The 42,188-nt window shown below is 68.7% G+C and carries 36 protein-coding genes and 4 pseudogenes; 18 read left to right on the top strand and 22 right to left on the bottom strand.

Features of this window, described 5'->3' with window-relative positions; translation table 11 throughout:
• On the top strand, positions 1-439 hold a 439-nt coding region (locus ACLF3M_RS32285), incomplete at its 5' end, for a hypothetical protein (RefSeq protein ID WP_430661133.1).
• 238 nt (positions 440-677) lie between these two features.
• Here ACLF3M_RS32285 and ACLF3M_RS32290 read toward each other — a convergent pair.
• On the bottom strand, positions 678-1,025 hold the full coding sequence (locus ACLF3M_RS32290) for a hypothetical protein (RefSeq protein WP_430661134.1): 348 nt from the start codon (positions 1,023-1,025) through the stop codon (positions 678-680).
• 554 nt (positions 1,026-1,579) lie between these two features.
• Positions 1,580-2,509 carry a LysR substrate-binding domain-containing protein gene (locus ACLF3M_RS32295; protein WP_430661135.1) on the bottom strand — a complete coding sequence of 310 codons (930 nt, stop codon included), beginning with the start codon at positions 2,507-2,509 and terminating at the stop codon, positions 1,580-1,582.
• Between the two features lie 119 nt (positions 2,510-2,628).
• Between ACLF3M_RS32295 and ACLF3M_RS32300 the strand changes: the two genes are divergently transcribed.
• On the top strand, positions 2,629-3,609 hold the full coding sequence (locus ACLF3M_RS32300) for a Bug family tripartite tricarboxylate transporter substrate binding protein (protein ID WP_430661136.1): 981 nt from the start codon (positions 2,629-2,631) through the stop codon (positions 3,607-3,609).
• 21 nt (positions 3,610-3,630) lie between these two features.
• On the opposite strand, the gene ACLF3M_RS32305 is transcribed toward ACLF3M_RS32300, so the two are convergent.
• On the bottom strand, positions 3,631-3,768 hold the full coding sequence (locus tag ACLF3M_RS32305; protein WP_430661168.1) for a hypothetical protein: 138 nt from the start codon (positions 3,766-3,768) through the stop codon (positions 3,631-3,633).
• A gap of 562 nt (positions 3,769-4,330) precedes the next feature.
• Here ACLF3M_RS32305 and ACLF3M_RS32310 point away from each other — a divergent pair.
• The 4 genes and pseudogenes from ACLF3M_RS32310 to ACLF3M_RS32325 form a co-directional block, all read left to right on the top strand.
• Positions 4,331-4,699, top strand: a complete 369-nt coding sequence (locus ACLF3M_RS32310) for a hypothetical protein (RefSeq protein WP_430661137.1) — start codon at positions 4,331-4,333, stop codon at positions 4,697-4,699.
• 484 nt (positions 4,700-5,183) lie between these two features.
• Positions 5,184-6,809 (top strand): trypsin-like serine peptidase, encoded by a 1,626-nt coding sequence (locus ACLF3M_RS32315; protein WP_430661167.1) that lies wholly within the window; start codon positions 5,184-5,186, stop codon positions 6,807-6,809.
• The gene (locus tag ACLF3M_RS32320) at positions 6,758-7,315 is read left to right on the top strand and encodes a phospholipase D-like domain-containing protein (RefSeq protein WP_430661138.1); all 558 of its coding nucleotides are present in this window, start codon (positions 6,758-6,760) and stop codon (positions 7,313-7,315) included. Before ACLF3M_RS32315 ends, ACLF3M_RS32320 begins: the two co-directional genes overlap by 52 nt.
• A 217-nt stretch (positions 7,316-7,532) precedes the next feature.
• Positions 7,533-7,808 (top strand): annotated as a pseudogene (locus ACLF3M_RS32325) (transposase domain-containing protein); the annotation flags it as partial.
• A gap of 571 nt (positions 7,809-8,379) precedes the next feature.
• Here ACLF3M_RS32325 and ACLF3M_RS32330 read toward each other — a convergent pair.
• The 3 genes from ACLF3M_RS32330 to ACLF3M_RS32340 are packed head-to-tail and all read right to left on the bottom strand — an operon-like array spanning position 8,380 to position 12,562.
• The gene (locus ACLF3M_RS32330) at positions 8,380-9,546 is read right to left on the bottom strand and encodes a PP2C family protein-serine/threonine phosphatase (protein WP_430661139.1); all 1,167 of its coding nucleotides are present in this window, start codon (positions 9,544-9,546) and stop codon (positions 8,380-8,382) included.
• Positions 9,543-9,947: a response regulator gene (locus ACLF3M_RS32335; protein ID WP_430661140.1), complete on the bottom strand. Its 405-nt coding sequence runs from the start codon at positions 9,945-9,947 to the stop codon at positions 9,543-9,545. The genes ACLF3M_RS32330 and ACLF3M_RS32335 overlap by 4 nt, the downstream gene beginning before the upstream one ends.
• Positions 9,944-12,562, bottom strand: a complete 2,619-nt coding sequence (locus ACLF3M_RS32340) for a PAS-domain containing protein (protein WP_430661141.1) — start codon at positions 12,560-12,562, stop codon at positions 9,944-9,946. Before ACLF3M_RS32340 ends, ACLF3M_RS32335 begins: the two co-directional genes overlap by 4 nt.
• A 184-nt stretch (positions 12,563-12,746) precedes the next feature.
• Here ACLF3M_RS32340 and ACLF3M_RS32345 point away from each other — a divergent pair, with 184 nt between their 5' ends.
• The 5 genes from ACLF3M_RS32345 (at position 12,747) to ACLF3M_RS32365 (ending at position 17,858) form a co-directional block, all read left to right on the top strand.
• Positions 12,747-13,814, top strand: coding sequence for a TRAP transporter substrate-binding protein (locus ACLF3M_RS32345; RefSeq protein ID WP_430661142.1), 1,068 nt, complete (start codon positions 12,747-12,749; stop codon positions 13,812-13,814).
• A gap of 696 nt (positions 13,815-14,510) precedes the next feature.
• The gene (locus tag ACLF3M_RS32350; protein ID WP_430661143.1) at positions 14,511-15,695 is read left to right on the top strand and encodes a sulfite oxidase; all 1,185 of its coding nucleotides are present in this window, start codon (positions 14,511-14,513) and stop codon (positions 15,693-15,695) included.
• 937 nt (positions 15,696-16,632) lie between these two features.
• Positions 16,633-16,947 carry a hypothetical protein gene (locus ACLF3M_RS32355; protein ID WP_430661144.1) on the top strand — a complete coding sequence of 105 codons (315 nt, stop codon included), beginning with the start codon at positions 16,633-16,635 and terminating at the stop codon, positions 16,945-16,947.
• 105 nt (positions 16,948-17,052) lie between these two features.
• Complete coding sequence (locus tag ACLF3M_RS32360) at positions 17,053-17,493, top strand: ABC transporter permease subunit (protein ID WP_430661145.1); 441 nt, start codon at positions 17,053-17,055, stop codon at positions 17,491-17,493.
• Positions 17,490-17,858 carry a transporter substrate-binding domain-containing protein gene (locus tag ACLF3M_RS32365; protein WP_430661146.1) on the top strand — a complete coding sequence of 123 codons (369 nt, stop codon included), beginning with the start codon at positions 17,490-17,492 and terminating at the stop codon, positions 17,856-17,858. Before ACLF3M_RS32360 ends, ACLF3M_RS32365 begins: the two co-directional genes overlap by 4 nt.
• A gap of 33 nt (positions 17,859-17,891) precedes the next feature.
• Here the strand turns inward: ACLF3M_RS32365 and ACLF3M_RS32370 are convergent, their stop codons facing one another.
• The 7 genes from ACLF3M_RS32370 to ACLF3M_RS32400 are packed head-to-tail and all read right to left on the bottom strand — an operon-like array spanning position 17,892 to position 24,866.
• Positions 17,892-19,430: a hydantoinase/oxoprolinase N-terminal domain-containing protein gene (locus tag ACLF3M_RS32370; RefSeq protein WP_430661147.1), complete on the bottom strand. Its 1,539-nt coding sequence runs from the start codon at positions 19,428-19,430 to the stop codon at positions 17,892-17,894.
• Positions 19,427-20,500, bottom strand: a complete 1,074-nt coding sequence (locus ACLF3M_RS32375) for a DUF917 domain-containing protein (RefSeq protein WP_430661148.1) — start codon at positions 20,498-20,500, stop codon at positions 19,427-19,429. The genes ACLF3M_RS32370 and ACLF3M_RS32375 overlap by 4 nt, the downstream gene beginning before the upstream one ends.
• Before the next feature lie 2 nt (positions 20,501-20,502).
• A complete protein-coding gene (locus ACLF3M_RS32380) occupies positions 20,503-21,159 on the bottom strand; it encodes an AroM family protein (protein ID WP_430661149.1) in 657 nt (218 codons plus the stop codon).
• A complete protein-coding gene (locus ACLF3M_RS32385) occupies positions 21,156-22,199 on the bottom strand; it encodes an ABC transporter ATP-binding protein (protein ID WP_430661150.1) in 1,044 nt (347 codons plus the stop codon). The genes ACLF3M_RS32380 and ACLF3M_RS32385 overlap by 4 nt, the downstream gene beginning before the upstream one ends.
• A 4-nt stretch (positions 22,200-22,203) precedes the next feature.
• Positions 22,204-23,232, bottom strand: a complete 1,029-nt coding sequence (locus ACLF3M_RS32390; protein WP_430661151.1) for an extracellular solute-binding protein — start codon at positions 23,230-23,232, stop codon at positions 22,204-22,206.
• A gap of 22 nt (positions 23,233-23,254) precedes the next feature.
• Positions 23,255-24,034: an ABC transporter permease gene (locus tag ACLF3M_RS32395; RefSeq protein ID WP_430661152.1), complete on the bottom strand. Its 780-nt coding sequence runs from the start codon at positions 24,032-24,034 to the stop codon at positions 23,255-23,257.
• 4 nt (positions 24,035-24,038) lie between these two features.
• Positions 24,039-24,866 (bottom strand): ABC transporter permease, encoded by an 828-nt coding sequence (locus ACLF3M_RS32400; RefSeq protein ID WP_430661153.1) that lies wholly within the window; start codon positions 24,864-24,866, stop codon positions 24,039-24,041.
• A 983-nt stretch (positions 24,867-25,849) separates the two neighbouring features.
• Here ACLF3M_RS32400 and ACLF3M_RS32405 point away from each other — a divergent pair.
• Positions 25,850-26,839, top strand: a complete 990-nt coding sequence (locus tag ACLF3M_RS32405) for a sialic acid TRAP transporter substrate-binding protein SiaP (protein ID WP_430661154.1) — start codon at positions 25,850-25,852, stop codon at positions 26,837-26,839.
• A gap of 77 nt (positions 26,840-26,916) precedes the next feature.
• Here ACLF3M_RS32405 and ACLF3M_RS32410 read toward each other — a convergent pair.
• Positions 26,917-28,203, bottom strand: a pseudogene (locus tag ACLF3M_RS32410) (mandelate racemase/muconate lactonizing enzyme family protein).
• On the opposite strand from ACLF3M_RS32410, the gene ACLF3M_RS32415 reads away from it, so the two are divergent.
• Positions 28,091-28,654 carry a TRAP transporter small permease gene (locus tag ACLF3M_RS32415; protein WP_430661155.1) on the top strand — a complete coding sequence of 188 codons (564 nt, stop codon included), beginning with the start codon at positions 28,091-28,093 and terminating at the stop codon, positions 28,652-28,654. The pseudogene ACLF3M_RS32410 and the gene ACLF3M_RS32415 sit on opposite strands and share 113 nt — an antisense overlap.
• Before the next feature lie 12 nt (positions 28,655-28,666).
• Positions 28,667-29,944 carry a TRAP transporter large permease gene (locus ACLF3M_RS32420; protein WP_430661156.1) on the top strand — a complete coding sequence of 426 codons (1,278 nt, stop codon included), beginning with the start codon at positions 28,667-28,669 and terminating at the stop codon, positions 29,942-29,944.
• Between the two features lie 204 nt (positions 29,945-30,148).
• On the opposite strand, the gene ACLF3M_RS32425 is transcribed toward ACLF3M_RS32420, so the two are convergent.
• Both ACLF3M_RS32425 and ACLF3M_RS32430 read right to left on the bottom strand, forming a co-directional pair.
• A complete protein-coding gene (locus ACLF3M_RS32425; protein ID WP_430661157.1) occupies positions 30,149-30,520 on the bottom strand; it encodes a hypothetical protein in 372 nt (123 codons plus the stop codon).
• Entirely contained in the window at positions 30,513-31,688 is a 1,176-nt protein-coding gene (locus ACLF3M_RS32430) for a winged helix-turn-helix domain-containing protein (RefSeq protein WP_430661158.1), read from the bottom strand. Before ACLF3M_RS32430 ends, ACLF3M_RS32425 begins: the two co-directional genes overlap by 8 nt.
• 153 nt (positions 31,689-31,841) lie before the next feature.
• Here ACLF3M_RS32430 and ACLF3M_RS32435 point away from each other — a divergent pair, with 153 nt between their 5' ends.
• From ACLF3M_RS32435 to ACLF3M_RS32445, 3 genes and pseudogenes are all read left to right on the top strand, one after another.
• The gene (locus tag ACLF3M_RS32435; protein WP_430661159.1) at positions 31,842-32,087 is read left to right on the top strand and encodes a hypothetical protein; all 246 of its coding nucleotides are present in this window, start codon (positions 31,842-31,844) and stop codon (positions 32,085-32,087) included.
• Entirely contained in the window at positions 32,075-33,010 is a 936-nt protein-coding gene (locus ACLF3M_RS32440; RefSeq protein ID WP_430661160.1) for a class I SAM-dependent methyltransferase, read from the top strand. Before ACLF3M_RS32435 ends, ACLF3M_RS32440 begins: the two co-directional genes overlap by 13 nt.
• A 112-nt stretch (positions 33,011-33,122) precedes the next feature.
• A pseudogene (locus tag ACLF3M_RS32445) lies at positions 33,123-33,878 on the top strand (transposase); the annotation flags it as partial.
• A 467-nt stretch (positions 33,879-34,345) separates the two neighbouring features.
• Here ACLF3M_RS32445 and ACLF3M_RS32450 read toward each other — a convergent pair.
• Genes ACLF3M_RS32450 through ACLF3M_RS32475 form a run of 6 tightly spaced genes read right to left on the bottom strand, consistent with a single transcriptional unit; the run spans position 34,346 to position 41,728 of the window.
• Positions 34,346-35,563 carry a M20 family metallopeptidase gene (locus ACLF3M_RS32450; RefSeq protein WP_430661161.1) on the bottom strand — a complete coding sequence of 406 codons (1,218 nt, stop codon included), beginning with the start codon at positions 35,561-35,563 and terminating at the stop codon, positions 34,346-34,348.
• Positions 35,553-37,160, bottom strand: a complete 1,608-nt coding sequence (locus ACLF3M_RS32455) for a dipeptide ABC transporter ATP-binding protein (protein WP_430661162.1) — start codon at positions 37,158-37,160, stop codon at positions 35,553-35,555. Before ACLF3M_RS32455 ends, ACLF3M_RS32450 begins: the two co-directional genes overlap by 11 nt.
• Complete coding sequence (locus ACLF3M_RS32460; protein ID WP_430661163.1) at positions 37,157-37,981, bottom strand: ABC transporter permease; 825 nt, start codon at positions 37,979-37,981, stop codon at positions 37,157-37,159. Before ACLF3M_RS32460 ends, ACLF3M_RS32455 begins: the two co-directional genes overlap by 4 nt.
• Positions 37,974-38,921: an ABC transporter permease gene (locus ACLF3M_RS32465; protein ID WP_430661164.1), complete on the bottom strand. Its 948-nt coding sequence runs from the start codon at positions 38,919-38,921 to the stop codon at positions 37,974-37,976. The genes ACLF3M_RS32460 and ACLF3M_RS32465 overlap by 8 nt, the downstream gene beginning before the upstream one ends.
• A 3-nt stretch (positions 38,922-38,924) precedes the next feature.
• Positions 38,925-40,478: an ABC transporter substrate-binding protein gene (locus ACLF3M_RS32470; protein WP_430661165.1), complete on the bottom strand. Its 1,554-nt coding sequence runs from the start codon at positions 40,476-40,478 to the stop codon at positions 38,925-38,927.
• Positions 40,475-41,728: a M20 family metallopeptidase gene (locus ACLF3M_RS32475; RefSeq protein ID WP_430661166.1), complete on the bottom strand. Its 1,254-nt coding sequence runs from the start codon at positions 41,726-41,728 to the stop codon at positions 40,475-40,477. Before ACLF3M_RS32475 ends, ACLF3M_RS32470 begins: the two co-directional genes overlap by 4 nt.
• A 265-nt stretch (positions 41,729-41,993) precedes the next feature.
• On the opposite strand from ACLF3M_RS32475, the pseudogene ACLF3M_RS32480 reads away from it, so the two are divergent.
• Positions 41,994-42,188, top strand: a pseudogene (locus ACLF3M_RS32480) (transposase); the annotation flags it as partial.

Below are 42,188 nucleotides of genomic sequence, written 5' to 3' on the forward strand. Positions count from 1 at the left end.
CTTCAGCCGAGTACACTCGACTATCGGCAGCTTCACAGGGCTGCAATGGCTGCCTGAGGAGCACGTCGACGGTGGCTATATACTTTCGAATCTCGTGCGGCGCGAGCCCAAGCGCAACATTCGCGTCTGGATGTCCGACGGGTTGAACGACATCGAGGTGGACAGCAATGGCAGGCAGGATCTCTACGTCGCAGGCAGTTGGCCACTGAACAACATCCAGATGGCAAACGCGCTCAAGACGCGCGGCTACGACTTTCATTTCCGCTACGGCGTCGCCACGCACTCCAGCGCGCAAGGCTCCATGGACCTCCCGGAATCCCTCAGCTGGCTGTGGCGCGGTTACGACCCGGAGAAGACGGACGAAAACTACGAGCAGGAGGAGGTCGAGCGGAGCAAGCCGATCTTCCGGGTGCAGATCGCCAACCGTGACGCCTGGTAGGCCCGAGATTGCGATGTAGCGCCCAATCGAGGCGATCTTTGAGGTGGGGTGAGACGGGATTGCGCGCCCGCGCCGGGCAGTTCGACAAAGGTAGAAGCGGTCGGACCTACTTTGGAGGCGCTGGCGAGGACCTAGATCGCGCGCGATTTGGCGACCGCCTTGAGGAGGCGCGGACGGTGATGAGAAGCTGGCGAAGACGCTGCCGCCGGACGAGCATGAACCGCGTCGGCTTCAAGCTCTACGAGGCATTCAGACCGCAGGTGCCGGAGGGTGTAAAGGGCTGGGGCGCGAACGGCGAGCTGCACCTGGACCGCACCGCGCCATGATCGGGCGCGTTGCCCTGTGGGATCAGCGCGACAGCACCGGACGGCAGCGTGACGCCGCGCAGCTCGGGCGCCGCAACGGCACCCGCGGCGTTGCCGTTCTCCTTCACGCCGTTGATGCTCATGCCGTTGGTCTTGATACCGTTAATGCTCGTACCGTTCGACTTCACACCGTTGCTGGTGAACGAGGCGTCGGCACCGCCCGCGGCCGTCAGCGTGGCGCCGGCGACAAGGGCGGCTGCGAGGTGGTGGAAGCGGATCATGGTTCTCTCTCCTTCGGGTTCAGCCGGCCGTATTCGGCGGGCGTGATGCTGTTCTGCCGGGGAGTGGTTTCACGCCGATGGCGCGGGGCGCCCTGGCGCGTCTCAATTGTTCCGCGTGCGCGACGCGGTGTTTCGGTCGTTATGCTCGACCGGTTGGGCGGCACCTACGTCGTGAGCGCGTTGGTTTCAGGCCGCGCGGTAGTCCTTCGAGGCGCTAGTCGCGCTCGTCCTCGACCACGACGACCTGGCTGTCCAGCGGCGGCCGCCATGATGTCGCTCCGCTTGGCCAGCTTCGGCATGATATACGCTATTTCTCATGGCGGCCGCGCCGATGTTGGTCTGAAGAGCTGGGATTGGCCTAATGCTCTGTCTCGGGATGCGTTCGGAACGACTGCCCCCAGCCTTTTTCGTCGATAAGATGATGTGATGCGCGAGGCGCTCCGTTTTGGACGAGTTGGGCGGCGACGTGTCACTAACCCCGCTCGCCCTGTTGCTGGATGAGCTGCGCGACAAGGTTCGGACCCGCTTCCGGCATATGATTGCGAAAGGCGCAATTAGGTCGTCCGATCCCAGGATCGCACCGTTCGGCGCACCAGCGCGACAAAGTTTTGCACGACCGGCGATGGATCACCTCGTCGGGTGGCGAGCCCCAGAAATGCCCTGGGTAATCGTGAACCCCTGAGGGTCTGGTAAGCCACACCATCCATTGTCACCCGTCGCATCGAGGCTGGCACGAGCGCGATGCCGAGGCCGATCGCGACCAGGCTTAGCGCTGTGGAAATGCGTGGCGCCTCCTGTCCCATCCGAGGGGTAAACCCCGCGCGGAGGCAAGCGGCCAGAGTTTCCTCGTAGAACGCCGGACCGTTCTGGCGCGCGTAGATGATGAAGGTCTCGCTGTTGAGATCGTTGATCTCGAGGCCATCCTCTTCTCCACGGCGGCGCCGGGCTCTCGCATGCATGGCCGGTAGCGCTACAATCATCGGCTCCTCCAGCAGCGGATGCACCGTCAAGCCTTCCGGCGCCGTCATCGATGCGCGAATGAACGCAACATCGATCCGCTCGTGTTGCAGCCCATCCAGCAGCTCCGTCCGCAGCGATTCCTCGAGAGTCAGGGACACCATCGGATAGGCATCCCGGAATGCGCGGATCACATAGGGCACGAAGGGATGAAAGGGCGCGGTCGGTGGCAAGCCGACGGAAAGGCGCCCCTGCTCCCCGCGCGCGGTACGGCGCACCGTCTCACTCGCGCGTCCGAGGCGTTCAATGATGGCGCGCGCATCGGCAAGGAAGGCACGCCCGGCCTCGGTGAGTTCCACGCCGCGCGGCCTCCGGCGGAACAGGTCCGCGCCGATCTCGCGCTCCAGCGCCTTGATCTGCTGGCTGAGCGGCGGCTGCTGCATCCCAAGGCGCTCGGCGGCGCGCGTCACATGACCTTCCTCTGCCACGGCTATGAAATAGCGAAGGTGACGTAGCTCCACTGCCATATCCGTTCGATATGAGTTTCACGCCTTCGCCATAATGGCTCAAATAACGCGCCAAGTGCTAGCGTTGCCGCCGGCCTAGGGTGCTCCGCGCGACTGGGCCGGATGGAGGGAGTAGTGTGATGACGCTCCGTCGCCGCAGGCTGCTCCGCGTAGCCGCCGCAGCCCCACTGTTGCAGGCATTGTCATACGCTGCACGCGCCCAGGCCTATCCGACCCGCCCTGTGCGCGTCATCGTGCCATTCCCACCGGGCGGACCAACGAACCTCGTGGCGAGACTGATCACGCAGCGCCTGACTGAGCAGCTCGGTAAGCCGTTCATCGTTGAAAACATCGGCGGTGCCGGAGGGAACATCGGCATGGGCCGGGCGGCGCGCTCGGCGCCGGATGGATATACTCTCCTCGTCACCGGGCCGAATCTCGTCGTCAACCCGAGCCTGTATGATCAGTCTCTCTACGATCCGGAACGCGATTTCGCCGCGGTCACTATGGCGATGACCGCTCCGACTGCGCTCACTGTCCACCCTTCGCTGCCGGCGCGCACGGTGGAGGAACTTGTCGCTCTGATCAGAGCGGAGCCGGGACGCTACAGCTACGCCTCTCCCGGAGTTGGCACACCCGCCCATCTGGTTGGCGAGCTGTTCCGTCTCTCGCTGCGTCTCGATCTCGTGCACGCGCCATTTGCGAGCGGCGGGCTCGCCGTCACCGCGACACTTGCGGGACACACACCGATCTCATTCAGCGCAGTGCCAGTCGCAGTACCATATGTTCGAGACGGCAGGCTGCGCGCCTTGGCAATCACCAGCCCTAAGCGCGCGTCGGCCGTGCCGGACATCGCGACGATGGCCGAGTTGGGACACCCGGATATCGCGGCCGATATCTGGACGGCGGTTCTGGCGCCTTCGGGAACACCGGACTGGATCATAGCCCGGCTCCAAAGTGAGATTTCCGACTTGCTCCGGATGCCGGAGACCCAGAGTCAACTGTCGGCCCAAGGCTATGATCCAGTCGGCAACACACCTGTGGAATGCGCGGCTCAGCTACGCGAGGAAGCATCCAAATGGACCCGCGTCATTCGCGAAGCCGGCATCCGGGCGCAATGAGGTGTCTTTGCATGCCCGCCTTCAAGACACCGACGCGCGGCGAATGCGCAGGGACGGCCTGAATAGGAGCCCGCTGTGGAAGGGCTGGAGTTGTCTGCGGATCTCGCTCAGTTCGACGAAGCGGTCGATGGCTCGGAGTAGGGTGATCAGCAGGTACATGCTCCTCCAGGCCGAAGCCGTAGAAAAGCGCCTCCTGCCGGACCTGCCGGTCACTCCATCATGGCCGCGCCCTCATGCACCAGGAGGAGTGAATCAACGCCGCCGCCCAGGGGCGACGATCTGGAGCTGGTCATGGGGAGAGCGCTTTGCCGTTGGCTTCGCTGGCCTGAGAACACGGCCGATGCCGGCTGGTGCGGAGCGATAGACTTGGCGGTGAACGCCCAGGCGAATTAGCCAATCGAAGAAGCGCCGAAGGCTGCCCAGCGAGAGTCCGCTTCGGGGTCGAACTAAGTCGTAGCGGGCCGCGGCGTTCCTGCTCCGTCCCGGCGAGCGTGATGCCAGCCGCCGTCCCATGGCGTGACCCCGACCTCGTGCGCGCCGCGCGCCTCGGTGCGGTCCCAGCCGCGAGACCCCTGCTGGCGGCGGTAAAACACCTCCGCGCGCAGGGGGCCAGCGCGAAGCTCCGCAAGCTGCCGGTCGATTTCGTGACCGGCCGCCGGCCTGGCGTGGCCGGGTCATCCGCAACGGCGAGGTGGACCCAAAGGCCTGGACTCTCTGCCTCGTGGAGCGGATGCACGCGGCGCTTCGCCGCCGCAACCTCTTCGCCCGCCCCAGCCTGCGCTACGCTGATCCCAGCGCCGGCCTGCTCGACGGCGCGGCCTGGGCGGCGGCCCGCCCTGCCATCTCCTGCACCCTTGGCGTCTCCGGCTCCGGCGCCGAGGAGGTCTCGCGCATGGCCGAGCGGCTCGATGCGTCGTATCGCGGGACCGCAGCGGCTCTGCCGGCGAACGCGGCGGTGCGGATCGAGACGGTAGCCGACAGCAGAGCGGCACTGTCCCTCAGGGCGCTCGACAAGCTGGAGGAGCCGGCTGACCGAGATGGTCCAAGGTGGCTTGCACACAAACGCATCTGCCTGAAGGCGAGAGGCTGAGGTCGGCATATTGCAAGCTGGGGGCCTGCCTTTACGGACCCAGTAAAGAAATCCTTCGATTGCGCAACGTTCCGTGCGATTGTCTGGTCCGCCAATTGCACGCACGAGAGCCGTGATGATCCTCGACGCGAGCCAGATTGCATCGGCCACCCGCCGTTACCGCGAACGCGAGACGGTCCGCGAGCGGAATTTGCGACTGATGAGGGCGGGACGCGATCTCGAGGTCGACAGCCCCGAGCGTGTCCAGAAGTTCCTGCGCCGCCGCGGCCTGCCCCTGCCGACCGAGGGCTTCGCGCCGGCGGCGGAGGGCCTGCCCGACGGCTTCGCGCTCGAGCGGATCCTCGGCAGCAACGACCTGATGGGCGTGGCCTTCCTCGAGGACGGGCTGCGCGCTGCCCGCACCGTGGCCCGCATCTGGGTCGGCGTCGCCGCCGGCAAGGCCGCGGGCTACGGCACGGGCTTCATGGTCTCCCCGCGCCTGATGATGACCAACCATCACGTGCTGGGCGACCCGCGGGTAGCGGCGGCATCGATGGCGGAGTTCGACTATGCCCGGCGCAGGGATGGCACCCTCGCCGCAAGCCGCACCTTCACCCTCGCGCCCGAGGTCTTCTTCCACGCCGACCCGGGGCTGGACTACGCCGTGGTCGCGATTCGGCCGGTGGCCAACGACGGCCGCCCGCTTGCGGAGTTCGGGTACAACCTGCTCGACGAGGCCGAGGGCAAGGCGATCGCCGCGCAATGGGCCAACATCATCCAGCATCCCGGCGGCGACCCGAAGCAGCTCAGCCTGCGCGAGAACCGGATCGCGAACGAGGGCGTTCGGATCAGCCGCGTCATCGGCCACCTCCGCGGCCAGGTGACGGACATCGCCGAGCGCGCGCTGTTCGAGGCGATGCTAGGCTCCGGCCTGGAGGCCGCGCTGCTGGTCGGCGGCGCCTCGCCGACCACGGCGGCCGCGCCCTCCGGCGCCGGCGCGCCGCCCGCTGCCGCCGCGGCGACGCTCGGCCCGGACGGGGCCGGAGGAGATCCTCGCCCACGCGCGGGCCGCCCTCGCGGGGCGGACGGACCTGGTCGGCCTCAGGCTCGGCTACGTGTTCCGCGAAGGGCGCATCACGCGCGAGCGCGCGCTCGTCGCCACGGTACGCCGGCGCCGCAGCATCGCCGCGCTGCGCGAGGTCGGCATCGACCCGCTTCCGGAGAGCTTCGGCGGCCTCCGCATCCAGGTGAGCGAGCCGGGCCTGGCCGAGATGCTTACGGACAAGCGGGGCGCCGCCGTCGCGACCGAGGCACTCGGCCTCGGCGCCGATGCGCTGGGCGCCGAGATCACCTATCGCCCGCCCAGGGGCGCCGGGCTGGAGCGCGTGCGCGAGACCATGCGCGTACTCGCCCATGTCAGCCCCGATGCCGGCTGGACGCAGCTCCGGCCGTTCCTCGAAGGGACGTCGCGCTCCCTCATCGTCGGCATGTACGACTTCGGCGCGCGGCACATCGCCGACACCATCGCGGGGCTGGCGGCGAAGCGCGGCTTCCGCGACCTGCACCTGGTGATCCAGCCCGGGCAGAGCGTCGGCACGGGAACGAAGGCCAACGACCTGACGGACAAGGATGTCGTGGAGCAGCTCGCCCAGGCCTTCGGCCCGCGCCTCGCCCATGCCTGGGTGAAGATCGGCGTGGTGAACGGCTGGGTCGCGTCATCCTACCACATCAAGGTGGCGGTGCGGGACGCGGGCATCCGGGGCAAGGGCGCCTTCTGGCTGTCCAGCGGCAACTGGCAATCCTCCAACCAGCCCGATGCCGATCCGCTGAAGGAGCCGCGGCGCGACTGGCTGACCAACTACAACCGCGAATGGCACGCGATCGTGGAGCATCCGGGCCTCGCCGCCACCTTCGCCAGCTTTCTCCGCAACGATTTCGACAACAACCAGGGCGTCGGCGAGGACGAGGCACTGATCCTACCCGACCTGCTGGTCCCGGAGGCGCTCTTCGCCGAGGCCGCGCCCGGGCGCGCGCCCGTTCCGCTTCTTCCAGCCCTTCGACGCGACACGCGAATTCGACGTGCAGCCGCTGCTCACGCCCGACAACTACCACGCCAAGGTCGTCGAGCTGATCCGCAGCGCGCGGGAGGAGCTGCTGATCCACAACCAGACCTTCAACGCGCCGAAGCCCTCGCACGCCAGGCTTGCCAAGATCATGGACGCGATCCTCGACGCGCAGCAGCGCGGCGTCGCGGTCCGCGTTGCCTTCCGCATCATCATGAAGGCCGATGCGCGCCGGAACCTGGAGGCGCTGCAGGACCTGGGCTTCGACATGGCGTCAGTACGGGTCCAGAAGAACCTTCACACCAAGGGCATCGTCGTCGACCGCAAGCGCGTCATGCTCGGCAGCCAGAACCTATCGGAGCAGGGGGTCTCGCTGAACCGGGACGCCAGCCTGATCTTCGAGGATGCGGAGCTCGCCCGCTACTTCGCCGAGATTTTCGACCACGACTGGCAGAACCTGGCATCGGACAGCATCGACGTCGTCCCGGGCGGCTTCGAACTGGCAGAGCCTGGAACGGCCGTTCCGAATGGCTTTGTGCGGGCGAGCATCGAGGAAGTGCTTGAAACTCTGTAGTATGTTTGGCGTGTCCCTAATTGGCTGCAGCCCAGCGCCACCGACGCAGCCAGATCCAAATTCATTAGCGATGGTGGCGCGTCGTCCATCGTGAAGCGGAAGCGACGTTCGACGCGCGGGGATAATGCAGCCCCATCCCGCCTACGTCGGCCGTCCTCGCCATGCTCTCGGGGTTCCGACATAGGGCGGAGGCTGCGATTACTCTAAGTGTCTGACTAACATCGTCGAGCGCGACATCCGCCCCATCTGCCTCAGCCACAGGAACGCGCTGTTCACCTCCAGCGACGATGGCGGGGCCCGCCGGGCGGCGGTGGCCTCCCTCGTCGAGACCTGCAAGCTCAACGGCGTCGACCCGCAGCGCTACTTAGCCGAGGTGCTGACCCACCTCGTCAACGGCTGGCCCAATAGCAGCATCCACAAACTCATGCCCTTGCGCTGGGCGGCCGCCGAAGAAAACGGCACAACGTCAAGCGAAGGCCGCAAGGGTCCGTAGGCCTCGCTTACGATGGTCGCAGAAGGGCGGAAATCGGACCTTTTTAGGCACGCGGATTTGCCGGCGGACGTAGTCGATATCCGTGACTCATGCCGATCACGCCACAGGGGTGAGTACGGGTCGCGGCGTTTCCAAGACGCGCCGCATGGCGGATGTCCATCTTCCGGCAGCCTCCACAACGGGTCGTCGACGCCGGACGTGACGGTCCGCTTCCCTCTACTCGCCCGTTCGGCATAGGCTGATGCGGGGTCGCTGGAGCACTTTGATTTTTCGAGCAATTCGGGATGCGGGGACGCGCATCGGCTTATGCCGAACAGAGCTGGGGAGCAAACAAGCTCGGCCGAGCTTTTCTCGCCGCTGAGTTGCGCTTCTCTACGGGACAACTACTTCGGGCGGGTGGGGCGGATCTTCAACGTCAGGGCGGCGATTTGCGCCTGATCAGCGCCAGATTTCCGAGACCGCCGACTGTCTCATGCGGCAATCTCATGAGCCAAGCCGTGGTCAGCCGCTCGGCGGTGATTCAGCGCGCACCGGCGCTGCCCCTAGCGTGCGGCTAACGCCTACTGGCTTCCTATGAGCCTGCGTTCAGATAGCGGAGCGCAAGGCAAGTGATGTCGTCCGCTTGAGGCGCGCTGCCGGCGAACTCCGTCACTTCCCGGACCACGGCCGCAAGGACATCCGGACATTGAAGCCCACGATGGCACGCAAGAGCCTCGGCGAGACGTTCCTTGCCGAAAAAGCGGTTCGCTGGATCGACGGCCTCGGTCACCCCGTCAGTGAAGAGGAACAGGACGTCGCCCGGCGCGAGCGTCAGCCGGCGGAGCGGGTATTCATACCCTGGCTCGATGCCGAGCATGATGCCGTCGCAGCCCGCCAACTCGCGCGGCGCGTCACCGGCGCCGATCAGCAAGGGCGGGGGATGTCCGGCACTGGCGTACTCGAGCAACCCGGTCGCGGGATCGAGGACCGCATAATGGGCCGTGACGAACATCAGCTCCGGGTTGTCCGCAGCCAGCAGATCGTTGACGGTCGAGAGGCATTGCGCGGGATCGTCGCCCGAAAGGGCAACCATGCGCAGCAGCGTCCGGGTCACCGCCATGAAGAGCGCGGCGGACACCCCCTTCCCCGAGACGTCCGCGATGACAAGGCCCAGCCGCCCGTCCGGCAAGTGGAAGAAGTCGTAGAAATCCCCGCCGACTTCGCGTGCCGCCTGCATGAAGCCGCGCAGTTCCCGGCTGGGCGTATCGGGAAGAGGCTGCGGCAGGATCGCAAGCTGCATCCTCCGCGCGACCGCGAGCTCCTCCTGCACCGCGAGGAGCGCGTCGCGCGCCTGCAGGGCGGCGCGGACCGAGCGGATATGATCGACGGCGCGGTTCAGCGTGACGGTGAGGTCGTCGAAGTCCACGGGCTTGGTCACGAAATCGAAGGCACCGCGGTTCATGCCCGTGCGGATGTTCGCCATGTCGCCATAGGCCGAGACAATCACCGCCCTCAGCTGCGGGTCCACCTCCGGCAGCCGCAGCAGCAGCGTCAGCCCGTCCATGCGGGGCATGTTGATGTCCGTTAGGACAAGGTCGATTCCCGGTACCCGACGCAGCATCTCGAGCGCCTCCTCGCCGTCGCGCGCGAAGTGAAAGACGAGCTCCCCGCTGCGAATGCTGCGCCGGAAGCGCTGAGTGACCAGCAGCTCGAAGTCCGGCTCGTCGTCCACGACCAGGATCGTCGCCGTAGCGCTCATGCCGTGCTTCCGTCCGGCGCGATGTCGCGCAACCGTCGCTTGAGATGGTCGAAATCGACGGGCTTGCCGAGGAAGTCGGCCGCACCGAGTGCGACTGCCCTGCACCGGCGTTCGTCATCGCCGTAGGCCGTCACCATCACCACGGGCAGGTCGGGCCATTCGTGGCGGATAGCCTGCAGCAAGGCGAGACCGTCGATGCCGGGCATGTTGACATCCGACAGGACGAGCATCGGCTCTTGGCGCGCGTCGGATCGCAGGTGGTCCAGCGCCGCCTCCGCCGAGGCCGCGAATCGCAGCTTGTAGGTCCCGTCACGCACCTCCCGCCGGAAACGCTGTCGGAAGAGGTCTGCCATGTCGGGCTCGTCGTCCACCACCAGGATGCAGACGCCGCCATCACTCATGCGAGGGCTCCGTCGGCCGGCTCCGGCGTGGCAGGCGCCCCACCGCGCGCCGCCCGCGGCAGCCTTATCGTGAACTCGGTGAAGGCGCCGAGCTCGCTCTCCACATCGATGCTGCCGCCGTGCTGCTGCACCACAATATCGTAGCTGATTGAGAGGCCGAGCCCGGTGCCCTCGCCGGTGGGCTTGGTGGTGAAGAAGGGGGTGAACAGCTTGCTGCGCACCTCCGGCGGCATGCCGGTGCCATTGTCGCGAACGCGGATCTCGACGCCGTCGCTGGCGTCGCGCGTCACGACCCTCAGGATCGGCCGCCAGGTGCTGCTGCGTTCCTCGCGACGCCGCTTGTCGGTGGCGTAGAGCGCGTTGCCGAACAGGTTTAGCAGAACGCGGGTGATGTCCTGCGGCACCATGTCCAGCGGGGCGAGGGCCTTGTCGAAGTCGCGCTCCAGCGTGACGTTCATCTCGGGGTTCTGCGACCGCGCGCCGTGATAGGCGAGGTTCAGCGCCTCCTGCACCAGGGCATTGACGTCCGTCCGTTGGCGCTCGCCGCTGCCACCGCGCGAATGCAGGAGCATGCTGCGGATGATGCCGTCCGCACGGCGGCCATGCTCGACGATCTTGCCGAGGTTGCCGGACAGCGTCGCCACGATGTCGTTCGCCTCGTCGGCGCGGTCGGCGGCAAGGACCGGGCCCAGCGTCTCCTTCAGCTCGTCCAGAAGTTCCTGCGCCAGGGAAGCGAAGTTGTTGATGAAGTTCAGCGGATTCTTCAGCTCATGCGCGATGCCGGCGGTTAGCTGGCCCAGCGACGCCATCTTCTCGGCGTGAACTAGGCTCGCCTGCGCGGCCTTGAGTTCGCGGTAGGCTGCCTCCATCGTCCGGCTCGCCGCCGCTGCCGCGTCGCGCGCCGCCGCCATCTCCCGCTCCGCGCGCTTGCGTTCGGTGATGTCGGTGTAGATCAGCACGAAACCGCCGCCCGGCACCGGGTTGCGGCGGATCTCCAGCACCGTGCCGTCGGGCCGCGTCCGCTCGTCGGTGAACGGCCTGTCGAGATCGGTGACGCGGCGGCGGAGCTCCGCTTCGAAGTCTGCGCCGTATTCGCCGCGCTCCGCCAGGCCACGAACGAAGTCCGCGTAAGTGAAGGCCAGCCCGACCCGGTCGTCGTCCAGGCCGAGCAGGTCCATGAATCGCTGGTTCCAGGCCGCCATGCGGTACTCGGCGTCGAACATAACAACGCCATGCCCCATGTTGTCGAAGGTCACGCGCAGCACGGCCCGGCGCCGCTCCAGCTCCGCCGTGCGTTCCCGCACCTGCTGCTCGAGCAGCGCCGCCGTCTGGCTGCGTTCCGCCAGAAGGCGGTCGAGCTCGATCGCGTTGCGCCGGAACACCTCGACCGCGCGGCCCATCGCGGCGATCTCGTCCGATCCCTCCGCCGCGACGGGGGCGCCAAGACGCCCGGCGGCGATCGCCACCATGCCGTCGCCGAGCGTCGTCAGGCGGCGCACGATGTTCCGGCCGACATAGAGCCACACGATCAGCACCGAGGTGACGAGGCTGAGCAGGACGAGCACGAGAAGCACCTGGGTACCACGCCGCTGCACCGACAGCGCGTCGCGCGTCGCGCTCGCTGTGTCCGCCTTGGCGGCTGCGGCGAGCCGGTCCACCGCCTCGGTCAGGCCGGCCGACAGGCGCGCATTCTCGGCCAGCAGCGCCGCGCCGTTACCCAGTGCGAGTTCCCGCTGACGCGCCGCCGGGATCGAGTCGGGCCCCTCGCTCAGCTCCCGAAGCTTCGCTACCTGCGCGATGAACAGCGGCTGCAGGCGCGCATCCAGCTCGGCGGAGGTTGCCGCGACCTCCCGCAGCGCACGGACGAGTTGGAAGGCCAGGACCTGCACGCGACGTTCCTGATCGGCGGTGGAGGCTTCCGACAGCATGTCCACGATCGCCGAGAACTGCCGCTGCGCCGCCAGTGCCGGCCGCTGGGCCGCGATCGAGGCGACGAGGCGCTGCGCCGCATCGTCCATCGCCGCAGGCGTGCCGCCGCGCCGCACGGCGTCCGCCTGGCGAGCGATCTGGCCTTCGATCACCATCAGCCAGGGCGCAAGCAGCCGCTGAGTTTCTTCATGGGTCTCCAGCACGCGCCGCCTTTGCCGCGCGACGCCTTCACCCGCGACGAGGCGCCGCGCGACCAGGTCCTCGAGAGAGGCGAGGTTGGCCGACAGCGAGCCGACGCTTTCCCTGATTGTCGTCAGCAGTGCCGCCTCGAGCTGGCCGCGGTTCAGTTCCAGCAGCCTTTCGTTCAGTCGCGCCAGTTCGGCCCGCAGTTCGCTTGCCACCTGATCGCGCCGGGCGGTATCGACGGCCGCGAGCAAGGCGGGCGCGGCGGCGATGATCCGCTCCGCCGAGCGGGATACCTCGAGCGACGTCAGTGCCGGCGAGACCTGCGTCTCCACGACCTCGATTCGCTCGCCGACCTCGCGGAAAGCATAGATTGCTGCTGCGGCCGCCAGCACGGAGAAGCCGCTGATCGCCAGGAAGGCGAGCAGCAGGCGCATGCGGACGCCGGCGCGCCAGAACGCACCGCTGCCTGAACCCGCCGCGTCCGCCGCCGTCGCCGTCACGTCTCCCTCGACGCCCCCCTCTGCACACTATGCCCCAGTGCCGAATGGGCGGGAACCCGAGGGTGCAACGAGTGGCCCTTCGACCGGAACCCATGGACCGCCAGCCGCTTCCGGAATGGACACTGCTCTGTTAAGCCAGCGGAAGAAGCGCTCGCCGTAGCGATGCGCCGAGATAGGGGGCGGCATGAAGCGGCGATACCTGCTGGCTGGCACCGGCGCCGTCGGGACCGCGCTGTCGCTGCCGGCGATTGCGCAGGGCATCCGGGAACTCCGGATGGTCACGGACTGGCCAAGCAACGTGCCGGGAACCCTCGACGCCGCAGTGCAGTTAGCGGAGGCGATCCAGGCCGCGACGAATGGCCGCCTGCGGATCGATGTCTCCGCCGCCGGCGCCGTCGTGCGCCCGTTCGAGACCCTGGACGCCGTGGCGGCCGGCTTGGCGGACATGTACCACTCGGCCGAATACTACTTCGAATCCAAGTCGCCCGGCTTCACCTTCTTCGCCGCGGTGCCGTTCGGACTGACCGCGCAGGAGCACTTCGCCTGGGTGCGGTACGGGGGGGGCCAGGCGCTTTGGGACTCGCTCAGCGCCGAGTATGGCATCAAGCCGATCCTGTGCGGCAGCACGGGTTCACAGATGGGCGGCTGGTTCACCAGCGAGATCACCTCGGCCGCGGGCTTTCGGGGCCTGCGCTACCGCATGCCGGGGCTCGGTGGCGAGGTACTGCGGCGGATGGACGCGGCGGTGGTGACCGTGGCAGGGGGCGAAATCCGCCCCGCGCTGCGCTCCGGCGCGCTTGATGCGAGCGAGTGGGTCGGACCCTGGGCCGACATGGCACTCGGCCTGCATGAGGTCGCGAACTACTACTACTACCCTGGCTTCCACGAGCCCGGCACGGCGCTGACGCTCGGCATCAACAAGGCTGTTTGGGAGAGCTTCTCGCCGAGCGACCGGCGCCTGATCGAGGGCATCGCGGCCGGCGAGTTCTCGCGATCCCTTGCCGAGTTCAACGCGAACAACGCGGTCTGGCTGCGGCGGCTCCGCGATGCCGGCACGGTGCAGGTCCGCCGGTTCGACGATGAGCTGCTGCGCACCATGCTGCGGCAGAGTCGCGAAGTCGTCGCCGAGGCCGGCGAGCGCGACAGCCATGCCCGCCTGATTGCCGAGAGCCATCGGGCCTTCCAGGCCTCGATCCGCGACTGGAGCGACGTTGCGGAACGGGCCTTCCTCAACGCCCGGGGCCTCGACTGAACGACAATGGATTGAACTAAGATCCAACGCTGATTGTCGTATCGCGTCCTGAAGTCCGCGGCGTAGCCCTGGCTCGAAATTCCGGCCCAAGAGGTTGACGTGAGCCTTCCCCGCTTGCCCGTTCGGCATCGAGTGATGCGGGGTTGCTGCAAGGCTTTGACTTGTGGGCAAGTTGGAGATGCGGGGACGCGCATCGGCTTATGCCGAACAGTGCTGAGGGTCCCCCAAGCTCTTCCCGAGCTTCATTGTCGCCGAGCTCGGCGTTCTCGCCCGGGATGACCGCTCAGGGCGGGGAGCAGACATTCGGCAGCGGATCGCTCAGCGGACCGACCGGGAGGCCGCAGCGCCGTACCCGCGGTGCGGACGTATCGGCGGGTCGCGAACCCATCGCACCCTCTGCCGTTCCTGCACCCGGATGCCTGCGCCCGTCCGGCAGGACCGCGACGGAATGTCAGCCCCGGCTCCCTTGACAACCATCCTCGCGAGCGGTGGCGAGACACGGACGGCGGGCGCCTCGCAGCGCGTTGAGCTTCGTTGCTGTCATTTTCATTGTGCTCATGCCGAGCAACCGCTGAAGTGAGACGCTGGGATCGACGACTGGACGGGCCTCGAAGCCGTTCCGACGTTCCGGCGCGATCCTCCGTCCTTGGTAGCTCACGCCTTCGACACCGACGGCGGGAGCCGGGGAGGACGCACATGGACCATCCGCAACGCCGTGAATTGCTGATGCGTGGCGCTGCCGGCGTGGCTGCAGCTGCTGGTGTGCTGGCGCTGCGTGGCGGGTCCTGGACGGCCGCCGCGCAGGAGGGCGAACGGACCTTGCTCTGGGCCGACCAGCCGCCGCCGGTTCCGACCGAGCTGGCGGGTTTGGCGCGCAACCTAAAGCCATGGGAGGTTCTGGACAGCTGGATCACGCCCATCGCGAATTTCTTCCAGGTCGGCCACTACGGCTGGCCCGCAATCACCCCCGCGGCATGGCGGCTCGAAGTGGAGGGACGCGTTGGTGCGCCACTGCGCCTGTCGCTCGCCGATCTGAAGGCCGCGCCGCGTCAGGAGGTCACCTATACCCTGGAGTGCTCGGGCAACCACGGCCTGCCCTTTCTCAGTAGCGCGATCGGCAACGCGCGCTGGGGCGGTGTCCGGCTCGCCGACGTCCTCCGGCGGGCGGGGATCAGCCAGGACGCGAAGGAGGTCGTGTTCTACGGCGCCGATAAGGCCGAGGAGGTGGTGCGCGCCGGCACGCCGCTCGAACTGAGGTTCTCCGCGAACTTTGCGCGGAGCATGCCGGTCGACGATGCCATGAACCCGGCCAACCTGCTGTGCTACGAAATGAATGGCGAGGACCTCCCCGCGGCGCACGGCGCGCCCGTCCGCCTGATCGTGCCGGGCTGGTATGGCATCGCCAATGTCAAATGGCTCCAGCGCATCGAGGTGCGCGACACGCGCTTCGTTAATCGCTTCATGGCCCGCGACTACGTCACCGTGCGCGAGGAGCGGCGGGGCGACGAGACCATCGTGACGGAGAGTACGGTCGGCCGAGGACGGCTGAAATCCGCCCCGGCGCGCGTGACGGTGCGCGACGGGCGCTATCGCATCACCGGCATGGCCTGGGGTCCCGCGCCGATCGCGGCTGTCGAGGTCAAAGTCGATGACGGGCCTTGGGCACGGGCCACGCTGGCGGACGCGGACCCCGCGGCGCCCTTCGCGTGGCGGTTCTGGAGACTCGACTGGACGCCGCAGCCCGGCGAGCACCGCATTACCTCGCGCGCCATCGACACGTCCGGCGAGGTGCAGCCGGCGATGGACGACCCGCTCATTGCAGGCAAGAAGACCTACTGGGAGAGCAACGGCCAGGTGACGCGGCTGATCCGCATCGGGTAGGGCAACGCACGCGAGGTGATCGCCGCGGCTGCCGGCACGGCCGCGCCCGTTCGCCAACATCATGCTGAGTGTCAAAATTGCGGAGATGCTCGACAGGGCTGTCGGTCTCCGGACCGGCTGCGCGCGTTGACGTGGAGAAGCCAAGCTGCAGCGTGCCGTTCTGCGCGGACGACGCAGAGGTACCAAACCTGCCGCCGGCGTAGCTCGACAGCGAAACTTCGATGAGGGCCTGCAGTGGGTCAGGCCAAGCGGTAGCTCCCTGGCCGAGACCGGTTGTGAGAACGCTGATTGAAGCGTCGCCGGAGACTCGCGATGACGACCGCACCACCTTCTCCTTTGTCAGCCGAGACCCTGCAGACAGATGCAGTGCAAGCTGACGCCGCATCCGGCCGAAACCGGCGAGCAGATCGGGAAGGCGAAGCTCCGGCTAGCCGCGGACTTCGGGCACGGCGTGTAAGGTCGTCGCCTTAGGCAGTCCCATGCGGCACGGCAGGTACCACGTCGTGGCGCATCGTGATGGGCATCATGACGCCGGTCGGCGCTCCTGCCCGCGACAGGTCCTGGTGGTCCAACCTGCGGGCATTCGCACCGAGGCCCGAGATGTTGCTCGCCACAATCGGATTGCTTTCCTCGCCGCGCTTGTCGGCCCGCTTGGCCGATCCGCCGCAGATGAGCGCGCAGTGATATCGCCGCCACTGCGCTGGACGGTCACATCCATTTGTGGGATTGGCATGGCGCGCGGCACGCCCATCGACAGCTTCGCCTAGCGGTCGGGCGCGCCAACCTCTCCCGCAGCGCCCTCGCTCAGCGCGTCGGGGTCGACAAATCAGTGGTCGCGCGCTGGTCGACCGGCGCGCTGCATCCGGACCATTCTTAGGCGGCGCTCAGCGCCACGCTGAGCCAGGCGATCCCCGGCTTCGACCGTACGGTCTGGGATGTGCCGCTGTGCGACTTTGCCGCGCGGCTCGGTGTGCCGGTGCCGGCAGCCGGCGAGGGCCGGACGGCCCCGGTGCTGGCGGACAGCGCGCTTGACTTCGCGCTCGACCTCACCTCCGCCAATGTGGACCAGGCCGCCGCCATCTATGCCAGCATCTGGCTCGAGCTCTATCCGGCCATGGGCCGTCCTGGCCTGCTCGCCGGCTTCGCGACCGGCTGCGCCTGCTCCCCGGCCAGCCGGCGCTGTCCTTCGAATTCACGAATGGCGGCACGGTGCGCGCGGTCGGCCATGCATTCGCGATCCATGTCCGGCTGAACTGCGTCTATCGCTCGCTCCGCCTGCGCGACACGCTCAGCTTCACGCTGCTCGACGGCGTGCACGACGAGAAGGCGGAAATCTTGGACGCTGCTCGCGGTTCGAATGCTGCCCTCGCGCGTCGCCGAGGCAGGTGTGGCCGCCTACATCTCCTACCACCGCAACGTGCCGACGCTCGTCCAGGTGATGTTCTGGTACCTCGGCATCGCGAGCCTGCTGCCGCCGGACGCCCAATTCTGGCTCGCCGACCACAACAGCGAGGCGCTCTTCGCTATCATCGCGCTCGGCCTTTGCCAGGCGGCCTACTTCAGCGAGAACCTGCGCTCCGGCCTGCGCGCCGTACCGAAGGGTCAGTGGGAGGCGTCCCGCGCGCTCGGCCATTCCTTCCTCGGTGCGATGCGCTGGGTGCTGCTGCCCCAGGCCATGCGCAACGCCGGCCCGGCGATCGTCAACCATACCGTCTCGCTCTTCAAGAACAGCAGCCTCGCCATGGTAGGCGCCTGGCCTCGACCCGTGGCTCGACGTCCGAGCTCGCCATTCGCATGAACGGGTCGGAGCCGCTGGCCTTCGCGGATACGGGATCGGCCTTCATGGCCGTCCAACAGAACCGCGCCTTCGGCATCGTGGCTAACACTATGACCATCACCAAGCTCGTCAACGACTCGCAGGCCGACGGCATCCCGATGCGCATGATCGAGGAGCCGATGGCCCTGCAGCCCATCGGCATCGGCATGAAGCGCGACGGGCCGCAGCTACTCGCACGCGTGAACGAGACGCTGGCCGAGATGGAACGCGACGGCGAGCTGACCGCGATCTGGAACAGGTGGCTGGGTCCCGAAACCGAGTTCATGATGGTCCGTACGGACCGGGTGACGCCTTTCTCGCAGCTCCAGTTCACTCCACTGCCATAGAGCTTCGTGGCCGCGTGGCGGGGCGCCCGGACCCTACCCGGCGATCTCGCCGACAACGCGGGCGCGCACCCGGAGCGCGCCTCCCGGCAAGTAGGCCAGTGGCAGGTCCTCGACATCCACCAGCGCCAGGCTGTTGGGCTCTGCGCCAGATTCGACGGCGCGGTCGCGCGCGATGCGCTCAGCCTGGGCCATCGCCTCGGTCCGCGAGAGGCCCTGGAAGACCTGGTCGGCCTCGCCGCTGACCTGCGCGATCGCGGCACCCACGGCATTGGCGACGGCGGCGTTGGCGGGGCGCAGCACCTCCGACACGCCGGGCAGGCGATCCGGCACGAGGAAGGCGCCGCCGCCCACCGCGAGCAACGGGACCGGCGCGGCTTCCGTCTTCATGCGGTCCACCGATTCCTCGAGCATGCGTGCGGCCTCCGCCAGCACGGCATCGGCGAAGCCGCGATCGATATCCGAAACGCGCGCGGCTTCGCCCAGCGCGAGCAGGCCGGCGGCGACCGCGATGTCGCTGGTGGTGAGGTCCGGGCCGCCGAAGATCCGCGCGCGCTCCGGCAGGCGGAAGCCGACGCTGTCCGGGCCGATGGCGATGCGATCGCCCGCGCGCCGCACCAGCGATCCCCCGCCGAGGCCGAAGCTGTGCAGATCGGGCATCCGGAACAGCGTGCGCACGCCGCCGACCTGCACGACCGCGTTGGCCTCGCGCGGAAAGCCGTGCTTCAGCGCGCCGACGTCGCTGGTGGTGCCGCCGACATCGACGACCAGCGCGTCCTTGACCCCCGTCAGGAAGGCCGCGCCGCGCATCGAGTTCGTAGGGCCGGAGGCGAAGGACAGCACGGGGAAGCGCGCCGCGAGTTCCGCGCGGATCACCGTCCCGTCGTTCTGCGTGATGAAAAGGGGTGCGGCGATGCCGGCCTGGCGCAAGGCTTCCTCAAAGGCGGCGACGGTCTTGCGGGCGAGCGGCGCCAGCGCGGCGTTCATCAGCGCGACGTTCTCGCGTTCCAGCAGCCCGATCCGGCCGAGGTCGCGGGAGAGCGTGATGGAGGCGTCCGGCATCTCCTGCCGCACGATCTCTGCCGCGCGCGTTTCCATGGACGCTTCGAGCGGCGAGAAGATGGAAGCGATGGCGACGCAGCCGATCCCCACGGCGCGCATCGCCCTGGCGGTCTCCGCGACCGCGCGTTCGTCCAGCGGCATGATCGGGCGGCCGTCATAATCGTGCCCGCCCTCCACCATGTGCACCTGCCCGCGGGCCAGCGCGGCGAGATCCGAAGGCCAGTCGCAGAAGGGCGGCAGGGACGCCGCGACAGGAATGCCGATGCGCAGCGCGCCGACCGGCGCGAGCTCTCGCCGCTGCACCACGGCGTTCACGAAATGCGTGGTGCCGATCATCACGGCCTGCACGCCTTCGGGCCCGACCGCCGGCGCGACGCCGGCCAGCGCCAGGCGGACGCCGGTCATGACATCGGCCGTAGTCGGCGTCTTGACCGCCTTCAGGACCTGGTCGCCTTCCAGCAGCACGGCGTCGGTATTCGTGCCGCCGACATCGATCCCGATGCGCCGCCTCATGAAAAGACGCTCCTGAAGTCGAGGTCGTAGCCGAATGCGCGCGGGCCCACGAATTCCAGGCCGCGCGGCGTGAGGAAGACCGGCGGCGCGCGCAGCGCGATCACCGTCACGCGCTGGCCGTAGCGCAGCGTCTCCGTCCCGATCGCCTCGCCGCTGACGGTGTCCAGCACGCAGATCAGGTCTGGCGTCATCACGCGTGGCGTGCCGTCCTGCCAGGCGACGGCCCATTCGTTCTGGAAGGCGATCTCCATCGTGCTGCCGCGCCATGCGTCCAGGCCGTCCAGCCTGGTCGTGCCGCGCAGGAAGCCTTCCGTCGTGCGGCGCGCGACATCGGCGACCTTGCCGCGGAACAGCAGCCGGCCGTCCTCGTTCTGCAGGATTGCCTCGATGGGATCGCGGTGCTCGCGCTGCGCGCGCCGGATCGCTATGCCGAGGTTGATCGCCTGCGTCGTGGTGCGCGGGATGCCCCAGCGCTTGACCTCGGCGCCGGTGCGCGGCGCCTTGCAGGTGGCGGCGGTGGAGCCGACCTCGACGCACATTTTTCTCGAGAGCCGCTCCATCCATTTCCAGGTCGGCACCTTGGCGACGATGCCCTCGACGCCTCGCGGGTCCACCAGCGTCAGCGGCCAGGGCCGGAGGTCGCCGACGGCGAAGCTCGTCATCTGCGCCTCGGGGTATGCACGGCCCATGGCGTCGGCGTCCACCACGGGCTTGCCGGTCAGCGCAGCGGCCATCAGGGGCTGCACGCCGTTGTTGCCGCCGATCTCGACCGACATGATCCCGCGGAAGGACTTGCCGAGATATTCCTGCATCAGCGTGACCGCGCGCGCGATGTTGGCGGCGTCGGTCAGCCTTTCCTGCCCGACCAGCGGCGCGCCCATGTTGGACACGACCGCGACCATGTCGTCATCGGCCAGCGCGTCGGGGTCCATCAGCTGCACGCGGTGCCCCTCGCCGTACAGCTGCCGCATGTTCAGCAGGCCGAGATAGGGCGAGCCGCCGCCGCCGGTGCCGAGCACCCAGGCGCCGACGGCCAGCGCCTCGATATCCTCGAGACTAAGTTCTCGCATGGTCACTCCGGCAGAAGGCTCGCCGCGGCGCGCGCGGCGACCGCGACGGAGAGCAGGACGGGGCAGTCCAGCACGGCGTTGAAGGCCGCCTTGTCCGCCCGCGAATAGGAGATGCAGTCCAGCAGCACGAGATCGGGTTTCGTCGCCGCCAGCGTTTCCGCCGCCGCGCGTCGCGCCGCGTCGTCCGACCCCGGCTTCAGCGCGACCGCCGACACGACGAGGCCAGGCCGCTCGCGCTTTGCCGAAAGGCCCGGGATCTGCTCTGCGAAGGGCACGGCGAGGCCGAGGCGACCGCGCGGCAGCATCGCCTCCGCCAGCGCGTTCAGCACGGCGGAGGGCTGCACGAGGTCCACGCGTTCCGGCAGCCCCGCGAAGGCGCCGGTACAGGCCAGCAGGACGGGGCCGTCGATCGCGCCGAGCTGCGAACGCAGCCTCTCCGTCACCGCCGCCTTCGATACCGCGACGCCTTCGCCGGAGGGCAGCATGGTGAAGAGCGTGTCGCCGTCGTCGCGCGGCTTCACACCCGCGATCTCCGCGCGGCTCAGCCCGTCCAGTGCGCCTTCCAGCCGCACGCGCAGCGCCGGGACGGCATGCGCGATCTCGGCTTCCAGGTCAGGGCGCGGCGCCTGGCCGATGGTGATGACGCGAAGCTCGGTCATTCCGCCGACAGAGGCACGGGATCCTCCGCTTTCCAGCTCAGGGCGGCGGTGGCGCCGGGGGAGAGCAGCGCCGCATCGGTCTCACGCGGCGCGCGCACCAGCAGCGACGCGCCGCCCGGCAGCGCCGCCTTCAGCAGGACGGAATCGCCGAGGAAGTTCGCTTCCTCGACCCGCGCATCCACCAGCCCCGTGCCCGGCGCGCCGAGGCGCACGCGTTCGGGGCGCAGTGCCACGGCACAGGGGCCCGGCGGCAGCGCGGATGGCAGGGGGCTGACCCAGCCATCCAGCCGCAGCGTCGCGGCCTCCGCGGTGCCTTCCAGAATGTTGGTGTCGCCGATGAAGTCCGCGACGAAGCGGCTGGTGGGGTGGTCGTAGATCTGCCGCGGCGCGCCGAGTTGCGCGATGCGCCCGGACCGCATCACCGCGATCCGGTCGGACATGGTCAGCGCTTCCTCCTGGTCGTGCGTGACATAGACCAGGGTCAGGCCGAGACGGCGGTGCAACTCCTTCAGCTCGAACTGCATGGCCTGGCGCAGCTTCTTGTCGAGCGCGCCGAGCGGCTCGTCGCAGAGCAGGACAGTGGGGTTGATGACGATCGCACGCGCCAGCGCCACGCGTTGCTGCTGGCCGCCCGAGAGCTGGCCGGGGCGACGTTCCTCCAGCCCCTGCAGGCGGACCATGGCGAGCGCGTCGCGGACGCGCTTCGCCTGCTCCTCCTTCGGGACCTTGCGCATCTTCAGGCCGAAGGCGACGTTCTCCGCGACCGTCCGGTGCGGGAACAGCGCGTAGTTCTGGAAGACCATGCCCATGCCGCGCTGTTCGGGCGGCAGGGCGGTCATGTCCTTGCCGCCGACGCGGATCGCGCCGGCGTCCGGCATCTCGAACCCCGCGATCATGCGCAGCGTCGTGGTCTTGCCGCAGCCCGAGGGGCCGAGGAGGGAGAAGAACTCGCCCTCCCCGATCTCGAGTTCGATGCCGTCCACGGCGCGCGTCCCGCCGGGGAAGACCTTGGTGACGCGGTCGAGGACGACAGAAGCCAAGAGATCAGCCCCGGAAGATGCGGTTCACGCGGTCGTCGATCCGGTCCTTGTTCTGGTTGTACCACTCCCAGGGGAACTGGATCAGGCTGGCGACCTGCTCCGGCGTCGTCAGCAGCTTGCCGCGGAAGCGATCCGGCAGCTGCATGTCGCGGCGGACCGGGCTGTACCAGACCTCCGTGCTCATCCGCATCTGCACGGTCGGTGAGAGCATGTAATTGATCCAGGTATTGGCGAGCTCGGTCATCTGCGTGCCCTTGCAGATCGACAGGACCTGCTCCAGCGCGAAGACTCCCTCGGTCGGCGAGACGAACTCGACCGGCACGCGGTCCTGGTTGCGGTAGACGGCTGTGTCGTGCAGCACGCCGACATTGAGCTCGCCCGAGAGCATCGCGTTCTCGATCCCGCCGGTGAAGTCGAAAAGCCGCACGGGACGCAGTCGCTCCATCGCGGCGAAGGCCGCGTTCAGGTCGCGATAGCCGCTGCCGTAGAGCTTGCCCGCCATCATGAACAGCATCTGCCCCAGCGAATTCGCGGGTATGAGGTAGGAGCCGCGGTTTCCCGAGAAGCGTGCATCCCACAGGTCCTTCCAGGAGACCGGCGGCTGCTGGACCTTGTCGCGGCGATAGGCGAGGCCCACGGCGCTGGTCAGGAACACCACGCCGACGATGTCGTCGGAGGTCGCGTAGGGGTAGATCGCGGCGGCGTTCGGGATCTTCGACAGGTCGGGCCGCTTCTCCACCAGGCCGCGGGCATAGACGTCCCACTGCTCGTTGCTGTTGGTGTGCAGCACGTCGTAGACGGGGCGGCCGCGCGGGCTGGCCAGCAGCTTCGGCACGAAGGGGAAGGCGGTGTCCACCTCGACGCGGCAGCGGTTCTCACGTTCGAAGGCGGGGATCAGCTCGTCGCGCATGATCTCGCCCCAGCGGCCGCCCCAGCCCGTGATCTTCAGCGTGTTGGCGGCCTGCGCGCCGACCAATGAGGGCAAGGCGACGGTGCCGGCGGTGGCGGCGAGAAGCGTACGTCGGTTCAGCATCTGTGCCTCCTTTCGTTGAGCCTCAGAGTTTCGCGTATTCCTGCAATCCGATGGTGCGTTCGATCCCCAGCACGAGTGCGACCGCGAGCAGGATGGAGACCGTGCTGGCGGCGGCGATGGTGCCGTCGAAGTCGAAGCGCAGATAGTTGAACATGGCGATGGGCAGCGTCTCCTGTCCCGGCGAGACGAGGAAGAGGCTCACCGGGAACTGGTCGAAGCTGACGATGAACGCGAAGAGCCCGCCGGCAATCACACCGGGCCGGATCAGCGGCAGCGTGACCTCGCGGAAGGCAGCGGCCGGCGAGGCACCGAGACCTTGGGCCGCTTCCTCCAGCGAGCGGTCGAAATTGGCCAGCACGGCCAGGACTGTCCGCATCACATAGGGCGTCGCGACCACGACGTGGCCGGCCAGCAGGATCCACACGTTGCGGCCCACGCCCGACACCATCGCGAGCTGGAACAGCGCGAAGCCCGTCAGGATGGTCGGCAGGACGATGGGCGAGAGGAACAGGCCGGTTAGCGCCTTTCGCCCCGGCAGGTCGGACCGCAGCAGCGCGAGCGAGGCGAGCGTGCCCATCACGCCCGCGATGACGACAGTCGCCAGGCCGAGCCCGAGCGAGAGGACGAACGCGGCCATGAAGTCGCGGGAGGCGAAGAACTTCGCGAACCAGCGCAGCGAGAGGCCGGAGGGTGGGAAGGCCAGGTAGGGCTCCGTGTTGATCGCGAAGCAGATCACGATCAGCACCGGCGTCAGCAGGAAGGCCAGGACAAAGCCGCAGAGGATCAGGAAGGCCGTGCGCATCGCGTCACATCGCCCCGCGCGCGGCGCGCTGCATGGCGCGGCCATAGGCGAAGACCAGCACCAGCGCGACGACCAGCAGCACGACGCCGAGCGCGGCGGCGAAGCCCAGGTTGAAGCTGGAATTGACCTGCTGGAAGATCAGCATGGGCAGGGTCTGGATCTCGTAGTTGCCGATGACGATCGGCGTGACATAGGCGCTGATGGCGAGTGCGAAGACCAGCAGGCAGCCCGCCAGGATGCCCGGCGCCGACAGCGGCAGCGTCACCTGGAGGAAGGCGCCAACCTTCGTCGCGCCCAGGCCCCGCGCCGCTTCCTCCAGCCGCGGATCGATCCGCGCGATCACGCCTGTCAGCGTCAGGATCATGAAGGGCACATAGATGTGGCAGAGGGCCACGACCACCGCGCCCTCGCTGCCCAGGAACGGCACCGGCTCCGTCGCCAGGCCCAGCCATTGCAGCGCCGTGTTGATCAGCCCGCGGTTTGAGAACATGCCGAGCCAAGCGAAGGTCCTCACCACAAGCCCCATGACCATCGGCGCGATCACTGCCATCAGCACCAGGGTCCGGCCCGTTGCGCTGCGCATGCGGGCCAGCACGAAGGCCAGCGGATAGCCAAGCAGCAGCGACAGCACAGTCGTCAGCAGCCCCAGCCGCAGCGTCTGCCACAGCACCTCGTAGTAGTAAATGTCGTCCGCCATGCGCTCGTAATGACGCAGGGTGAACTCTGCGTTTGGCTGCACGAGCGGGTTGGCGGACAGCAGGCTCATGGTCGCCATCACTAGGAAGGGGATAGCGAAGAAGATCAGGAACACCAGCCCGGCTGGTGCCAGCATGAGTGCAGCAGTGCCACGCGCGGTGACCATCTCGCCCCCTCGGAGGTGGAGAGCGTCAGCCTAGGGCGCATCGCTTCGTTGCGCCAAGAGGGCGCCAGTCCGAAAGCGGCAGCCCTGCACCCCGCACCGGCGGTGATCGACACTGCCCACCGTCGCGCACCCTGTGTGCCCGCCTGACCCGGCGGCCAGGCCTGCCAAGAATCGTCGCGCTCTTGCATCACGCGGTATGACACGACCCGTGCGCCAGATGCTTCGACTGTCCGTCGCTGCAGGAGGACGTTGGTCGGCAGCAGCGTCGCAGGTTCGTCGCGAGGACGAAGGAGCCGAAGCCGGGTCAGTTCGCCTGAATTCAGGCTTGGGCGGCTGCGGCTTTCGACGGCGGCCGGCCTCCGGCGCAGATCCGTTCCATGTCCGGCCGGGCGTCGAGAGCGCATGTCCGTGGCCGGATCCGCAGCAACAATCAACACCCTGATTCAGGTCTGAAAAATCGTTGGTGGCAGCGGGCCGATGCCGACGTTGGCACACCCGGGTTGTGCCGGCCTGATGGATTAGCCCTTTGCTTGCTCGGCTCCGACCGAGTCAAGAAGGCTGGACTTCCGCACAGCCGCGGTGCTGAACGCGCTACCGCCAAGATAGGCGGCTTGCGGACCTTGATGCCGTTGCGTCACCGCGGCTCGGGTCACATGCGCAGGCCATCGTGTCCACCCGGTGCGCCTGCCGTCCGGCGCGCTGGTCGAACTGCAAGCGATGTGGCGCGTCGACGACCGCAAACCTGCCCTGCGCACGCTGCGAAGGCTTGCAATCGAATTCGGGGCGGTCTGGCCGGTCCCGTGCCCGATGGATCTGCGGGCCGCGGACTCGTGGGCACGTGTTCAGGAGAAGTCGCAGGTGCCTTCCGACCGCCGCGCTTGCGCCGGTACGCTGCCGCATCGCATGCTGTCCCCACAGGCGTCGAGATTAGACGCCCAAGGGAGGATGACAGGATGTTTCGTCGAACCCTTCTGGGCACGGCGCTCGCGGCGCCGGTGCTGGTTGGTCGGTCCGCGCAGGCACAGACCCGCCTTCGCTGGGCACATGTCTACGAGACCAACGAACCCTACCACACCCAGGCCGTGTGGGCCGCACAGCAGATCCAGCAACGCACCAGCAACCGCTGGGCGATCGAAGTGTTTCCCGCCAGCGCGCTCGGCAACGAGCCGACGATCAACCAGGGCCTGGCGCTCGGCACCGTGGACATGATCTACACCGGCGTCGCCTTTGCCGGCGCGACCTACAAGCCGATCTCGATCACCAACGCGCCATATGCGCTGCGCGACTTTGAGCACTTCACGTCCTATCGCAACAGCGATCTGCTGCGCGAGATGATGGGCGGCTACAACCGCCAGACAGGCCACAATGCACTGGCCCTGACCTATTACGGCGAGCGCCACGTCACGGCGAACCGGTCGGTCCTGCGCCCCGAGGACATGCGGGGGATGAAGCTGCGCGTCCCGCAGGCGCCGCTGTTCCTGATGTTCACCCGCAGTGTCGGCGCCAATGCCACGCCGATCGCCTTCGCCGAGGTCTACCTCGCACTCCAGCAGGGCACGGTGGACGGGCAGGAAAACCCGCTGCCGACGATCCAGGCCAAGAAGTTCTACGAGGTGCAGAGCCACATCTCGCTGACCGGCCACATCACCGAAAGCCTGCTGACCATCCTGTCCGGCAACACCTGGCGGCGGCTGAACGACGCGGACAAGGCGACCTTCCAGGAGGTGCTGAAGGAGGCGTCGGACCGCGCGACCAACGAGATCCGCGAGCAGGAGCTGGCGCTGCCCGCCTGGTTCGAGCAGCAGGGCAAGACCGTGCAGCGGCCGGACCGCGCGGCGTTCCGCGCGGCGGCGGTGCCGCTGCACAACGATGCGGCCGCCGGCGCGGGCTGGACGCGGGAACAGTACGACCGGCTGCAGGCGCTTGGGGCCCGGCCGGGCTGAGGCGCGGTTGCTTCCCCCTCCCCACCCCTCCCCCGCAACAGCGGGGGAGGGAGAAGAAGGGAGCGGGGGAGGAGGAGCTACTGCACCACGATCGGCGTGAAGGCCTGGTGCCTGCCGATGGCGTCCCAGTCCCAGGCGATGCCGTTGCCCGGCGCCGCCGGCGGCGCGGCGAAGCTGTCGCGCACCTCGACGCGGCTCGTCGCGATGTCGTCGAGCTGCGGGATGTACTCGAGCCAGGCGCCGTTCGGCACCGCGCAGACCAGCGGCAGGTGAAGCTCCATGAGGAAGTGCGGGCAGACCGGCACGTTGAAGGCCTCCGCCATGTGCGCGACCTTGAGCCAGGGCGTAATGCCGCCGATCCGCGCGACATCGACCTGCACGACGGAGCACGCGCCACGCGCGAGATAGTCGCGGAACTGCGCGGGATGATAGAGGCTCTCGCCCACCGCGACGGGGATGCGCGTCGCGGCTGCCAGCCGCACATGGCCTTCGACGTCCTCCGCCGGCAGCGGCTCCTCCTACCAGGCGAGGTCGAGCCCCGCCGCCTCGAAGGCCCCGGCGCGCCGGATCGCCTCGGCGACGGTGAAGCCCTGGTTGGCGTCCGTCATCACCTGGAACGCGTCGCCGACGATGCGTCGGACGGCCGAGAGGCGCGCGATGTCCTCCTGCAGGCGCGGCCGGCCGACCTTGATCTTGGTGCCGGCGAAGCCGGCGGCGACCGCGGCCTCGGCTTCCTTCATCAGTTCCTCGTCCGAGATGTGCAGCCAGCCGCCCTCCGTCGTGTAGACCGGGATGCGGGGCTGCGCGCCGCCGGCGAGCAGGTGAAGCGCCCGACCGAGCTTCACGCCGCGAAGATCCCAAAGCGCGGTGTCGATCGCCGCAAGCGCAAGCGCCGTGAGAGGACCGACGGAGAGCGCATGGGTTCCCATGAAGAGGTCTCGCCAGATCGCCTCGATAGCATCGGCCTCGCGGCCGATCAGCCGCGGCGCCATGTGGTCGCGCAGCAAGGCGACGACCGAGGACCCGCCCTGCCCGATGGTGTAGCTGTAGCCCGTGCCGGTCACACCGTCGGCGTCGGTGATGCGCAGGATCGGCGTTTCCTGGCTGTCGAAGGAACGGATCGCATCGCTGCGCGCGACCTTCGGCTTGAGGTCCACCATCAGGACCTCGACCCCCGTGATTCGTGCCATGCTCGCTTCCTTCCCCGTGTGCCTGGATGTTACGGTCGGGCGACGTCCAAGGAGAAGCATAGTGCAGAAGCCCCCCGCGGATGACGAGAAGCTGTTCGTCGAGCTCACCCGCGAGGAGGCCGAGGCACCGGATGCGCCCGTGGACATGGCGCCGGAGGACTGGCTGTCGCTCATCCTGTTCTGGGCGCTGTCGCTGATCGTCTTCCTGCAGTTCTTCAGCCGCTACGTCCTGAACGACAGCATCGCCTGGACAGAGGAGATCGCGCGCTACGTGCTGATGGCGCTGACCTTCACGGGCAGCGCGATGGCGGCGCGGCGCGGGACGCACATCGCCGTGGAGTTCCTGCCCAATGCGCTGCCGCCGGCTCTCCGGCGGTGGGTGCATCTGGTGGCGGCCTGCATCGCCATCGCCTTCTACGCCATCCTCTGCTGGCTGTGCTGGCAGGTCGCGGAGGCCATGCAGTTCCAGCCCATGGTCGTGATCGACTGGCCGCTGTCCTGGGTCTACTGGGCGATCCTGGCGGGGCTGGTGCTGACGACGATCCGCGCGATCGGCGCGGCGATCCGCCGCTTTCGGGAAGGCGAGCCGGAAGCCCCCGATCCCACCGCCGGCGTGCACGTCTAGGGGGCGGCGCGCATGGCCTGGGTTCTCTTCGCCGGCTTCCTCGGCTTCCTGCTGTCGGGCGTGCCGGTCGCGGTCGCGCTCGGCGCGGGATCGCTGATCTATGTCTGGCTCGACCAGTCGGTACCGCCGCTGGTGGTGCTGCACCGCATGGCATCGGGCGTCGACAGCTTCCCGTTGCTGGCCATCCCCTTCTTCGTGATGTCGGGCAGCCTGATGAACACGGCCGGCATCACGGAGCGGATCTACAGCTTCGCGACCGCCCTGGTGGGCTGGCTCAAGGGCGGGCTCGGCCACGTCAACGTCGTGGGCAGCGTGATCTTCGCGGGGATGTCGGGCACCGCGGTGGCGGATGCCGGCGGTCTCGGCAACATCGAGATCCGCGCTATGAAGGACCACGGCTACCCCCTGCCCTTCGCGGTCGGGCTGACCGGCGCGTCGGCCACCATCGGGCCGATCATCCCGCCATCCCTGCCGATGGTGATCTTCGGCGTCGCGGCGAATACCTCGGTCGGGCAGTTGTTCGCGGCGGGGCTGATCCCGGGGCTGCTGATGGCGGCGACGCTGATGGCCTGGGTCGCAGTGGTCGCGCATCGCCGCGGCTTCGACCGCGACGCGGAATTCCGCTGGTCGCGGCTGCTGCACACGGGCAAGCGCGCCTTCCTGCCGCTGATGACGCCGGTGCTGCTGGTCGGCGGCATGACGTCGGGTGCCTTCACCCCGACAGAGGCCGCGATCGCGGCGACCTTCTACGCGCTGTTCCTGGGTGCCGTGGTCTACCGAACGCTCACCTGGCGGGGGCTGCTGCGGGTTTCCATGGAGACGATCGAGACGACGTCGGTCGTGCTGCTGATCGTGGCGGGGTCCTCGATCTTCGGCTGGCTGGTGACGACGACGCGGGTGACGGAGGACGTCGCAGCGATGGTGCTGAACATCACCCGCGAGCCTTGGGCGGTGCTGCTGATCATCAACGTCTTCCTGCTGATCGTCGGCTGCTTCCTGGAGACGATCGCGGCGATCACCATCCTGGTGCCGGTGCTGATGCCCCTCATGACCCAGATCGGCGTCGATCCCGTGCATTTCGGGCTGATCATGGTGCTGAACCTTATGATCGGACTGCTCACGCCGCCGGTCGGGATGGTGCTGTACATCCTGGCGCGCGTATCCGACTTGACTTTTGAGGAGACCACGAAGGCCTGCGCACCGTTCCTGATTCCGCTCTTCGTCTGTCTGGGCCTGGTGACCTATTGGCCGCAGATGGTGCTGTGGCTTCCGACAATGATCTATCGCTGAGGATGGCGAGGTCAGATCGTGGAACCCGGACCGCATCCGGACAGCGCAGGTAGCCGACCATGCGATATCGCGCGTCCGCAATTGCGAGCCGCCGAGATAGTGCCGGCGCAGCCGTCCACGATGAAGTGCCAGGACCGAAGAGGGCGGAACGCGGTCCGATTCCCGCGACTTTGCGCAAAGCCGGGCGTTGCCGGAGCCAACGCGCTACTCCGGGATTCCCGCGGCTATCAGCGCATTGATGAGCCTCTCGCGAAACGCATTGTCGCGGTAGCGGCGTATGCCCGCGCGCGAGGCCGGAAACAACGCCAACATCCGTGCCGCTGCCGCGCGGGCGGCATCGTGGCGGCCAAGAAGCCAATTCGCAACGACGACGTAGCGGTGTCCCGGCGCATGGTTCGGGGCGACCTGCACGGAGTGCTCCGCCCATTCCAGCGCGTTGGCGTATTCACCAAGAGCAACATGAACTGATGACAGGCCGACATACATGTACTCGATGGCCGGATCGAGCGGGCTGAGCCTGACGGCGCGCTGGAATGCCTGAAGCGCTGCCTGCGGTTCGCTGTTGAAGTTATGCACCCAACCCGCGCAGACCGCGACCTGTGCCGAGTTCGGGTTCAGCGCCCGCTCGTGTGGCGGCCGCCAGCGCGGGCGAATACTCGGCGGTGTGGAAGGCAAGGGCCAACGCCGAGAGGGCGAGCACGAGGGGGTCGCCCCCGCTGCTTGCGAGAGCTTCGCGAGCGTAGCGGGCGCCTTCCTCCTCGATCGCCTTGTCACCCCAGGCGTTCGCCGTCAGGAAGATGCTCATGAAGGCCAACTGTGCCTTGCCGAAGGCGAAGTCGGGATCGAGTTGAAGGGCTGCGCGGAGCAGGCCCAATGCCTTCTCGTTACCCTCCTTGGTCAGGGTGCGCTGGCAATGCATGGCCTGGAGCAGCAGGTCATAAGCGCTCAAGCTGCCCGTCGGCTTGGCTTGTGCGCGCCGTATCTCGGCATGCTGCAGACTCGGCTCGATGGCGCCGGCAACGGCCTCGGCGACGCGGTCCTGCAGCTCGAAGATGTCGTCCAGCGCGCCGTCAAAGCGCTCACCCCAGACCTGGTGACCGGTCTCGGCATCGATGAGCTGGCAGGCGATGCGCACCCGGCCCGCCGCGCGACGCACGCTGCCTTCCAGTACGTAGCGCACGCCGAGGTCCCGCCCGACCTGGCGGGCGTCCACGGCGCGGCCCTTGTAGGTGAAGCTGGAGTTGCGGGCGATGACGTAGAACCAGCGCGCGCGGGAGAGCTGGGTGATCAGCTCGTCGGTCATGCCGTCGGAGAAGTACTCCTGCTCGGCATCGCTGCTGAGGTTCGCGAAGGGCAGCACCGCCAGCGCCGGGCGGTCGAGCGGCGCCGTCGCCAATGCCACGGCCGGCGGCGGCCCCGGCTCGGCTGTCACCGCCTCCAGCAGGTAGCCTCGCCCCCGGACCGAGCGTAGCACCTGCCCGGCTTCGTCACCGATGGCACGCCGGGCCTCGCGCACCGCCTGGAAGAGGCTGTCCTCGGCCACGTGCACGCCCGGCCAGATGGCGTCGAGCAGCGCGTCCTTGCTGAGCGTCCGGCCGGGATTACGGGCCAGCACGACAAGCAGGTCGAAGGGCTTGGGGGCTAGCGCCACCTCGGCACCGTCGGCGTCCCGCAGGCAGCCGCGCGCGATGTCCAGCGTCACGCCGCCGATCCGCAGGGCTGGCTCGCCCTTCACCTTCTCCATGGCGCCCCGGGTCGTTCGCCTCCCGATCAGCAAAGCATAGACCAATCATCGGCGCGACATCGGCGAGCGGTCAGGACGCAGGACGGCGTGCGGGGCCAGGGTGGTTCGAAGGAAGGCAGCCCGCCGGGCGACCCCGAGCGCGAGGAGGTTCCGATGAGCCTGCAAATCGCCAACGACTTCGCGATCACGCGGGCGGGCGGCGCCAGCCCACCCGCCGTTGGCGCCGGCGCGATGCGCCTGCTCGCCATGGCAAGGCGGCTCCGTCTCCGTGCGGCGCTGCGGCCGATGATCCGACTGGGCCGCCTCTCCGCGGCCGATCTGCGCGATGCCGGAGTCCGCAGCGACGAGATCAGGCAGAGGCCGATCTGGGGCCATGGCGGGATCATGTGGCGGCCCTGAGCGGCGGCGACGCACCGACACCACCTGCGGGCAGGCTCAGCGATTCGTTCGTTCGATGCAGCAAAGGAGGCACCAGTATGACATCGCAGATGGACGAGATCCGCGACCAGCAGCGGGACACCTGGGACAGGTTCTCAGGCGGATGGAGCAAGTGGGACGGCCTCGTGCTCGGCTGGCTCGCTCCCTTCGGCGACGCCGTCCTCGCCGCCAGCGATCTTCGCCCCGACGCCCACGTTCTCGACATCGCCTCCGGTACCGGTGAGCCGGGGCTGACCGCCGCGGCGCGCGTGCCCCAGGGAAAGGTCACGCTGTCCGACCTCTCCGAGGGCATGCTCGCCGTCGCGCGGGCGAACGCCGCGCGGCGCGGCCTGCGCAACATCGACACGCGGGTCTGCGACGCCGGTGCGCGTCCCTTTGGCGATGCGAGCTTCGACGCCGTGACCTGCCGCTTCGGCTATATGTTCTTCCCCGACATCGCGCTCGCCGCGCGCGAGATGGCGCGCGTCGCACGGCCGGGAGCGCGGGCGGTCACGTCGGTTTGGGCTGCGCCCGACCGGAATCCCTGGGCGACGACCATCATGGGCACCATCGCGCGCCATGTGGAGCTTCCGCCGTCGCCGCCCGGCGCTCCCGGGCTGTTCCGCTGCGCCCAACCCGGGCTCATGCGCGACGCCTTCGTTGCCGCCGGGCTCCGCGATGTCGTCGAGCAGGATGTCGAGATCGAGATGGTCCATGCCTCGCCCGAGCAGTACTGGGACTTCATGACCGATTTCGCCGCACCCGTCGTCGCCGGCCTCGCCCGCGCCGACCCGTCGACGCGCACCGCGATAAGGCACACCGTTCTCGGCCTCGCTCGCGACGCCGCGCGCGACGGCACCGTCCGGCTGAGCTCCGTGGCGACGGTCATCGCCGGGACCCGTTGACTCAGGATCGTGCGGCTTGCCGGGGCCGCGGGCGGGTTGCTCCCGCCCGGTACGCCACATCCGTCGCGACGCTCCGCCGTTCTCGGAGCGGGGGCTGAATGCCCGCTTCGGGTCGGACCCGGACGCACGCGCGATGGCGACGACCAGCAAGGACACCGGGCTCGTAGGCGATAACGTGCAGGCTGCGGTCGACACGAAGCACCACCTGATCGTCGCGCACGAGGTGACGAACACCGGCAGCGACCGCGCCCGGTTCTCGACGATGGCGGCAAAGGCCGGCGAGGCGATGGGAAAGGACGCGCTGATGGTCCTTGCCGACCGCGGCTACTTCGCCGGCGAGGAGGTTCTGGCCTGCACGGAGGCCGGCCACATCCCGCTCGTGCCCAAGCCGATGACCTCAGGCGCCAAAGCCAATGGGCGCTTCGGCAAGCAGGACTTCGTCTACCTGCCGGAGAGGGACGCCTACCGGTGTCCCGCGGGCGAGATGATAAAGTGGTGGTTCAACCGCGTCGACGAGAACGGGATGACACTGCGCTACTACTGGACAACCAGATGCCCGGCCTGCCCGGTAAAGGCCAAGTGCACGCCGGCCAAGTGGCGCCGCATCACACGCTGGGAGCACGAGGGTGCGCTGGATGCCATGCAGCGCCGGCTCGACGCGCAGCCCGACGCCATGCGCCTGGGACGACAGACGGCCGAGCACCCGTTCGGCACGTTGAAAGCATGGATGGGCGCCGCGCATTTCCTCACCCGCACCATGAAGCGGCTCGGTACAAAGATGAGCCTTCAGGTGCTGGCCTACAACGTGAAGCGGGTGATCGCGATCAAGGGCATCGGGCCGCTCATGAAAGCCATCCCAGCCACCTAAGCGGCGCGGCCCCGTCCTGCCCGGCGCGTGCCAGGTCACGACAGCCTGCTGATCGCCGGCCCCCCGGTGCTGGCCAGCGTCGGCCTCTATCCAGCCGGCGAGTTTCCACACGGCCTCGGCGGGAAGCGGACCCTCATCTGACCCGGGCGAATGCGAAGTTCCAGGCGCGGCCCCGTCCCGGCGCCCGTACATCGTACCGGCACAGGCCACCGCTGGCTGGCCGACGTTGCGCGCCGCACCTGAGGTCACTGTTGGCCGCCCCATGTCCTGCGCGATGGCGGAGCCTGCGACGACGTCGGCGCGGAATATCGCCTCGACATCCGCGAGTTCGACATCCGGCACCGGCGCATAGGTCAGCATATCCACCATGTTGATCAGGATGTCGACCGCGTCCGAGGCCTCGACCAGCGCGTCGCGCAAAGCCCGCTGGGCAAGCGCGGATCAAGTCGGTGCGGCGAGGTGGGCCGTCATGCCTGCTCGCAGATCTCCAGCATCGCCAGCATGTAGATCCGCACCATGTCGAGGAAGTCTGGGATGTCCACGCGCTCGTCCGGCATGGTGTTGTAGCGGCCGCCGGGCCCGCAGACGATGCCTTCCATGCCCGCGGCATGCTGGAGATGCGCGGCGTCGGTGCCGTAGTAGCCGGGCGGGCGGATCGCGCCGGTGGGCTGCGGCACGCCGCGCACCTTCTCATAGGCGCGGTTCACGGCCAGCACGATCGGGCTGTCGCGACGCACCTCGAAGGTCGGCATCATCGGACGGCCGACCTGGTGTTCCGGGATCAGCTTCGTCTTGAGACCGGGGATGCGCGCCTCTAGGTCCGCGAGCACGGCGCGCATGTCGGCCACGACCTGGGCTTCCGTCTGGCCCGGCGCGTAGCGGCAGGAACCCTTGATCTTAACGAAATCCGCGACCTGCGGCGGCCGCCATTCCGCGAGTTCTTTGCCCAGCGCCCCATGCACCACGCCAACATGGCAGCGGTTGATCGCGCGATGCTCCTCGCTCGGCGCGCCGGAGAAGGTCATGGCGTTCAGGCGCGGGATCAGGTCGCAGGCCGCCATGATGGCGTCCACGGCTTCCTCGCGCTTCGACAGATGGCGGGTGTCGCCGACGAGCTCGATGATGAAGGTGAACGCCGCGGCGTGCATGGTCAGCGCCTGCAGGTCGGTGGGCTCGGCGTTGATGAAGTAGTCGGCGCGCAGGCCCTGCCTGATGAAGGCCAGCGTGCCGACGCCGCCCTGCAGCTCGCCCACCACGAACGTCAGGATCACGTCGCCCTTCAGCCTGACGCCGGCGTCCTTGAGCGTCTTCACCGCGCAGAAATAGGCGGCGTCGCCGGCCTTCATGTTCGACACGCCGATGCCGTAGATGAACTTGTCGTCCACCAGTCCGCCATAGGGATCGACGGTCCAGCCCTCGGTCACCGGGTTGGTGTCGACATGGCCGTTGAACATCAGGCTCTTCCCGCCACCGGTGCCGCGCCAGCGACCGATGGCGTTGACGCGCTCGCCTTCCACCGGGGACAGCTCCGCCTCCAGGCCCATCCGCGTCATGCTCTCGGCCATGAATTCCGCGAGCTTGCGCTCGCCCGGCGTCTGGGAATGGCTGGGGTGGCGCGCCATGGCGGAGAGGAAGTCGAGGCACGCCCTCTCGTCCACGCGGCGGATTAGCTCGTCAGGCGACATGGGACGCTCCTTGCAGGATGAGCCGCGGGACGGCGGCGATGAGCTCGGCGGTGTAGGGATGGGGCGGGCCGCGCGTGGCGAGGTCATCGACGCCGATGGTCTCGACCACGCGGCCGCGATGCATCACCGCGATGCGATGCGCGATCTGCCGCACCAGGTTGATGTCGTGGCTGATGAAGAGATAGGCGGCGCCGGTGTCGCGCTGGAGGTCGACCAGCAGGCGGACGACGCCGGCCTGGACGGAGACGTCGAGCGAGGAGGTGACCTCGTCACAGATCACCAGGCGCGGGCGCGGGGCGAAGGCGCGCGCGATCGCGACGCGCTGCTTCTGCCCGCCGGAGAGCTGGTGCGGGAAGCGGTCGGCGAAGTCGGCGGGGAGGTTCACGGATTCCAGCAGCGCGGCGATGGCGGCGTCGGTGCTGCGTTCCGACCCGTAGAGCGCGAGCGGGCGCGACAGGATCTCCCGCACGCGCTGGCGCGGGTTGAGCGAACTGTCGGGATGCTGGAAGACGATCTGCACCTGGCGGCGGTAGTCGCGGCCCATCACCGTCAGCGGCTTGCCGTCGAAGCGGAGCGCGCCCTCGTGCCCCGCCAGGCCCGTCAGCGCGCGGGCCATGGTGGACTTGCCCGATCCGGATTCGCCGACGATGCCGAGGATCTCGCCAGGCTGCACGGAGAGCGAGACGTCGGCGGCGCCGACCATGCCCGCCGATCTGCGGCGGAAGAAGGACGGGCGGCCGTAGCGTACCGTGACGCGATCGGCCTCCACGAGCGGCGCGCCGGTGCCGGGTTCCGTCGTCGTCAGCCGGATCTCCGGCCGCGGCACGGCGGCGAGCAGCATGCGCGTGTAGTCGCTGCGCGGCGCGCCGAAGACCTGCGCGGTCGGCCCCTGCTCCACGATGCGGCCGCCCTGGATCACCGCGACGCGCTGCGCGATGCCGGAGACGACGGCGAGGTCGTGCGAGATGTAGAGCGAGGCGACGCCGGTGTCCGCCTGCAGTTCCCGGAACAGGTCCAGGATCTGGCGCGCGGTAATCACGTCGAGCGCCGTGGTGGGTTCGTCGAACAGGATGCAGTCCGGACGGCAGGCGAAGGCGGTGGCGATGACGACGCGCTGCTTCTCCCCGCCCGAGGCCTCGTGGGGGTAGCGGCGCATCAGCGCGGCGGGGTCGCGCAAGCCGACGCGGGCGAACATGGCCTCGGCCTCGCGCGCGGCGTCGGCCGGGGAGAGGCCACGGTGGAACTCCAGCACTTCCGTGATTTGCCGGCCGAGCGTCAGCGTCGGGTTCAGCGAGGTCGAGGGGTCCTGGAAGACCATGCCGATCCGCGCGCCACGCAGCTTCGACAGGTCGCGCGGCGACAGCGCGCGCAGGTCAGTGCCGGACAGGAGCAGCGTGCCCGCGCGTTCGATCGCGTTGGCGGCGAGGTAGCGCATGATCGCCCAGGCGAGCGAGGTCTTGCCCGATCCGGATTCCCCGACCAGGCCCACGACCTCGCCCTTGCCGACCGACAGCGTCACGTCCTCCAGCGCGCGGAACGGGCCCTGCCGCGTGGCATAGTCCAGCGTGTAGCGCGAAATTTCGAGGACGGGCGTCATGTGCGGGGGTTCAAGGCGTCGCGCAGCCCGTCGCCGAGCAGGTTAAAGCCGACAGCGACCACCGCGATCGCGACAGAGGGCCAGACGATCATCCAGGGCGAGAGATGCATGAAGCGCCGCGCCTCGCTGACCATCAGCCCCCATTCCGAGGCCGGCGGCTGCGCGCCGAGGCCGAGGAAGGACAGCGTCGCGAAGAGCATCACCGCGAAGGCGACGCGGATCGACATCTCCACGACGATGGGGGCGACGACGTTCGGCAGCATCTCCCGCAGCACGATGTAGGCGCCGCCCTCGCCGCGCGCGATGGCGGCGTTGACGTAGTCCTGCCGGCGCACGGCCAGCGCGACGGATCGCGTGATCCGCGCCATGCCCGGCGTGAAGGCGATGGCGATGGCGAGCACCGCGTTCTCCGCCCCGCGGCCGAGCACGGAGACGATCAGCAGCGACAGCAGCAGCGACGGCACGGCCATGACGGCGTCCACCGTGCGCATGATCGCCTCGTCCACGCGGCCACCGAGGAAGGCGCTGGCCGTCCCGATCACGGCGCCCGCCAGCGTGCCGAGGATGGTTGCGAGCAGCGCCAGCAGCACCGTCGCCCTTGCGCCGGCCAAGATGCGGGACAGGATGTCGCGGCCAAGCTGGTCCGTGCCGAGGAGGTAGTCGCCACCCGGCGGCCGGTAGCGCCGCAGCGGGCTGAGCGCCGAGGGATCGTAGGGCGCCAGGTCCGGTCCGATGGCCGCCAGAATCAGCACCAGCGTCACCAGGACGAGCCCGATCGCGCCCTGGGGCGTGCGCAGCAGGCGGCGCAGCACCTCAGGCATACTGGATCCGCTTGTCGAGCGCGGCGTAGGTCAGGTCGGCCAGGAAATTCATCACGCAATAGGTCGCGGCCATGACCAGCGCGCCGGCCTGGATGACGGGGAGGTCGCGGTTCTGCACGGCGACGATCAGCGTCCGGCCGATTCCCGGTATCGCGAAGATCTCCTCCACCACGATGATCCCGCCGAGGACATAGCCAACATCCAGCGCGACGATGGTGATGGTCGGCAGCAGCGCGTTGCGCAGCGCGTGGCGGCGCAGCACGGTCCGCTCCGGCAGGCCCTTCAGCCGGGCGGCGCGGACATAGTCGGTGTGCAGCGCGTCCACCAGTTCCGACCGCACCATGCGGGAGACATGCGCGACCAGGATCAGCGAGACCGTCGCCACCGGCAGCACCAGGTGCAGCAGCGCGCGTCCCGGGTCTTCCGCCAGCGGCACGTAGCCCGTGGCCGGCAGCCAGCCCAGCACGTCGGCGAAGAGCAGGATCGCCAGCGTCGCCGTGACGAATTCCGGCAGCGATACGCCGAGATAGGAGACCAGCGACACCACCAGGTCCGCCACCCGCCCGCGCCGCACGGCGGCGAGGATGCCGAGCGGCAGGGCGATGACCAGCATCGTCCCGATCGACAGCGCCGCCAGCAGCAGCGACCGCGCCAGCGCGTCAAGGATCTGCGGCAGCACCGGCAGGCCCGTGCGCATCGAGATCCCAAAATCGCCGACCAGCACGCCGGACAGCCAGCGCCAGTACTGCACCCAGACCGGGTCGTTCAGGCCGAGCCTGTCGCGGACCGCGGCAAGTTGCTCGGCCGTCGCGTTCTCGCCCAGCAGCATGGTCGCGGCGTCGGCCGGCAGCACCTGGGTGATGCCGAAGACGAGCACCGAGACCACGAGCAGCGTGTAGAGGATCAGCCCCGTGCGCCGCAGCAGCCAGCGGCCGGACACGCATCAGCCCCGCCGCGGCGCGCCGTCGCCCAGCCAGACATGGTCCAGCCGGAACACCGCGCCGCGGGGATGCAGTTCGTAGCCCTGGACGTAGCTGCGCTGCGCCGCCAGCAGGTCGAAGAAGACGGGGATGATGGAGGGCACGTCGCGATGCATCAGCGCCTGCGCCTGGCCATACAGCTCCCGCCGGCGCGCGACGTCGGCGGTGGTGCGCGCGCCCTCCACCAGCCGGTCGAATTCGGCGTTGTTCCAGCGCGTCTCGTTCCAGGCGGCGTTCGAGGTGTAGAGCAAGGAGAAGATGCCGTCCGCCGTCGGCTGCATGTTGTAGAAGCCGATGTAGAAGCTGCCCTTGCGCCAGACCTGGTCGAGGTAGGTGGCGTGCGGCATGGTCTGCACGTCGATCTCGAAGCCGGCGGGGCGCGCCATCTCCTTAATCGCGACCGCAAGCTGGGTGCGCACGGCCGGCCGGTCGGAGGCGATGAGCGTCGCGCGCAGCCCGCGGGGATGCCCGGCCTCGGCCAGCAGGCGGCGGGCGCCGGCGATGTCGGGGCTCTTGGCCGGCACCTCGCGGAAGAAGGTGTAGGCGGCGTTCAGCGGGGTGTCGTTGCCCGGCGTGCCGTAGCCCTCGGCGACGAAATCCACCATCGCCTTGCGGTCCACCGTCATCGCCAGGGCCTGGCGCACGCGCACGTCGTTGAAGGGCGCGACGTCGCAGCCGAAATTGACGTTGCAGAACTGGCCGGACGGCGTGCGCAGGACGCGGACACCGGTCGCGCGCTGCAGCCGCGCATACTCCGTCGGCAGCACCAGCATCATCAGGTCGGTGTTTCCGGACATCAGCGCCGAGCCTTCGGCGGTGGAATCCGGGTAGATCACGACCTCCACGCGGTCGAGGTAGGGCCGCTGCGGGTCGTAGTAGCTGGGGTTGCGCTGGACGACGACCTGGCGCTCGGGCTCGTAGGAGACCAGGCGGAAGGGGCCGGTGCCGATGGCCTCGCGATCCAGCCGCGCGAGTCCCGCGCCCTTGGCCAGCGCGGCGGGCACGATGCGCGCATTGGTGTAGGCGAGCATCACCGGCATGTCCGCATAGGGCGCGCGGAGGGTGAAGACGACGGTGCGCGGATCGCTCGCGGCGACGCGCTCGATCGGGCCGATGTTCTGCCGCGCGGGGGACGCGGTGGCGGGATCCAGCATCGCCTCGAAGGACGCCACGACATCGGCCGAGGTGCAGGGCGAGCCGTCGTGGAAGACGATGTTGGGCCGCAGCACGAAGGTCCAGGTCAGCAGGTCGGGCGAGGAGGTCCAGCGTTCCGCCAGATCCGGCTCCGGCGTCATGTCGCGCGAGAGCCGCGTCAGCCCGCTGTAGAGCAGTTCCGCCACCAGGTATTCCGGGTTCACCCGCGTTAGCAGCGGGTTCAGCTTGCCCACGGCCTGGTCGACGCTCATCCGCAGGGTGCCGCCGCGGCGTGGGGTCGCGGTCTGCGCATGCGACAGCGTCGGCAGGCCGGTGGCGCCGAGCGCGGTGGCGCCGGCGAGGATCTGGCGGCGGGTGGTCATGCGGAACCTCCTTCGGGGATTGGGCCGTCGGCCAGGAACGCCAGCATGGCACGCGCCAGCGCCGTGATGTCCTGCACCGTGGTGAATTCGTCGGGACCATGCGTGCGGTTGTCGGGGCGGGAGAGGCCGCCGAGCAGGATTTCCTGCACGCCCGCGCGCTGCACGAAGCCCATGTCGGAACTGCTCGACGCGCCGTGGCGGACGAAGCCGCCCATTGGCCAGCCGAAGCCCCAGGACAGCGCGCGCTGCCAGCGCGGCCAGTGCCGCCCGCCGGCATCGGGGTCGATCACGGGTTCGAGCCGCCCGACGAGCTGTGTCGCAACCGACAGCGCGCGGCTGCGCGCGCGGCCTTCGGCGATGGCGGCCTCGATCTCGGTCAGCGCGCCGTCCATGCTCTCGTCCGGCATCACGCGCCGGTTGACGAGGATGCGGCAGGCCCCCGGCAGCGCGGAGCCCTTCGCGCCGCCATGGATCGCGGCGATGGTGAGCCGCGCCGTCAGCGGGCGCCCTTCCAGGTGCGGCGGCGGCGGCAGCGCGGAAGTGCGGGCCTGGACCGTCGCCTTGAGCGCCATCAGCGCGTGCAGGATCGGCAGCGCCTCCTCCACCGCATTGACGCCGAGCGGGCTGGGGTCGCCGGAATGCACGGCGCGGCCCTCGACGGTGATTGCGACGTCGAGGCTGCCGAAGCAGCCCGCCCAGATCCGCGCCGTCGCGCCGCCGTTGAGGCAGAGCAGCGCGTCGCAATCCACGAGCCCCTGCTCCGCGAGGTAGCGCACGCCGGGATAGAGGCCGCCTTCCTCGTCGGTGCAGAACAGCAGCAGCGGGTCGTAGCGCAGCGCGACGCCGGCGTCCCGCGCCGTCGTCAGCGTGGCTAGCGTCGCGACGATGGTGCCCTTCATGTCGGCGGTACCGCGGCCGTACAGCACGTCGCCCTCGCGCGTCAGCGCCAGCGGCGGGCGCGTCCAGCCCTCGCCAGGCGGCGCGCAATCCGTGTGGACATAGATCCCGCAGGTGGGCTGCGTCCGCTCGCGCGGCGCACCGATCAGGTTCACGCGCGCGCCCTGCGCCTCCGGCGTGCGCCACAGCGCCTCCGGCACTTCGACGCGGCGGAACGTGAAGCCGAGCGGGGCGAAGAGCGCCTCGAGCGCATCGGCGAAGGTGGCGTAGCCCACGCCGGGTGGGAAGCTGGTGTCGAGCGCAATCAGCCCGCCGAGCGCGGCGATCCAGTCGTCCTGCCGCGCGGCGATCAAGGCGCTAGCCTGGTCGATGGGGGTTGGGATTCGTCGGACTCCGTTACCGTTGCAACTGTGCCGCCCGGGCCACAGCCGCTGTCAAGCAGGCCGCGCCGGGACAGGCTGCGCCGCGCCCGGCCGCGTATTCAGGTGCGCGGCATGGCCGGACGCATCGGCAACGCCCGCTTTGCGCTTCCGCTTGCGCAAGTGTATCGCCGACGAAGGGCAGGCGCCGACGCGCGCACCGACATCGCCCGGCTCATTGAGGAAGGTCTGCTTCGGGATCCGGATCGTACTGGAAGGCCTGCGCGGCGAGGACAGCATCGCCGAGCTGTGCCGACGCGAGGGCATTGCCGAGAGCCTGTACTACGCCTGGTCCAAGGAGTTTCTCGAAGCCGGCAAGCGACGATTGGCCGGCGATACGGCGCGGGCCGCGACGACCGACGAGGTCAGGGCCCTGCGGCAAGAGGCGCGTGCA

Origin of the sequence: Falsiroseomonas sp. HW251 (assembly GCF_050563545.1) — a bacterium.
GTDB lineage: Bacteria > Pseudomonadota > Alphaproteobacteria > Acetobacterales > Acetobacteraceae > Falsiroseomonas.

Bases quoted from the DNA above. Each gene is read 5' to 3' on its own strand.
- ACLF3M_RS32290 (WP_430661134.1), bottom strand. From the start codon at position 1,025: ATGATCCGCTTCCACCACCTCGCAGCCGCCCTTGTCGCCGGCGCCACG.
- ACLF3M_RS32295 (WP_430661135.1), bottom strand. From the start codon at position 2,509: ATGGCAGTGGAGCTACGTCACCTTCGCTATTTCATAGCCGTGGCAGAG.
- ACLF3M_RS32300 (WP_430661136.1), top strand. From the start codon at position 2,629: ATGACGCTCCGTCGCCGCAGGCTGCTCCGCGTAGCCGCCGCAGCCCCA.
- ACLF3M_RS32305 (WP_430661168.1), bottom strand. From the start codon at position 3,768: ATGTACCTGCTGATCACCCTACTCCGAGCCATCGACCGCTTCGTCGAA.
- ACLF3M_RS32315 (WP_430661167.1), top strand. From the start codon at position 5,184: ATGACCAACCATCACGTGCTGGGCGACCCGCGGGTAGCGGCGGCATCG.
- ACLF3M_RS32330 (WP_430661139.1), bottom strand. From the start codon at position 9,546: ATGAGCGCTACGGCGACGATCCTGGTCGTGGACGACGAGCCGGACTTC.
- ACLF3M_RS32335 (WP_430661140.1), bottom strand. From the start codon at position 9,947: ATGAGTGATGGCGGCGTCTGCATCCTGGTGGTGGACGACGAGCCCGAC.
- ACLF3M_RS32345 (WP_430661142.1), top strand. From the start codon at position 12,747: ATGAAGCGGCGATACCTGCTGGCTGGCACCGGCGCCGTCGGGACCGCG.
- ACLF3M_RS32350 (WP_430661143.1), top strand. From the start codon at position 14,511: ATGGACCATCCGCAACGCCGTGAATTGCTGATGCGTGGCGCTGCCGGC.
- ACLF3M_RS32360 (WP_430661145.1), top strand. From the start codon at position 17,053: ATGCTGCCCTCGCGCGTCGCCGAGGCAGGTGTGGCCGCCTACATCTCC.
- ACLF3M_RS32365 (WP_430661146.1), top strand. From the start codon at position 17,490: ATGAACGGGTCGGAGCCGCTGGCCTTCGCGGATACGGGATCGGCCTTC.
- ACLF3M_RS32370 (WP_430661147.1), bottom strand. From the start codon at position 19,430: ATGAGGCGGCGCATCGGGATCGATGTCGGCGGCACGAATACCGACGCC.
- ACLF3M_RS32375 (WP_430661148.1), bottom strand. From the start codon at position 20,500: ATGCGAGAACTTAGTCTCGAGGATATCGAGGCGCTGGCCGTCGGCGCC.
- ACLF3M_RS32380 (WP_430661149.1), bottom strand. From the start codon at position 21,159: ATGACCGAGCTTCGCGTCATCACCATCGGCCAGGCGCCGCGCCCTGAC.
- ACLF3M_RS32390 (WP_430661151.1), bottom strand. From the start codon at position 23,232: ATGCTGAACCGACGTACGCTTCTCGCCGCCACCGCCGGCACCGTCGCC.
- ACLF3M_RS32395 (WP_430661152.1), bottom strand. From the start codon at position 24,034: ATGCGCACGGCCTTCCTGATCCTCTGCGGCTTTGTCCTGGCCTTCCTG.
- ACLF3M_RS32400 (WP_430661153.1), bottom strand. From the start codon at position 24,866: ATGCTGGCACCAGCCGGGCTGGTGTTCCTGATCTTCTTCGCTATCCCC.
- ACLF3M_RS32405 (WP_430661154.1), top strand. From the start codon at position 25,850: ATGTTTCGTCGAACCCTTCTGGGCACGGCGCTCGCGGCGCCGGTGCTG.
- ACLF3M_RS32420 (WP_430661156.1), top strand. From the start codon at position 28,667: ATGGCCTGGGTTCTCTTCGCCGGCTTCCTCGGCTTCCTGCTGTCGGGC.
- ACLF3M_RS32430 (WP_430661158.1), bottom strand. From the start codon at position 31,688: ATGGAGAAGGTGAAGGGCGAGCCAGCCCTGCGGATCGGCGGCGTGACG.
- ACLF3M_RS32435 (WP_430661159.1), top strand. From the start codon at position 31,842: ATGAGCCTGCAAATCGCCAACGACTTCGCGATCACGCGGGCGGGCGGC.
- ACLF3M_RS32450 (WP_430661161.1), bottom strand. From the start codon at position 35,563: ATGTCGCCTGACGAGCTAATCCGCCGCGTGGACGAGAGGGCGTGCCTC.
- ACLF3M_RS32455 (WP_430661162.1), bottom strand. From the start codon at position 37,160: ATGACGCCCGTCCTCGAAATTTCGCGCTACACGCTGGACTATGCCACG.
- ACLF3M_RS32460 (WP_430661163.1), bottom strand. From the start codon at position 37,981: ATGCCTGAGGTGCTGCGCCGCCTGCTGCGCACGCCCCAGGGCGCGATC.
- ACLF3M_RS32470 (WP_430661165.1), bottom strand. From the start codon at position 40,478: ATGACCACCCGCCGCCAGATCCTCGCCGGCGCCACCGCGCTCGGCGCC.